53 protein-coding genes and 1 rRNA gene are annotated in these 50,842 nt (G+C 39.3%); 1 reads left to right on the top strand and 53 read right to left on the bottom strand.

Annotated elements, in window-relative coordinates; all coding sequences use genetic code 11:
* Window positions 1–269: 269 nt before the first annotated feature.
* The 42 genes from lysS to metG form a co-directional block, all read right to left on the bottom strand.
* A complete protein-coding gene (lysS, locus tag ACFQZ9_RS28995) occupies window positions 270–1,754 on the bottom strand; it encodes a lysine--tRNA ligase (protein ID WP_498946803.1) in 1,485 nt (494 codons plus the stop codon).
* 191 nt (window positions 1,755–1,945) lie between these two features.
* A complete protein-coding gene (gene dusB, locus ACFQZ9_RS28990) occupies window positions 1,946–2,938 on the bottom strand; it encodes a tRNA dihydrouridine synthase DusB (protein WP_498946802.1) in 993 nt (330 codons plus the stop codon).
* Between the two features lie 19 nt (window positions 2,939–2,957).
* On the bottom strand, window positions 2,958–3,170 hold the full coding sequence (locus ACFQZ9_RS28985) for a helix-turn-helix domain-containing protein (protein WP_198313685.1): 213 nt from the start codon (window positions 3,168–3,170) through the stop codon (window positions 2,958–2,960).
* Window positions 3,122–3,649: a 2-amino-4-hydroxy-6-hydroxymethyldihydropteridine diphosphokinase gene (gene folK, locus ACFQZ9_RS28980; protein ID WP_198313686.1), complete on the bottom strand. Its 528-nt coding sequence runs from the start codon at window positions 3,647–3,649 to the stop codon at window positions 3,122–3,124. Before folK ends, ACFQZ9_RS28985 begins: the two co-directional genes overlap by 49 nt.
* A 2-nt stretch (window positions 3,650–3,651) precedes the next feature.
* Window positions 3,652–4,011, bottom strand: a complete 360-nt coding sequence (folB, locus tag ACFQZ9_RS28975; protein WP_498946800.1) for a dihydroneopterin aldolase — start codon at window positions 4,009–4,011, stop codon at window positions 3,652–3,654.
* The gene (gene folP / locus ACFQZ9_RS28970) at window positions 4,004–4,849 is read right to left on the bottom strand and encodes a dihydropteroate synthase (RefSeq protein WP_198313687.1); all 846 of its coding nucleotides are present in this window, start codon (window positions 4,847–4,849) and stop codon (window positions 4,004–4,006) included. Before folP ends, folB begins: the two co-directional genes overlap by 8 nt.
* Before the next feature lie 129 nt (window positions 4,850–4,978).
* Complete coding sequence (cysK, locus tag ACFQZ9_RS28965; protein ID WP_498946798.1) at window positions 4,979–5,902, bottom strand: PALP domain-containing protein; 924 nt, start codon at window positions 5,900–5,902, stop codon at window positions 4,979–4,981.
* 148 nt (window positions 5,903–6,050) lie between these two features.
* Window positions 6,051–6,950, bottom strand: a complete 900-nt coding sequence (locus ACFQZ9_RS28960; RefSeq protein ID WP_498946796.1) for a peptidyl-prolyl cis-trans isomerase — start codon at window positions 6,948–6,950, stop codon at window positions 6,051–6,053.
* 23 nt (window positions 6,951–6,973) lie between these two features.
* Window positions 6,974–7,852: an Hsp33 family molecular chaperone HslO gene (gene hslO, locus ACFQZ9_RS28955; protein WP_498946794.1), complete on the bottom strand. Its 879-nt coding sequence runs from the start codon at window positions 7,850–7,852 to the stop codon at window positions 6,974–6,976.
* Between the two features lie 14 nt (window positions 7,853–7,866).
* Complete coding sequence (locus ACFQZ9_RS28950; RefSeq protein ID WP_498946792.1) at window positions 7,867–8,652, bottom strand: type III pantothenate kinase; 786 nt, start codon at window positions 8,650–8,652, stop codon at window positions 7,867–7,869.
* A gap of 183 nt (window positions 8,653–8,835) precedes the next feature.
* Window positions 8,836–10,788, bottom strand: a complete 1,953-nt coding sequence (ftsH, locus tag ACFQZ9_RS28945) for an ATP-dependent metallopeptidase FtsH/Yme1/Tma family protein (protein ID WP_498946790.1) — start codon at window positions 10,786–10,788, stop codon at window positions 8,836–8,838.
* Window positions 10,789–10,906: 118 nt separating this feature from the next.
* Window positions 10,907–11,452, bottom strand: a complete 546-nt coding sequence (gene hpt, locus ACFQZ9_RS28940) for a hypoxanthine phosphoribosyltransferase (RefSeq protein ID WP_198313693.1) — start codon at window positions 11,450–11,452, stop codon at window positions 10,907–10,909.
* A gap of 26 nt (window positions 11,453–11,478) precedes the next feature.
* On the bottom strand, window positions 11,479–12,864 hold the full coding sequence (gene tilS, locus ACFQZ9_RS28935; protein WP_498946788.1) for a tRNA lysidine(34) synthetase: 1,386 nt from the start codon (window positions 12,862–12,864) through the stop codon (window positions 11,479–11,481).
* 142 nt (window positions 12,865–13,006) lie between these two features.
* Window positions 13,007–14,008 carry a serine/threonine protein kinase gene (gene prkT, locus ACFQZ9_RS28930; protein ID WP_498946810.1) on the bottom strand — a complete coding sequence of 334 codons (1,002 nt, stop codon included), beginning with the start codon at window positions 14,006–14,008 and terminating at the stop codon, window positions 13,007–13,009.
* Window positions 13,977–14,714: a VWA domain-containing protein gene (locus tag ACFQZ9_RS28925; RefSeq protein ID WP_198313695.1), complete on the bottom strand. Its 738-nt coding sequence runs from the start codon at window positions 14,712–14,714 to the stop codon at window positions 13,977–13,979. The genes prkT and ACFQZ9_RS28925 overlap by 32 nt, the downstream gene beginning before the upstream one ends.
* Window positions 14,715–14,810: 96 nt before the next feature.
* Entirely contained in the window at window positions 14,811–17,285 is a 2,475-nt protein-coding gene (spoIIE, locus tag ACFQZ9_RS28920; RefSeq protein WP_198313696.1) for a stage II sporulation protein E, read from the bottom strand.
* 445 nt (window positions 17,286–17,730) lie between these two features.
* Window positions 17,731–18,168, bottom strand: a complete 438-nt coding sequence (locus ACFQZ9_RS28915) for a S1 domain-containing RNA-binding protein (protein WP_133339394.1) — start codon at window positions 18,166–18,168, stop codon at window positions 17,731–17,733.
* 83 nt (window positions 18,169–18,251) lie between these two features.
* Window positions 18,252–18,647, bottom strand: coding sequence for an FtsB family cell division protein (locus ACFQZ9_RS28910; protein ID WP_198313697.1), 396 nt, complete (start codon window positions 18,645–18,647; stop codon window positions 18,252–18,254).
* Window positions 18,648–18,659: 12 nt separating this feature from the next.
* Window positions 18,660–19,292: a spore cortex biosynthesis protein YabQ gene (yabQ, locus tag ACFQZ9_RS28905; protein ID WP_198313698.1), complete on the bottom strand. Its 633-nt coding sequence runs from the start codon at window positions 19,290–19,292 to the stop codon at window positions 18,660–18,662.
* Window positions 19,289–19,591, bottom strand: coding sequence for a sporulation protein YabP (yabP, locus tag ACFQZ9_RS28900; RefSeq protein ID WP_026574024.1), 303 nt, complete (start codon window positions 19,589–19,591; stop codon window positions 19,289–19,291). The genes yabQ and yabP overlap by 4 nt, the downstream gene beginning before the upstream one ends.
* Window positions 19,592–19,666: 75 nt before the next feature.
* Window positions 19,667–19,939, bottom strand: a complete 273-nt coding sequence (locus tag ACFQZ9_RS28895; protein ID WP_198313699.1) for an RNA-binding S4 domain-containing protein — start codon at window positions 19,937–19,939, stop codon at window positions 19,667–19,669.
* 142 nt (window positions 19,940–20,081) lie between these two features.
* Window positions 20,082–21,545, bottom strand: coding sequence for a bifunctional methyltransferase/pyrophosphohydrolase YabN (gene yabN / locus ACFQZ9_RS28890; protein ID WP_498946785.1), 1,464 nt, complete (start codon window positions 21,543–21,545; stop codon window positions 20,082–20,084).
* Window positions 21,532–23,163: a putative polysaccharide biosynthesis protein gene (locus tag ACFQZ9_RS28885; protein WP_498946808.1), complete on the bottom strand. Its 1,632-nt coding sequence runs from the start codon at window positions 23,161–23,163 to the stop codon at window positions 21,532–21,534. Before ACFQZ9_RS28885 ends, yabN begins: the two co-directional genes overlap by 14 nt.
* Window positions 23,164–23,323: 160 nt before the next feature.
* The gene (spoVT, locus tag ACFQZ9_RS28880; protein WP_026574028.1) at window positions 23,324–23,860 is read right to left on the bottom strand and encodes a stage V sporulation protein T; all 537 of its coding nucleotides are present in this window, start codon (window positions 23,858–23,860) and stop codon (window positions 23,324–23,326) included.
* Window positions 23,861–24,062: 202 nt separating this feature from the next.
* A complete protein-coding gene (gene mfd, locus ACFQZ9_RS28875; protein ID WP_498946783.1) occupies window positions 24,063–27,599 on the bottom strand; it encodes a transcription-repair coupling factor in 3,537 nt (1,178 codons plus the stop codon).
* 137 nt (window positions 27,600–27,736) lie between these two features.
* On the bottom strand, window positions 27,737–27,967 hold the full coding sequence (gene fin / locus ACFQZ9_RS28870) for an anti-sigma-F factor Fin (protein ID WP_026574030.1): 231 nt from the start codon (window positions 27,965–27,967) through the stop codon (window positions 27,737–27,739).
* A 149-nt stretch (window positions 27,968–28,116) separates the two neighbouring features.
* A complete protein-coding gene (gene pth, locus ACFQZ9_RS28865; RefSeq protein ID WP_498946806.1) occupies window positions 28,117–28,677 on the bottom strand; it encodes an aminoacyl-tRNA hydrolase in 561 nt (186 codons plus the stop codon).
* Window positions 28,678–28,804: 127 nt separating this feature from the next.
* Window positions 28,805–29,440, bottom strand: a complete 636-nt coding sequence (locus ACFQZ9_RS28860) for a 50S ribosomal protein L25/general stress protein Ctc (RefSeq protein WP_198313703.1) — start codon at window positions 29,438–29,440, stop codon at window positions 28,805–28,807.
* Between the two features lie 103 nt (window positions 29,441–29,543).
* Complete coding sequence (locus ACFQZ9_RS28855; RefSeq protein ID WP_026574033.1) at window positions 29,544–30,500, bottom strand: ribose-phosphate diphosphokinase; 957 nt, start codon at window positions 30,498–30,500, stop codon at window positions 29,544–29,546.
* Window positions 30,501–30,522: 22 nt separating this feature from the next.
* The gene (gene glmU / locus ACFQZ9_RS28850; RefSeq protein ID WP_498946782.1) at window positions 30,523–31,896 is read right to left on the bottom strand and encodes a bifunctional N-acetylglucosamine-1-phosphate uridyltransferase/glucosamine-1-phosphate acetyltransferase; all 1,374 of its coding nucleotides are present in this window, start codon (window positions 31,894–31,896) and stop codon (window positions 30,523–30,525) included.
* Between the two features lie 197 nt (window positions 31,897–32,093).
* Window positions 32,094–32,384, bottom strand: a complete 291-nt coding sequence (spoVG, locus tag ACFQZ9_RS28845) for a septation regulator SpoVG (protein ID WP_026574035.1) — start codon at window positions 32,382–32,384, stop codon at window positions 32,094–32,096.
* A 196-nt stretch (window positions 32,385–32,580) separates the two neighbouring features.
* Window positions 32,581–32,955 carry a RidA family protein gene (locus ACFQZ9_RS28840; RefSeq protein WP_198313705.1) on the bottom strand — a complete coding sequence of 125 codons (375 nt, stop codon included), beginning with the start codon at window positions 32,953–32,955 and terminating at the stop codon, window positions 32,581–32,583.
* Window positions 32,956–32,968: 13 nt separating this feature from the next.
* A complete protein-coding gene (gene purR, locus ACFQZ9_RS28835; protein WP_198313706.1) occupies window positions 32,969–33,793 on the bottom strand; it encodes a pur operon repressor in 825 nt (274 codons plus the stop codon).
* A 54-nt stretch (window positions 33,794–33,847) separates the two neighbouring features.
* A complete protein-coding gene (gene ispE / locus ACFQZ9_RS28830) occupies window positions 33,848–34,717 on the bottom strand; it encodes a 4-(cytidine 5'-diphospho)-2-C-methyl-D-erythritol kinase (RefSeq protein WP_198313707.1) in 870 nt (289 codons plus the stop codon).
* 213 nt (window positions 34,718–34,930) lie between these two features.
* The gene (locus tag ACFQZ9_RS28825) at window positions 34,931–35,107 is read right to left on the bottom strand and encodes a small, acid-soluble spore protein, alpha/beta type (protein ID WP_198313708.1); all 177 of its coding nucleotides are present in this window, start codon (window positions 35,105–35,107) and stop codon (window positions 34,931–34,933) included.
* Between the two features lie 143 nt (window positions 35,108–35,250).
* Window positions 35,251–35,511 carry a biofilm formation stimulator Veg gene (gene veg / locus ACFQZ9_RS28820; RefSeq protein ID WP_026574040.1) on the bottom strand — a complete coding sequence of 87 codons (261 nt, stop codon included), beginning with the start codon at window positions 35,509–35,511 and terminating at the stop codon, window positions 35,251–35,253.
* A gap of 208 nt (window positions 35,512–35,719) precedes the next feature.
* Window positions 35,720–36,598 carry a sporulation peptidase YabG gene (yabG, locus tag ACFQZ9_RS28815; RefSeq protein ID WP_498946781.1) on the bottom strand — a complete coding sequence of 293 codons (879 nt, stop codon included), beginning with the start codon at window positions 36,596–36,598 and terminating at the stop codon, window positions 35,720–35,722.
* A gap of 147 nt (window positions 36,599–36,745) precedes the next feature.
* Window positions 36,746–37,624, bottom strand: a complete 879-nt coding sequence (gene rsmA / locus ACFQZ9_RS28810) for a 16S rRNA (adenine(1518)-N(6)/adenine(1519)-N(6))-dimethyltransferase RsmA (RefSeq protein WP_198313709.1) — start codon at window positions 37,622–37,624, stop codon at window positions 36,746–36,748.
* Window positions 37,617–38,177, bottom strand: a complete 561-nt coding sequence (rnmV, locus tag ACFQZ9_RS28805; protein WP_498946780.1) for a ribonuclease M5 — start codon at window positions 38,175–38,177, stop codon at window positions 37,617–37,619. Before rnmV ends, rsmA begins: the two co-directional genes overlap by 8 nt.
* 217 nt (window positions 38,178–38,394) lie before the next feature.
* Window positions 38,395–39,576, bottom strand: a complete 1,182-nt coding sequence (locus ACFQZ9_RS28800; protein WP_498946805.1) for a ubiquitin-like domain-containing protein — start codon at window positions 39,574–39,576, stop codon at window positions 38,395–38,397.
* 237 nt (window positions 39,577–39,813) lie between these two features.
* Window positions 39,814–40,581 (bottom strand): TatD family hydrolase, encoded by a 768-nt coding sequence (locus ACFQZ9_RS28795; protein WP_498946779.1) that lies wholly within the window; start codon window positions 40,579–40,581, stop codon window positions 39,814–39,816.
* A gap of 113 nt (window positions 40,582–40,694) precedes the next feature.
* On the bottom strand, window positions 40,695–42,653 hold the full coding sequence (gene metG, locus ACFQZ9_RS28790; protein ID WP_498946778.1) for a methionine--tRNA ligase: 1,959 nt from the start codon (window positions 42,651–42,653) through the stop codon (window positions 40,695–40,697).
* A 485-nt stretch (window positions 42,654–43,138) separates the two neighbouring features.
* Here metG and abrB point away from each other — a divergent pair, with 485 nt between their 5' ends.
* Window positions 43,139–43,423 carry a transition state genes transcriptional regulator AbrB gene (abrB, locus tag ACFQZ9_RS28785; RefSeq protein WP_198313713.1) on the top strand — a complete coding sequence of 95 codons (285 nt, stop codon included), beginning with the start codon at window positions 43,139–43,141 and terminating at the stop codon, window positions 43,421–43,423.
* A gap of 42 nt (window positions 43,424–43,465) precedes the next feature.
* Here abrB and rsmI read toward each other — a convergent pair whose 3' ends face one another.
* The 11 genes from rsmI to rrf form a co-directional block, all read right to left on the bottom strand.
* Window positions 43,466–44,341 (bottom strand): 16S rRNA (cytidine(1402)-2'-O)-methyltransferase, encoded by an 876-nt coding sequence (rsmI, locus tag ACFQZ9_RS28780; protein ID WP_498946777.1) that lies wholly within the window; start codon window positions 44,339–44,341, stop codon window positions 43,466–43,468.
* Window positions 44,319–44,606 (bottom strand): GIY-YIG nuclease family protein, encoded by a 288-nt coding sequence (locus tag ACFQZ9_RS28775; protein ID WP_198313715.1) that lies wholly within the window; start codon window positions 44,604–44,606, stop codon window positions 44,319–44,321. Before ACFQZ9_RS28775 ends, rsmI begins: the two co-directional genes overlap by 23 nt.
* Entirely contained in the window at window positions 44,593–45,336 is a 744-nt protein-coding gene (locus ACFQZ9_RS28770) for a tRNA1(Val) (adenine(37)-N6)-methyltransferase (protein WP_498946776.1), read from the bottom strand. The genes ACFQZ9_RS28775 and ACFQZ9_RS28770 overlap by 14 nt, the downstream gene beginning before the upstream one ends.
* Window positions 45,337–45,389: 53 nt before the next feature.
* Entirely contained in the window at window positions 45,390–45,758 is a 369-nt protein-coding gene (gene yabA, locus ACFQZ9_RS28765) for an initiation-control protein YabA (RefSeq protein WP_498946775.1), read from the bottom strand.
* A 13-nt stretch (window positions 45,759–45,771) separates the two neighbouring features.
* Window positions 45,772–46,599 (bottom strand): PSP1 domain-containing protein, encoded by an 828-nt coding sequence (locus ACFQZ9_RS28760; protein ID WP_198313718.1) that lies wholly within the window; start codon window positions 46,597–46,599, stop codon window positions 45,772–45,774.
* Entirely contained in the window at window positions 46,592–47,599 is a 1,008-nt protein-coding gene (holB, locus tag ACFQZ9_RS28755) for a DNA polymerase III subunit delta' (protein WP_498946773.1), read from the bottom strand. Before holB ends, ACFQZ9_RS28760 begins: the two co-directional genes overlap by 8 nt.
* Before the next feature lie 37 nt (window positions 47,600–47,636).
* Complete coding sequence (gene darA, locus ACFQZ9_RS28750; protein WP_026574054.1) at window positions 47,637–47,966, bottom strand: cyclic di-AMP receptor DarA; 330 nt, start codon at window positions 47,964–47,966, stop codon at window positions 47,637–47,639.
* 124 nt (window positions 47,967–48,090) lie between these two features.
* Complete coding sequence (tmk, locus tag ACFQZ9_RS28745; protein WP_498946771.1) at window positions 48,091–48,720, bottom strand: dTMP kinase; 630 nt, start codon at window positions 48,718–48,720, stop codon at window positions 48,091–48,093.
* Window positions 48,721–48,744: 24 nt separating this feature from the next.
* A complete protein-coding gene (locus ACFQZ9_RS28740; protein WP_498946770.1) occupies window positions 48,745–50,172 on the bottom strand; it encodes an aminotransferase class I/II-fold pyridoxal phosphate-dependent enzyme in 1,428 nt (475 codons plus the stop codon).
* A gap of 96 nt (window positions 50,173–50,268) precedes the next feature.
* Complete coding sequence (locus ACFQZ9_RS28735; protein WP_419180555.1) at window positions 50,269–50,487, bottom strand: sigma factor G inhibitor Gin; 219 nt, start codon at window positions 50,485–50,487, stop codon at window positions 50,269–50,271.
* 274 nt (window positions 50,488–50,761) lie between these two features.
* A 5S ribosomal RNA gene (gene rrf / locus ACFQZ9_RS28730) occupies window positions 50,762–50,842 on the bottom strand; the annotation flags it as partial.

Raw genomic sequence — 50,842 nt, 5'->3', positions numbered from 1 at the left:
GTTTTCAAAGAGCAAATTTCTTTGTCGCTCAAAGGCGACTTAATCATCTTACCAAGTTATCAACTTAATGTCAACAACTTTTTTGTTTTCTTTTTCTTACTTGTTATTGCCTCGCAACAACGAATATAAATATACCACCATTGGACGAGTGGTGCAATAGCTTTTTTATGTTTTTATTCATCAATTTTTAAATAAAAATATTCGCACTCTTCAATTTTTAACTTAAAAATAAAAAGTGCCAGGCAAACCCGGCACTAGTTTTAGAAATATTAGCGTTGGCGCATTAATGGGAATAATAATACATCGCGAATGGAAGGCGAATTGGTTAAAAGCATAACCAAACGGTCGATTCCAATCCCTAAGCCGCCTGTTGGTGGCATACCATATTCAAGTGCTTCAACGAAGTCTTCGTCCATTTCGTGTGCTTCATCGTTCCCTTGTTCCTTTTCCTTCAATTGAGCTTCAAAACGCTCCCGCTGATCAATTGGATCATTTAGTTCCGTAAAGGCATTCGCATGTTCACGGGCAACAATAAATAATTCAAAGCGATCCGTAAATCGTGGATCCTCATCGTTTTTCTTTGCCAGCGGAGATATCTCAACTGGATGCCCATAAATAAAGGTTGGCTGAATCAGTTTCTCCTCTACTTTTTGTTCAAAGAATTCATTAACGATATGGCCGTACAACATATGTTCGGTAATTTCAACACCATGCTCTTTCGCAAGTGCACGGGCTTCAACAACACTCATCTCTTTCCAGAAATCCACACCTGTGTATTCCTTAATTGCATCTACCATATGAAGTCTTTTCCATTCTGGTTTAAGGTCTACCTCATAATCACCATATTGAACAGTTGTAGTCCCTAAGACTTCTTGGGCAATATGAGCAATTAGATTTTCTGTAAGACTCATAATATCTCTGTAGTCAGCATACGCTTCATACAGTTCAATCATTGTAAACTCCGGATTATGACGGGTTGATACACCTTCATTACGGAAAACACGGCCAATTTCATAAACCTTTTCAAGTCCGCCGACGATTAGTCTCTTCAAATGAAGCTCAATCGCGATACGCATATATAATGGCATATCCAGCGCATTGTGATGTGTGATGAACGGACGAGCAGATGCCCCCCCGGCAATAGCATGCATCATCGGAGTTTCGACTTCTAAATAGCCATGGTTATCTAAATAACGGCGCATCTCCTGAATAATACGGCTGCGCATGATGAAGGTCTTTTTACTTTCTTCGCTCATAATTAAATCTAAATAGCGCTGACGGTAACGCTGTTCTACGTCCTTAAGACCATGGAATTTATCTGGAAGCGGTCGTAATGCTTTCGTTAAAAACTCAAAACCTTGTACTTTAACAGATAATTCGCCAACTTTTGTTTTAAATAGGGTACCGGACACCCCAATAATGTCACCTAAATCAGCCGAATCAAAAATCTCATACTTTTCTTCTCCAACTGCATCCTGCCTAACATACACTTGAATTTGGCCAGTTAAATCTTGAATGTGGGCAAATCCAGCTTTTCCTTTACCGCGCTTTGTCATAATTCTTCCTGCAAGAGTAACGATTACATTTTTAGCTTCAAGATCTTCTTTTTCAAGTTCTCCGTACTGTTCAATCAATTCCATTGCATTATGGGTACGGTCAAAACGTTTTCCAAATGGGTCTAAACCTTTTTCACGCATGGAATTCATTTTTTCCCGTCTGACCATCAGTTGGTCATTTAATTCTTCTTGACTCATGCAAATCAACTCCAATTATCTCTTTTTATGTAAATAGCATACTAAGTCCGCATTTTTATACATACTTTATTATTTTACACAAACTTAGGAATTCAGACATTAAAAATGTTTAAAACATAGATAAAAACTGCCAGCATATCACTGGCAGCTACAAAGCAATTATAGATAAGACAAATTGGAAACTCAAGTTTTTATCCCACTGTCACTTCTATTTCTTCCGCTTCTGCTACTAATCCATTTAAAAGAGTAACCAATTCTTCACGGGTATTACACTCATTAACTGCATTCCGCGCCTTACCGTTCCCTCGGATTCCTTTTAAATACCAAGCTGCATGCTTTCGCATTTCACGGACAGCGATATTCTCATTTTTGAGGGCAATTAAGCGATCTAAGTGAAGAATACAAACATCAATTTTTTCCCGAACAGATGGTTCACCCAAAAGCTTACCTGTTTCAAGAAACTGGACCGTACGGTAAATCATCCATGGGTTTCCTAGCGCTGCACGTCCGATCATCACTCCGTCACAGCCGGTTTCCTCAAGCATTCTTTTCGCATCCTGAGGCGTCTGGACATCACCATTTCCTATAAGCGGAATCGTTATCGATTGTTTTACCTCACGAATAATATCCCAGTTTGCTTTTCCTTCATACATTTGAACACGCGTACGGCCATGAAGCGAAACAGCCTTTCCACCGGCACGTTCAACTGCCTGGGCGTTTCGAACAGCATAAATATGCTCATCATCCCAGCCCATCCGCATTTTAACAGTTACTGGCTTTTCAACAGCATCAACCACAGCAGCAACCATTTCATAAATTTTATTAGGATCTAAAAGCCATTTTGCCCCTGCATCACACTTTGTAATTTTCGGAACTGGACATCCCATATTAATATCAATAATGTCTGCATTGGTATTTTTATCGACAAATTTAGCTGCTTCTACGAGCGATTCCTTTTCCCCTCCAAAAATTTGCAGGCTTAACGGTTTCTCCCGCTCATCGATGTAAAGCATATTCATCGTTTTTTCATTTCTAAAATTAATTCCTTTATCACTAACCATTTCAGCACATACTAATCCTGCGCCAAACTCTTTAACCGTCAGACGGAAAGCAGAGTTACAAACACCGGCCATTGGTGCTAAAACTACCTGGTTCTTCATTTCAATATCGCCAATTTTCAACATGCAAAAATACCTCCATTTCCTATGTTTCCTTTGGCGGCGCTAATTCATCAATCGTTATATTTAAGGATTGAGCAATTCTTGTCAGCAAATCGCTGGGTGGAAGCCGATTGCCTCTCTCAATTTCTCCCAAAATTGATACTGAAACACCTAGTTCCTTCGAAAAGCCCTCCTGTGTAAATCCTTTTAGCTTTCGATAGGCTCGAATGCGTCTTCCCCATTTTTCCGCTTCCATATCCGGACTCCTTCTTTATCAGGTAATTCATCTAATGATGTTTGAAGTGGTTTTTCCATCCCTGGAATGATCATGTCTGGCTGAATCTCCAATAGCGGTACGATAACAAATGCCCTTTCATGCATTCGGGGATGAGGGACGATGAGGTTCTCTGTTTCAATACTTTCTTGATTATACATGAGAATGTCAAGGTCTATTGTTCTTGGCCCCCATTTTATTTCCCTCTTTCTTCCAAGTTGCTGCTCTGTTTTTAAACAGATATCTAATAGTTCATAGGCGTTGAACTCAGTCTTTATCTCGATTACCATATTCAAAAATAAATCCTGATCCTCATAGCCAACCGGATCTGTTTCATAAACAGAGGAACAATTTACTAACTCTATTTTTGGATTATCTGAAAAAAGCTTAATAGCTTGTCCTAAATAATCATATCGGTTTCCCATGTTTGAGCCAAGGGCAATAAATGCTTTATTTTCCACCATTATCTTCTCCTTGTAATTTCTACTGCAACAGACTTGTAATGGCCAGGAATTGGTGGGTCAGGTTTTATCATCTTTACCGTTACATCATTGACAAGGACGAACTCCTTTAACACATTAGCTGCAATGTTTTCCGCAACAGTTTCCAAAAGCTTGTAGGGCTCTCCCTCAACGATTTTTTGGCATAGTTGGAAAATCTCACCATAATGGACCGAATACTCTAGTTCATCCGTTTCTCCAGCCTTTTTTAAATCCAAGGAAATGATTAAATCAACGATGAAACGCTGCCCGAGCCGATTTTCTTCGGGAAAAACGCCATGATAACCATAAAACTCCATTTGATTTAAATATATTTTATCCAAGGACATTCCCCTTTCCCATGAGCACATCCATCATTTTTGCCATCCTGCTCATTTCTTTTACATCATGTACCCTAACCATATGACACCCTTTCTGAATTCCATAACAAACGGTGGCACCAGTGCCTTCCAATCTCTCATTAACTGGCAAATCTAAGGCTTCTCCAATCATTCTTTTTCGGGAAGTTCCCAATAAGACCGGATATCCAATTGATGTTAATGTTTCTAGTTCCCTCATCATTTCTAGATTTTCTTGGTAATCCTTTGCAAAACCGATACCTGGGTCCAAAATAATCATCTCATCACGAACCCCTGCTTTTTTTACAATTGAAATGCTTTCAAATAGATCGTTCATAACATCCCGAATAAAATTATTATAATTCCGTTCATTGCGATTATGTTGCAGAATAATAGGTACATCAAATTGTGCAGCTACCCCTGCCATTTTTTCATCAGCCTTTGCTCCCCAAATATCATTAATGATATGAGCTCCTGCTTTAAGGGCTTGCTCAGCTACTTTTGCTTTATACGTGTCGATGGAGATCGGAACAGGAATCTGCTTGGATATCGCATCAATAATAGGAACCACTCTATCAATTTCTTCCTCTTCAGAAATGACATCATAACCAGGACGCGTTGATTCACCACCAATATCAATGATATCTGCTCCATTCTGGACCATTTCATAAGCACGCTCTAATGCCTTATTCAGATCATTAAATTTTCCGCCATCAGAGAATGAATCGGGTGTAATATTTAAAACACCCATGATCATGGTTTTTTGACCAAGGTCTAGTGTATGCTTTCCACATTCAATTTTTTGTATCCCAGCTTTATTCATTCTGTTATCCTCCATGATGATTCTCATTTCTTTGGTATAATATGCTGTCATTATCATACACGAATTTTTAATATCAGTGCAAAAAAATAAGGTGTGGCTAATGTAGCCATCACCTTATGGATTTAACGGTTAGTCAAGCTGGTAAAGTGGTGTACTTAAGTAGCGCTCACCGTTATCAGGAATAATTGCTAAAACCTTTTTGCCTTTACCAAGCTCTTTTGCAGCTTTAATCGCCGCAGCGATTGCCGCACCTGAGGAGATACCGCCAAGAATTCCTTCTTCTCTGGCCGCACGGCGGGCATATTCGAATGCCTCTTCTGTAGTAATTTGAATCACTTCATCATAAATATCTGTGTTTAATGTGTCAGGTACAAATCCGGCACCAAGTCCTTGAAGCTTGTGAGGTCCTGGTTTTCCACCTGATAAAATAGCTGAATCTTTTGGTTCAACCGCATAAATTTTAATATTTGGATAATGTTCACGAAGAACGCTTCCAGCACCAGTGATGGTTCCGCCAGTACCAATTCCAGAAACGAAGCCATCTAGCTGCTCCATTTGCGCTACAATTTCAGGTCCTGTAGTACGTTTGTGAACCTCTGGATTTGCTTGATTTTGGAATTGCTGCGGCACAAAATATCCGTGTTCTGCAGCAAGTGCTTCAGCTTTTGCGATAGCACCTTTCATTCCTTCCGGCCCAGGTGTTAATACAAGCTCTGCACCGTATGCACGAAGAAGATTTCTTCTTTCTAAACTCATTGTCTCAGGCATTACAAAAATAGCTTTATATCCTTTTGCAGCAGCAACCATCGCAAGACCAATACCAGTGTTTCCACTTGTTGGTTCGATAATCGTATCTTTTCCTGGTGCAATAAGACCTTGTTCTTCTGCAGCCTCAATCATCGCTAAACCAATACGATCTTTAACACTGCTTCCAGGGTTAAAATACTCTAATTTTAGATAAACATCTGCACTGTTCTCATCTACTAATCTGTTTAATTTTACAATTGGTGTTTGACCGATTAATCCGGCTACTGAATTTGCAACACGAACCATTATAATTACCCCCAGGTCTCTATTCCGAGTATTTTTATTGGATTTATATACAATTTATCAGTTTTAGGCTCCTTTTGTCAATTGATTTCATTCACGAAATTGTTAAAATTTTATGAATGCAAAAAACACAGAAAATTATTTTCTGTGTTTAGTCGTTTGATTTTTCTTTTCCGAAAAACCAGCTTACCTTCGCCTCATCCCAAAAGGTCCTAGCTGATGCTGGCACTTTCATTTGTTCGAGGGCAATTTGCCGGCGAATTTCCTCTTTTACTTCTTGATAAGAATACGATTCCCCTTTTATTTTACCTTCTAACTTAATGATTGCATAACCTTGTTCCACCTTAACAGGCTTGCTCCATTCCCCGGCTTTTAATGTTTTCGCGGTTAGAACATATTCCAAAGGATAACGGTCATCATCCTCTGTTATGTACCCAATATCTCCACCATCATTAGCAGAGAATTCATCGATAGAGCGCTCCATTGCCATCGTTGAAAAGCTTGAGCCCTGCGAAAGCTCCTTTAATGATTTTTCTGCTTCCGCTTCTGTTTTTACGATAATCTGAGACAAATGAAAGGCAGACGGGATATCAAACTGGTCTTTATTCTGGTTAAAATAGTTTTTCCTTTCCTGTTCAGAAACGGCAACGTCCTTTGTCAAGATTTCTTCGAGCAAAAGACTATTTCGAATTTGTTCCTTCCACCTATTCTCGTCTTCCTGTCTTTTTTCGCTAGATGAATGATAAGTGGTTTGAATCATTCTAAATTCCCTTTCGACATCCTGATTAGAAACCGATATTTTATATTTTTTTGCCATTTCTTTAATGACCTTTTGATCAATCATATCTTTTAGAACATCTTTACCATACCGTGTTTCTAATTCATTCAGCCATTCCTGCCTTAGAATCTCTTTTTCCCCTACCGTTGCCACGACATCTTTTTTTAGGCCGGCTCCATTTGCCGTATTCCCTTTTGCGAGAAAAAAGGCTATAGTTAAGCAATTAACCATAATCAGGGCGGCGATTACAAACCAGAGTTGCTTTCTCCTCAACTTTTTTCCCCCAATGCCCCTGCTTATTTTGCCTGCTTGTTTAGTTCTTCCAATTCTTCTTTTGTAAAAAGATACTTTTCATTACAGAAATGGCAGTGCGCTTCAGCTTGTCCATCTTCTTCAATCATTGCAGTAATTTCAGCGGCACCCAACCCGAGTATGGCATTAGAGAAGCGCTCTTTTGAGCATGTACATTGGAATTTTACCGGCATTTTTTCCAGGATATTAACGGGCTCATCACCAAAAAGTTCTCCTAGAATTTCTTCAGGGGTAAGCCCTTTTTCAATTAATTTAGAGACTGGCGGTATAGTTTTTAATCGTTCTTCCATTTTTGTTATCGCTGCATCTTCAATTCCTGGCATCAATTGAAGAATAAACCCTCCTGCAGCTAAAATTGTGTCGTCTGGATTCACTAAAACGCCTACACCGACTGAAGATGGAATTTGCTCGGATGTAGCAAAATAGTAAGTGAAATCCTCCCCTAATTCTCCTGAAACAAGCGGAACCTGTCCAGAGAAAAAGTCGCGGAGACCAATATCCTTTATAACCGTTAAAGACCCAGTAGTGCCGACCGCACGGCGGACATCAAGCTTTCCATGGGCATTCGCTTCAAAGTCAACATGGGGATGCGTTACATATCCGCGGACTTCCCCCTTGGCATTACTGTCAACAAGGATTGAGCCTAGCGGGCCGTCTCCTTCAATTTTGATGGTTAATTTTTCTTCGCCCTTTAGCATCGCCCCCATCATGACTCCGGCTGTAAGGGATCTCCCTAATGCTGCAGAAGCTGTTCTCCATGTATCGTGTCGGCGTTGTGCTTCACTCACAATTTCCGTTGTACGAACAGCATATGCACGTACGTGCCCGTCAAAGGCAAGTGCCTTTACAAGATAATCGTTCATTTTCAGACTCCCCTCTAGTTGTTATGGTGAAATGAATCTATATTTCGTTTATAGATTAACTGCAGTCCCTTTAAAGTTAAAAATGGATCAACAATGTCAATAATCTTTGATTCCTGAGCAATTAAATTAGATAACCCCCCGGTAGCAATAACCGTTGGTTTTTTTTCACTTTGCTCGATCATCCTTCTTACAATACCCTCAACTTGACCAACATACCCATAAACAATACCAGCCTGCATGGCTGCAACTGTATTTTTCCCAATAACCCCTTCCGGACGTGTTATTTCAATTCTCGGAAGCTTCGCAGCTCTTGAGTAAAGAGCCTCTGTTGATATACCTACTCCAGGAGCAATCGCCCCTCCCATATATTGACGCTCTTCATTTACATAGCAATAAGTAGTTGCCGTTCCAAAATCGACAATAATAAGTGGACTACCATATTCGTGAATCGCCGCAACTGCATTCACAATCCTGTCAGCTCCGACTTCTCTTGGGTTTTCATATTTAATATTAAGACCTGTTTTGATTCCCGGCCCCACTACGAGCGGTTTGATATGGAAATATTTTTGACACATCCGCTCTAATGCAAACATGATTGGTGGAACAACAGAAGAGATAATGATTCCGTCAATTTTTGAAAAGCTTAATTTTGAGTGTTCAAACAAGGATTTGATGATCATTCCGAATTCATCTTCTGTACGATTGCGGTTCGTTTCAATCCGCCAGTGATATTTTAGTTCATCCCCCTCATAAACACCCAATACAATATTTGTATTCCCCACATCAAAGACAAAAATCAAATCTATCACTCACTTTACAGATTTATCATTTCTCACACTGAAAACATAATAACATAATTGTGTTAGGTCATGTAAAGAAAACTCGTCCTTATGTGACCTTCTGGACGTTTTATGAGGCTTGGTTGCATTACCTAAAGTTATGACAAAAAAGAGTGCCCCCATAGGAAGCACTCTTTTTCTTATTTACTTTTGCTCATTATCAGGATGATCATCTGTTTTTGTTAGGTCAACTTGTTCGTCCTTTTTGGTGTTGATGTTAACTTTTACATCCTCCACCTTTTTCGGACCAATATGAACACTTTCAAGAGCCACGGAACTATCAGGCATCTTTCCGTTTTCAACCAAATATTTGATTTGTTCAGCAACAAGGGTTTCGACCTCAAGAAGAGTATTGGCAATAAGATCTAACTTATCACGATTTTCCGTTAGAATCGTTCTCGCTCTCTCATAACACTCTTTAATAATTCGTTGAATTTCAAGGTCAATTTCATATGCGATTGCATCAGAATAATTTTGCTCATTGTGCAGGTCACGACCCAAGAACACCTGTCCTTGCGCTTGACCAAATTGCAATGGACCGAGCTTATCACTCATTCCAAACTCAGTAACCATTTTTCGTGCAATTCCTGTAGCACGTTGGAAGTCATTGTGCGCGCCTGTACTTACTTCACCAAATACAATCTCTTCCGCAACACGCCCACCCAACAAACCGGTAATTTTATCAAGCAACTCAGGCTTTGTCATAAAGTAGCGGTCTTCTCGCGGAAGCATTACAGCATAGCCGCCAGCTTGCCCACGTGGAACAATTGTAACCTTATGGACCATGTCTGCTTCATCTAAAACTAAACCAATCACTGTATGACCACTCTCATGGAATGCTACAATATTTCGTTCTTTTTCAGAAATAACACGGCTCTTTTTCGCAGGACCAGCAATTACCCGATCCGTTGCTTCATCGATATCTTCCATATCGATTTTTTTCTTATTTGCACGGGCTGCAACTAAGGCGGCCTCATTTAATAAATTCTCTAAATCTGCACCTGAAAAGCCAGGCGTACGCATTGCAATGTTTTTCAAGTTTACAGAATCATCTAATGGTTTATTGCGTGCATGGACTTTAAGTACTGCCTCACGTCCAATAACATCCGGACGATCAACAGTAATTTGACGGTCAAAACGGCCTGGACGAAGTAACGCAGGGTCCAAAATATCTGCACGGTTTGTTGCAGCAATAATAATAATTCCTTCATTTGCACCAAAGCCGTCCATTTCAACAAGCAATTGGTTCAAGGTTTGCTCACGCTCGTCATGTCCTCCGCCTAAACCAGCACCACGCTGACGGCCTACCGCATCAATCTCGTCAATGAAAATGATACACGGAGCATTTTTCTTCGCATTTTCAAACAAATCACGAACACGAGATGCACCGACCCCAACAAACATTTCGACAAAGTCAGAACCACTTATCGAAAAGAATGGTACGCCGGCTTCACCAGCTGTTGCCCTTGCAAGAAGCGTTTTACCTGTCCCTGGAGGTCCGACAAGCAATACCCCTTTTGGAATACGGGCACCAAGCTCAGCAAATCTGCGAGGGTCTTTTAAAAACTCAACTACTTCAACTAATTCTTGTTTTTCTTCATCTGCTCCGGCTACATCTCTAAAACGAACCTTTTTCTTATCATCGTTATAGAGCTTGGCTTTGCTCTTACCAAAATTCATGACTCGGCTGCCGCCGCCCTGTGCCTGGTTCAATAAGAAGAAAAATAAGATAAAAATAATCACAAACGGAATAATGGAAGTGAAGAAAGTAACCCATCCGCTAGTTTCTTTAGCTGGCAACACATCCACATTTGTTGTTTTTGCACGGTCAATTCGATCAAGAATTTTTTCACTGTTTGGTATATAGGTTAAGAAGTTTTTATCTTTCCCATCGTTAAACTGTCCCCGAACTTCAAAAACACCTCGTTCAGGCTGCATGGAGAATGACTTAACTTCACCCTTCTCTAATTGGGAAACGAACTTATCATATGAAATATGATCAGTCGGCTCGTTGCTTCCATTAAAGAAGCTGACAACACCAATGATGACTAAAAATATTAATAAATAAAAGATGGTATTACGGAAAATCCGATTCATCCCTTACCTCCTCCCACGGGTAAACAAACTATATTAAATAGTATCATAGAAAATCATTCCAATTCAAGGAATTACACTTACTTCAGGACATTGAAGAATGTCTTTCGTTAAGTTTTGCTTAAAGGTTGTTACTGTATACTTCAGGTTTTAAAACCCCAATATATGGAAGGTTTCGGTATTTCTCGGCATAGTCCAATCCGTAACCCACAACAAAGGCATCCGGAACAATAAATCCGACATAATCGGCCTGAATATCACTTTTCCTTCCTGTAGGTTTATCAAGCAAAGTTACAATTTTAATCGACTTTGCCTTTCGATAACGGAAAAGTTCGACTAAATAGCTTAATGTAAGACCACTATCGATAATATCTTCGATAATTAAGATATCTCTTCCTTCAACTGAAGTATCTAAGTCCTTAAGAATTTTCACTTCACCTGAGGAAGTCATCGAGTTACCATAGCTGGATACATCCATGAAATCCATTTCAAGGTAGCAATCCATATGTTTTAATAAGTCCGCCATAAAAGGCATAGCACCTTTCAAAACACCGATGGCAAGCGGGAAACGGTCTTTGTATTCTTCGGTAAGCTCTGACCCTAACCCCCTGATCTTTTCCTGAATTTCTTCTTCTGAAATTAACACCTTTTCAATATCTTGTTTCATTATTCTTGTGCCCCCTAGAAAAATCATTACGTTTTATATGTGAGTAGTAAATATTGTTTTGCAGAGGAATCGGTGCCTTCCATTGCTGATTTTTTTAAACCAGGAAGCCAGATAATGGAATGATCTCCATCGGTAATAACCGGCCAAGTGTCCCGCTCTTGAAGGGGAACTTTATAATCAATGAATATATCCTTTAATTTCCTCGTTCCTGACATTCCTTTTAAAGACATTCGGTCTCCATTTTTCCTTGTCCGAATCACAATCGGCCACTTAATCCTTGCTGTATTAAAGATTGCCGAGTTAGAGTCATATTCTGAAGGTTCTTTATGAACAAGCTTAACCCTGATACTCCCCCCATCTGGTAATTCAATCTTTGAATCAGCGTGTACTTCAAAATAATAATTCCGTACACTTGGATCTTCAAATTGGAAGGACATGGTTTGATAGGATCGAATAACCATGAGTCCATTTGGGAAATTCAGTTTTCCTGATGGTCCTGAATGGTAAATTATTGAGAAAATCTGTTCAATATGTACAGCAGAAAGAGATGCAGGTTTTTCTTTGTAAAGATAGTTTAATATTAGTTGAATACCTCTCCTTTGTAAAGGTAAAGGCATATCAAGAAACGGTTTTATGTCCATGCTAATTTTGGACTTTTCCCTTATTGTCATTACTTTATTCATGTTTTGGACAGTTAATTCCTGAAGAAATGCCTCGTCACTTTGTAAATCTTCACTAAAACGTTGAAAATGTTCATGAACATTTGGATTTTCCATTTTTAAAAATGGCAAAACTTCTTTTCGAAATCGATTCCTGCTATAAATACTTTTTTTATTACTTGGGTCTATTCGCGGCGTGAGTTGATTTTCCCTGCAGTACTGTTCAATCTCCTCCTTTGTTAAGGTTAGAAAGGGGCGAAAAATCATACCTCTATGAAAAGGACGGGTAAAGGGGATACCAGCCCGCGCTTTTCCGGTACTCCCCCTTGTCATTCGCATGAGCATCGTTTCGATTTGATCATCACCATGGTGCGCGAGCGCCAAATAAGGATAGTCGTATTTTTCCATGATGGTTTCAAAAAATTTATATCGTTCTTCTCTAGCCGCGACCTGTGAGCTATTCCCGGTCCTTTCCATTATCAGTGGAATATTGATTTGGGACATTTCAAAGGGTATATCATGCTGCTTACAATAATCCTTGACAAATAAAGCATCATCAAGGGATTCCTGCCCGCGAAACATATGGTCAACATGGGCTGCAACAATCGAAAGGTTTCTTTTATCCTTTTGCCCCCAAAGGAAATGCAGTAGTGCAAGGGAATCAGGCCCCCCTGAAACACCAACAATGATTTTTTTGTTTTTTAATGAAAAGAAGTGGCGGCTCAGAAAATCATTTACTTTCAGTTCCAACATATTGCTTCTTCCTCAGTCTTTTTAAAATTGAATACCAATAGCTTACCACTTTTGTATTTGAACTATCAAAAACAATGTCTTCATTAACTGCTGTATTTTCTTAATTGTTACATATTAATTACGAACGAAACTCTCAATAGTTTCAAAAAAATTTTAAAATAATGACCACATAGAAAATAATAAATACTGCTGCTATGACTCCTGTTTCAATCCAGCCTGTTTTTTTCTTTTTCTTTCGATATTGCTGCCTTGTTTTTGGCTTGTTTTTATTAAGATCAGGTACTGGGCTCGAAATATTGTTAGCAGCTGCTTTTGACATTTTTCGGTGCTTAGGGAGCGGCTCATCCGTTAATAAAGCCAGCAGATCCTGTCTCATTTGTCTCGCATTTGTATATTGTCCTTTTAGTGCATTTACCATTACTTTTTCCAAGGAATGAAGCTCAGGCTTCTGCCGGATTGCCTCTGTTAATTGTGAAAGCCCCCCTGCTGCTTTTGTGAATCGCTTTGGATAAGCAGTATTGATCATAATCATGGCTAAAGCAAAGAGGTCATATGAAGGCTCCGCTACTCTTGACCCAACGCCCCAGTATCCCCGATCATAAAATTCCGTAAACTCTTTTATAGCCCTTCCTGCAATGGTTGTCCCCCCCACATCAATACATCTAATTTTTGGCGGGGGGCCAGTAACAATTAAGTTTTCAGGCTTTAAATCCCCGAACACCCATCCATTTTGGTGCAGCTTTTCAAGATCGCTTAAGAGCTGTAACATTAATACTACAATCCATGATTTTCCTTTCTGTTCAATAAACGATAGTAAATCCGGTCCCTTTATATACTCCATTACATAAAATGACACCTGTCCGCGATTTGTCCTCCAATCATCAACATCAAGCAAAGAAGGCCCGAGGGCAGACCCTTGGACCTTTGCAAAGGATTTTAAAACATTTACCTCAGAGGTAATCGACAATCCATTATCACTCATTTTCAAAGCTACCTGAGTGTTTTTATGATTCGCGAGATAAACCACTCCGTTTGCTCCATATCCCAGTTCCTTCAAAATGGTATATTGATTTGAATGCCATTTACCTGAAATGACTGTGCCAGGGCTAACCTTACATTGACTCTTCAAAGTATGATTCATCATCACGAGAAAGCAGGCTCCTTAATGATTGTTTTTGATTAAAGGCAGATAAAGCTGTCCTTAGTGCCGGCCCTGTTGGCGTAATGCCCCCAGTAAACAGCTGTGAAAAGATGCTTGTCAAAGATTGTAGTTTTGGCGTCCAATCCAGCAACATTTCGACATTATTCTTTTTCCCAGGAAATACATAAACGGAATAATAATTATCTCCCGTTCTTGCATTTAAGCTGATGGATAGGTCTAGAATCGCTTCTTTAACGGTCGGAAGCTTTTGTTTCATACTTGCGCTTGTATCGACAAGAATCAACACCTCTAATTCGACAGTCTCACCTAATTCATCGACAACCTCCATTACCTCGCCGCGCTTTTCAGGAGGTAAATCTTCAATCGTTTGTGAGTTTCCTAAAATTTGTTTTAGTTCTTTGTTTATAACTCCTTGGAGAGTTTGGGTCATCGCTTTCCTCGTTACCATTTGCACGGTATGTGCAAGCCGTTCTGCATATACGATTTGGCTCACTCCACCGCCAGATAAGGCAATACCTTCAATTTCCGTCATACCCTTTTCATCAATTACATCATGGTCCATAACACCGATTACATTCACCGTAATTCCTTCTTCTCTTGCAAGTGCTGCCATGGCAATTGGGTCTTCACCATGATTGGAGCACCCATCAGTTATCAATAAAATTTGGCGGATTTTCCCTGAATACATAACCATTCTCCCTCCACATCATGAATTGTTACCATTTTCGACGGGAAGGAGATGAAATATACATATTTAGAGACTTAGTTGTGCAAATTAAGCCATTTAGGCTCTTTTTTTCATTTTTTGCACAGGGATACTGGCCCATTTAGGAGTATTATGTTTTATTTTGGCCACTGTTACGGTCATATCATCATCAATAAATCCAGAGCTTGTGCGAATGACTTCTTCCATGATTAAATCCGCTACTTCCTGTGGATCGTCTGTTTGTAACTCCTGAATTTTCCGCTTCATCCAAAGCTCATAATTTTCGACATGCCTTGGTCCTTCAAAAACCCCATCGCTCATCATAATTAACAAATCGCCTGCCTTTAGCTGCTCGCTGACAACATCGACTTCGAATTCCTCAAGCATTCCAATTGGCAAATTACTGGCTTGAATTTTGATAATTTTATTCCCCCGTTTAATAAAACTTGGTGTTGAACCAATCTTTAAAAATTTTGCTGATGCATTTTGCAGATCAATCATGGCAAGGTCTAATGTTGAAAATATTTCATCTGTTGTCCTTAGGGATAGAATTGAATTAATTGATTTAATTGCTACTTGTTCCTCAATACCTGTTTGCAGGATTTTTTGCAAAAGTTGAATCGTCTCATTACTTTCATAATGTGCCCTTTCGCCATTTCCCATTCCATCACTAATGGCAATAGCGTACTTGCCTAAGCCAAGTTCAATTTCTGAGTAACTGTCGCCTGAAATAAAGCCCCCATCCTTAGCTGCATGGGCTACCCCCGTTTGTACAATAAACTTTTTTGAAGAACGGAAATTCGCATGACAAAGCCCATTTAAGTACTCTGCAGAATCTTCCTTTTGGACAACAATGGTTTCTCCGAGGATATCCGATAGCATCGGGGCAATCAACTTTTCACACTCCCCATGGCTATTGTAAAAAGGAATGGTCATTTCAATATCAACATTTCCTTGTTCAAGGCTGTAAATTTCAACCTGTTCAATTTGTATGCCAAAATCCTGAAGAGCCTCCATGATTTGCTCTTCCTGTCTATAGTGATTTTCCCGTTCACGCTGAATTTCCTTCGAAAAATTCTCCATTACCTCGGAAACACCTTGAAGCTGGTCAGCCACTAATCTTCTGCTTTCTCTTACTTGTTTTTTTAATTTTTGATTGGCCTGGAAAAAAGTAAGCTCGGTTTGAATGACATCATAGACTCTTTTAGACCTGGTACAATACTTGTCCCACTCTCTTGTAAGTTTTGTTTGAATAACCCCATCGTTTTGATCCATTTCATGAATAATTTCTTCCATATATGAATAGGTTGTATTAAAATTCTTTGCCCAGCATTGTTCTTTTTTAAAGCAGGTTTGGCAAGTTTTTTCCGTTACATTGCTCATAAAGTAATCCATTTCTCTCATATTCTCTTCTTCACTTGGCTCTACATCCATTTGTGAAAAACTATTGGATAGGGCGGAAAAAACATTAGAAAATTGGGAAACCCGCTGTGCCGTAACATCCCGCATCTTTCTCATGTATTTTTGTTGTTCAGCTGTGTACTCCGAAGTTCCCGGGATATACTTTGCTAGTCTTGAAGTGAAAACCTGCGGCGTTAATAGGAATAAAAGAATGGCTGCTGCGGACTCCAATAAGGTTTGCGATAAAGAGCCGCCTCCTTCTCCGTACATACCGATTAAGAGAGTAGCAATAAATAATCCTATCGATACACCTATTTTTTTCCCCTCTTTTAGTAAACCGCCTAATACACCCGAGAATGCCAGTAAACTCATATGGGTAAAGCTAGACACACTTGCCAGGCTAAAAATTAACCCGGTTACCACTCCAACGGTTGAACCCACCGTTGCACCGGCAATAAAAGAAAAGACTAAAACGAGATATCTCGACATAATATGTTCAACAGATAGATCATATACCTGCCAGCCAATGGTTCCGGTCATAATCGAAGCCAGCATAATAATTAAACCGATAATTTCCTCCGTTTTTAATAGCTGCCTGCGTTTGGTTACAGTTAATAACGGAATGCTTTGCAAAAAGATCAACGTTAAAATAAATGATAGGCTGGCCTGCACAGCAGCCATCATTCCGTCGTAAAATGTCAATTGCCCTGTTAGTATGAAGGATTCAATTAATTTTCCTAGGCCTAAGATAATTCCGACAAAAAATGGCAGTGACTTTATTCCGCTCTTTATCCATTTCTCTCCAATCCGGAAAACAACCAGAAATAGCAGGACTGCTACAAAAGTAAATCCAGCATTTTCAATCGATATTGTCGCAGCTCCTGCAATTAATCCAACTAACGCAAGCGGTGCGCGATCCCTTTTGATTAGATATACGGCTGCGAAAAAAGGGAGACTAAATGGAGTAAGTTTGGACAAGATTAAGGCTCGTCCAAGCAAAAATCCTACTAATAACAAAAGGTATCCCTTTTTAATAAAAAAAGACTCCAAATAATTATGGAGTTTTTTCACTCCCTTTTCCCACTCCCATTTGGATGAATGTAGGTTGACTTCTCCGATCGGCTCTATTAAACTAGCGTTTGGCTTTTCCATATCTCACACTCCCCTATTAATTCATCGTTGCCAACTATTATAAAGTTGATAGGGTTAAAAGTTTGTCAAAAGATTGAACGAATATGTAAGTTTCGTTCGACGGTATCCACTAAATTTATCCAAATAATCTGAAATATCATAATAATTGTCGGAATTTTGTGTAAATATGGAACGTGACTGTATTAATGGTCAGTGTTAATTTACTAACTAAGTTGATTGGAGTGGAAGGCGCCAAGACTCCTGCGGGAGTATGGGTCAGGGGAGACCCCACAGGAGCAAAGCGACGAGGAGGCTCCCCGAACCGCCCGCGGAAAGCGAAGCACCTGGAGCGGAAATCAACGGGCAAGCGTAACAAAACCTAAACAAAAAGACAAGTCATAATGACTTGTCATTGTTAATCTATATTTTGATCCTGCCCTTTATCATTCAATAAACAAGCAGCAAGTTATCCTCGTCTAGCTCCTCTTCCTCCACGTTTTGACTCAGTGTGTCGTTTTAGGGAAGATAAACGATCTTCGCTATCTTTTAAGAATTTAGCCATTTTTGTCTCAAAGTTTTCTGGTCTAGAGTTATTGCGATCGTTCGTTCTACCCTGACGAGGACGTTGTGAATGCGAATTAGAATGAGATCTTTGAGGTGCCTCTGGTCTATCTTTTGCTTTTTTAATGGATAGTCCAATTTTTCCATCCTTTTCAACATTAATGACTTTAACCTCAACTTGGTCGCCAACCTTAAGATGATCATTGATATCTTTTACATAGTTGTCTGCAACCTCACTAATGTGCACGAGCCCTGTTGATCCATCCGGCAGCTCCACAAACGCTCCGAAATTTGTAATCCCTGTTACCTTTCCTTGTAACTTGCTGCCTACTTCAATTGACATAAAAAAAATGTTCCTCCTTAAAAAAATAAAAAATCAATCTTACCTTATATTATACAGAAAGTAAAAAAACAGTGTCAATAAGACTAGTTACCGGTTGATTTTTCCTTTTTATCTTCCGGAATATTAAAGATAATTTCATTTTTCTTTGAGAAAAAATATTCTTTTCTCGCTAGTTTAGCAATGTAATCATCATCATTTAATTTAACAATATCCTCCTTAAGGATATCCTGCTGCTTTTTTAATTCAGCAAGCTTATGACCAAGCTGTTTTTTTTGTGCCTTTTTTGCATCTATCATGGAAGCCTGCGTTAGAATACTGGAAATCATGAAATAAGAAACGAAAATCGCAAAAACTAAAAACAACGAAAGGCGGCGTACGACTAACTTTCTTTTTCTAGCTGTTGCAATTTCAGCAAACTCTTGCTGCTCTACATACGTTGATTGAATCTTTGCTACATTTTTTTTGCGTACCGCGCTCATTTCATAACCTCCTTACTGTTTACGCTTTTTCCACTTATCTATCCACTTAACAATATAATTCTTCATTTTCTTGAATTTTCCTGCCGTTCTATTATATAACTTATCGACGGATTTTTTAAGACCTTTCGGCAAAAGTCTCCAAATTAATAGCAATATTTTTTGAACAGGTATGACAATGACTTTTAAAATCAACCATACAACCTTTAAAATAAATTTGACAAGGGTATAAAGGCCCCTGCCAAGGAAAATAACCATAAAAATGACTAGTTTTATAAGACCTACAATAGGCTTATAGACTACCATCAAAAATGAATGTTTAAGGAAACGATAAATGGAAATAACGGCTGTGATCAGTAATTCCAATAGGCGAAGATATGGCCCTTTAAAAAGACCTTGATATCCGGCAAAGCCACAGAGAAGGGCAATAAAGATATAAAAGCGGATTTCTCCATTATTCACTTGGAATAAAATGTAGAAAATGAGTAATGCTTGAATAATCCAAAATAGGATGTCGTTTACAAAAACGATGAAGCGATTCCTTCTTGGCCGATCTAAAAACCGCTGATAGGTATCAAACATTACTCCAAATAATGCACCCATTCCAATCATGGAGAGCATCGTTAGAAATTGAGTGGAAAGTGTCATCGGAATAACTTGCTAAAGAATCCTTTAGCTTTCTCCCCATGCTGTTCATCTAAATAGACTAAATCAAAGATTTTGCCCTTAATTGAAACAATACCCTTTTCCACATCGAGATTTTTCATTTGCAGATTTTGCCCTTTAATGGCCAAAAACCCCATGACGGTTTCTAATAAAAATTCTTCATTATCAAAGCTTTCCACCTGTTTTACGCCTGTAATGTCCAAAAGCTTTCTTCCCCGCATAATCACATCATGTTCTGGAACGCTGCTCTTTGTTGTATTGACATCATAATATTGGCTCATCTTCATCCCTCACAGTCAGTTGTACAAACCTTTTTGTACATGTTATGAGAGAGATAAAAGAAATAGAACAAGCACCTACTCTAATTCTTGCGAGCCTATTTTCTCTTCTTTTAGGACTGTATACATCTCGGCTGCTTCTTCCTTTCGAGATGTTTCCTGGATTCGGTCAATTCTTGCCGTTACTTTTCTTTGACCTAAGCGGATGGTTAATTCATCCCCCACCTTAACGGTTGAGCTAGCTTTTGCCTCTTTCCCATTAATCTCAATTCTGCCCTGATCTGATACTTCTTTTGCTAATGTCCGTCTTTTAATTAATCTTGAAACCTTTAAAAATTTATCTAAACGCATGATTACTCCCCCATTCTAATTGTCCAGCTCCAGCGCCTAGGGGCTCTAGGTCATAAGCCAATCCGTCAAGAAGGTTAAAAAGCAACCTTCCCGCCGGCTCGTCTTATGCTTGTCGCCCCTGATCAAGGCGCTTCCGCTTTTCTTATAATCCCTTGGCTTTCGCTTCATCCCAAAACAGGTCAAGCTCTTCAAGAGTGAATTCCTCAAATACTTTCCCGCTTTCCTTTACTTTTTCTTCAATAAACCGAAAGCGGCGGATGAATTTCTCATTTGTTTCAAATAAAGCCTCTTCGGGATGAATGTCTAAAAACCTGGCTACATTGACAAAAGCAAACAATAAGTCACCAAACTCTTGTTTAGCTAACTTAAGCTCTTGATCCTTACCATTCAACTCATCCTCAAATTCCCGAAGCTCTTCTTTCACTTTCTCGAAAGCAGGGGCAATTTCCTGCCAGTCAAACCCAACCTTTGCTGCTTTCTTTTGCAGCTCATAGGCCCGAATCAAATTGGGAATGGATTTTGAAACCCCTGAAAGGATGGAATCCGGCTGTTCCCCCTTTTCCTGCTTTTTAATTTCCTGCCAATTTTGAAGTACTTCCTTTGAATTTTCTGCCTTCACATTTCCAAAAACATGGGGATGTCTTCGAACCATTTTTGCTGAAATCCCTTCAATCACATCGTCGATGGAAAAGTAACCTTCATCCTCGCCTATTTGGGCATGCAGCAGGACCTGCAGGAGAACGTCACCCAATTCTTCAATTAAATGATCAAAATCCCCTTCATCAATCGCTTCAATCACTTCGTACGACTCTTCAATTAAATATTTCTTAAGGGATTCATGGGTTTGTTCCTTATCCCATGGACAGCCCTTCGGCCCGCGTAACTCCGCAATTATATCCCGAAGCTTTGAGAAGGTCTTAAATAAGATTTTTTCGTCTTGTACAGGCGGAACATAAACGGATGTAAGATTATTGATGCCAACATTGCGGTCAAGTTCATATAATGGCAGTTTCTCAATCTTTTCCTGACTGCTCCCTGCAGCTGTAACAAGATATACCTCGTATTCATCCGGCAACCGTTCCATTAAGGTTAATTTTACATTTGAAGCAACAAATTGATCATAAACCTGACTTATGATCATATGCTGTCCCATTTGGAGCTGACTGCTGCTAAGTGCCGTTCCATCTAGCAATTGAAATCCATCGATTGGATCTATTTTTAAGGATTGGAATAAGGCATCAATAAAACTCTGTCCCCCGCCAATATCAATTTCAATCCCTTCTTCTGGACCTTGCTCTAATAAAAGCTGAACAGCACGCTCCGCGACAAGCGGGTGTCCAGGAACAGCATATACAACCGGACCTGTTTTGGCCAAACTTAACAAGGTTGCAGTAATCTCTTGATATACCTCCTCAAATTGATCATGTTTTTCATAGATGGAATCAAATGAAATATATTGTAAACCCTCTTTTTCCAATTCAGCCACAACCGGATGCTCTTTTGTCCGTAAATAAACGTGTTCTGATTGAATTAATTTCTTATACACTCCTAACGGGAGCTGTTCCAAATCCCCGGCGCCCAAACCCAATATCTCAATTTTTTTCATATCCTAACCCCTCACCTTTTCTAGGCAATAACCGAATTAATTTACTTCCAAACGGGATTAAAGCTAAATCTTCTACTAAAAAGACCCTCCCGCGAATCAAAATCAACAAAAATAAAATTCCTCCCAATAAAACTCCGCTTAAAGCTTGAAAGGCGGACCCAACTCTTACCTCCATATGGGAAAGAAATAAAAAATTAGTTAGATATAAATATCCTTTTAAAAAGCCAGCCATCATAATAGCCGCGATTAGAACGGTTCGAATAAAGCGGATGGTAAAAACAGGAGCCTTCATCATGTTTTTAAACTTTAAATATAGCAGTAAATTAATCATGAATAGTGTAATAACCGATGAAACCGCAGCCCCCATGATACCTAACAACGGGCAAAAAATTAAATTTAGTCCATATTTTATTGGAAGCGACAGCACGACTATTAAAGCGGGAAAGAGCAGGACTCCCATTCCCTGCATGATCGCAATCATGGTCGAAATAAGCGAAGTAAATAAAATAACAAAACTAAGGACTCCCAATACTGATGAGCCGGATTCATTCTCAAAAAGCATGATATTCGTTGGTTTAATTATAGCCCATAGACCAGCAGAAGCCCCTATTCCAATGACAAGACTAATCCTCATTGCCAGCTGAATTTTATGATGTAAAAAACCCGGCTTTTCTTTTAATCTTCCGCTGGTAATCAGCGGCACAAGGGATAAAGACATGGATGTTGCGGCGACTGTACCCAATTGGATTAACGGTTGACCCCGGTCAAAGATCCCTTTTAGGCTTTTCGCAAAATTTTCTTCCGTCCCATTCAAAACCAGCAGGGAATAAAGGTTTAAGGAATCACCCAATTGAATAAATATCATCAGCATTCCACTGATACAGATGGTTAGTCCTTGAAACAATAACTCCTTGAAAATCCATTTTGTTTCCCTTTTTAACCCCCCGGTCATTCCTTGTTTTGGAACCACTCGTTTCCATTCTTTGCGAAACTTTAGAAATGTAAACAAAATAAGGGCGGAAACAATACTCCCTGTAATCGATCCAAACATCGCACCCCCGCCGACGAGGTAGAGGGAGTAGCCTTTCCGTGTAAAAAGATAAGCAAGGACAATGATTGTAACCACTCGTGCAATTTGTTCCCCTACCTGTGATAAGGCGGTTGGAACCATATCTCCATTCCCTTGATAATAGCCTCTTAATACAGCTACAACAGGAAAAGTCAAAAATACAATCGAAACCACCCTTAAAAGAATCGATAGCTTTGGGTCATTCATTAACAGGGCAATCGGCTGGGCCCCTATATAAAGGATTAAAAAACAAAGAAAACCAAAAATCTGCAAATAAAGAAATGATCCAAGGAGCAAAAGCCTCGGTTTCCCATTGTCACCTGCTTCTTTTTGCTCCGTATATAATTTTGAAATAACGACTGGAAATCCGGTGGTTGCTAGAACCATAGCAATGCCATAAAACGGGTACACCTGCTGGTATATGTAAAAACCAACATCCCCGACAATATTTTGAAACGGGATGCGGTAAAAGGCACTTAGAATTTTGGTAACCAGGGCCGCAATCGTTAAAATGAAAGCCCCCCGAAAAAGGGCCTTTGATTGATTCACGGGCTTCAATAATTTTTCCTCCAAACAGAAATGCGCAAGCACCTTGATCAGCGCTGGAGCTAGACAAAATAAACTCCCATGTATTATAGCATAGGATGCGGCTTAATTTGGTGCATGAAAAAAGACAGCGAGCGCTGTCCTTTCGTTAAAAAAACTAAAATTATGACTCCATTTGTCTTGCTAAGAATCCGGCTGCTGTTTCAACAGCTTTTTGTTCAACTTCTCCAACTGTTCCTTCTTTAGAGAAAATAATAACTGCTCCAATCGGATCTCCATTTGCAATAATCGGTCCAATTGTATATGATGAGATCGCCTCCGGGCTTCCATCTGACAAGGCTACATCGCCTTGTTGAGTGACAAGAACGGAATTACGGTCCTCCATCGTTTTTTCAACCAAATCACTGATATTTTTATTTAAATAATCCTTTTTTGAACCTCCAGCAACAGCGATATAGGCATCTCTATCACAAATTAGTACTGGATTTCCAAGGCTGTCAAAAAGGGCTTCCGCATATTCTTTAGCAAAATCGCTTAATTCGCTAATTGGAGAATATTTCTTTAAAATCACTTCTCCGTCTCGATCCACAAAGATTTCTAATGGATCCCCTTCGCGAATTCTTAATGTTCTGCGAATTTCCTTCGGTATGACAACACGACCCAAATCATCGATTCGACGAACTATTCCAGTTGCTTTCATCCAATGTTGCCTCACTTTCATCTGATGATTTAAACTAACTTGGTAATGATGCTTATGTAATAATCACCACCAACTTTGAACTTAGTATCTTTCATCTGGAAAGTTCTATACACAATCATTATATTTTTTCACATATGTGAGAAAATTTCCTTTTAGGTACAGGATTAACCACTGAATTGAAATCCAATAAATTGAAAAAAGATTAAGTAACTGGATTTTCTTCGCCCTTTTTCGATGCTTCAAGCCCCTTTATCATTTCAAAAGCAACATGAAGCCATTTTGCTATTTCGCACCCTTTTACATTGATGGTCATTTTTAATTTATTGCCATCCATTCCTGGGGTAACCATTCTTCCAAACTGACTGCTGATTTTAAACAGCTTATGGCCATCAATCTTGCTGCTTACTTTTTCATTCACTAACAATGTTACATCCTGCTTCACTTGCTTTATTTGTTCAACACCATTTAGAAGGGCATAAACCTTCATTTCTGCAATTTGGAAGAGGTATGCTACTTCATTTGGATATTCGCCAAAACGGTCAATCATTTCCTCTTGAAGCTCCTGTGCATCTTCTAATGCTTGAATACCCCTGAAGCGCTTATACATTTCAATTTTTTGATGTCCATCCTTAATGTAGGAATCCGGAATATACGCATCAATTTCCAAATCAATTTCAACCGTTTTTCTTTCAGCTTCCTTAAGGTCGCCCCGCTTTTCCTCAATGGCTTCCTTCAACATTTGTGAATACAAATCAAATCCAACCGAATCAATAAAACCATGCTGTTGTGCCCCTAATAAATTACCGGCACCCCTGATGGATAGGTCCCGCATCGCAATTTTAAATCCGGAGCCAAGCTCCGTAAATTCCTTAATTGCCTGCAAACGTTTCTCGGCAACCTCCGTCAAAACTTTATCCTTTCTATACGTAAAATAGGCATAGGCAACCCGATTCGATCTTCCAACCCGGCCGCGCAGCTGATAAAGCTGTGAAAGTCCCATTCGATCAGCATCAAAGACGATTAACGTATTGACATTAGGAATATCAACACCCGTTTCAATAATTGTTGTACTGACGAGAACATCAAATTCTCCGGATAAAAAGCTCAACATTACAGACTCTAATTCATTTTCCGACATCTGCCCATGGGCAAAAGTTACACGGGCATCCGGTACAAGCATGGAAATTTCCTCTGCCTTCCGTTCAATATCCTCTACCCGGTTATATAAAAAGTATACTTGTCCGTCACGGGCGAGTTCCCGTTCAATGGCCTCTCTGACAAGCGATCCATTATACTCCATAACATAGGTTTGCACAGGGAAACGATTTTCAGGCGGTGTTTCGATCACCGACAAATCTCGAACTCCCAGCATGGACATATGCAGAGTTCTTGGAATTGGTGTGGCTGTTAATGTTAAAACATCCACATTTGTTTTTAACCTCTTTATCTTTTCCTTATGTGTAACCCCAAACCTTTGTTCTTCATCGATAATTAACAGCCCTAAGTCACGATAAATGACATCCTTTGACAGCAGGCGGTGTGTTCCAACGACAATATCAACAGTCCCCGCCTTCAGCCCTTTTATCGTTTCCGTTTGTTGCTTTTTAGAACGAAAACGGCTTAACAAACCAATATTAATAGGGAAGTCCTGAAATCTTTCCCTTAATGTTTCAAAATGCTGTTGAGCTAGAATGGTTGTTGGCACAAGGAAGGCAACCTGTTTGCCATCGGTAATTGCTTTAAAGGCCGCACGAATAGCAACCTCCGTTTTTCCATAACCAACATCGCCGCAAAGGAGCCGGTCCATTGGACGCAATCTTTCCATATCCTTTTTAATCTCACGAATAGAACGTAACTGATCTTCTGTTTCTTGGTATGCAAAGTTTGTTTCGAATTCTCTTTGCATGTCTCCATCAGGTGAGAAAGCATAGCCAACCGCTGCTTCACGTTCGGCATACAGCTTAATTAAATCATCCGCAATATCTTGGACAGAGGATTGAACTTTCTTTTTCACCTTTTTCCAATCAGTGCCGCCAAGCTTATAGATTTTAGGCTCTTTTCCTTCAGACCCAACATATTTTTGGATTAAATCAATTTGTTCAACAGGAACATACAGTTTATCCGTTCCTTGATAACGAATATGTAAATAATCCTTATGAATTCCATTAATTACAAGTGTTTCAATACCAAGGTATTTTCCAATCCCATGGTTTACATGAACAACATAGTCACCAATCCGGAGCTCGGAATAGCTTTTAATTCTTTCCGCATTCGATAGTTTTTGCCGGCTAGTAGATTTTTTCACTCGTTTATTAAATAACTCTTCCTCGGTAATCACGGCAATTTTTTGAATGGATAATTCAAATCCAGTTTGGAGATTTCCTCTCATAATTTGAACTTTACCTGGTAATGGCTCCTGCCCTTCACCTAAAAGCGAGGATTCAATTTCATAATCCTCTAAAACCCGCTCCAGCTTTTTTACCCGTTCTTCATCGGGGCCGAGTACAAGAATAGAATAGTTGCTTTTTTTCCAACGGTCTACTTCTGCTTTAAGCAAATGCATTTGTCCATGGAAATTTTGCATAGGCTTACAAGAAACATTAATAATATTTTGCGGACTAGTATTTGTGACATGACGGAGAAATAAAGACATATAAAGGACTGGAAAATTCCTTTTTTGTAAAAGCCCGTGTAGGTCATGTGAAATAACCAGGTCATGGATAATTTGTCCCTCACCTAATAAGGAGGTATACCAGTCTGCTTCTTCCTTGACTAAAGATTCATTCATTTCATGAACCCTGCTGATTTCATCAATAAATACTAAACCGTTATGCGGAAGATAATCTAGTAAACTACCAGCATTTTCGTAGGCAAGAGATAAGTATTTATAGACTTGGTCAGGCTTTTGCTGATTTTTTAGCAGCTCTAATTCATATCCAATATTTTGTGCCAGTTGGATTTTAGCCTTTTCGTCCTTTAATTTTTTTAAGCTTTTTGCTAACCCTTCTTCTAACCTTTCAACGATTCGACTGTAATTTACATCCTCAAGAAGAATTTCTGTTGCAGGGCCAATTAAGATTTCAGAAATCTTTTCCTTGGAACGTTGGTCCTCAAGGGAGAAATAACGGATCGAATCAATTTCGGTATCAAAAAGTTCAATACGAAGCGGGTCTGATTCTGTAAGAGGATAAATATCAATAATTCCGCCCCGTACACTAAATTCTCCAGGAGTAGACACCATTTCTACCCTTACATACCCCATCTTAACAAAGGTTGTAAGCGTTCTCTCTATATCTAAGTCTTCCCCTAGTTTTAAGGAAAGTTGATAGTTTTTCCACATAGCCTTTGGCGGAGTAATTTTTTTCAAGCCAGAAATAGGAGCTATTAAAATTCCGCGGCTATTTTTGCTCCAATAGTTCAAAGCTTCAATTCTTTGAGCCTTTAATTCCGGGCTGGCAATACTCATTTCAGCAGCGATCAGTTCATTTGCCGGAAAAAGAAAAACATCCTTTTCATTTACTAGATTGACAAGATCATCATATAGCTTTTGTGCTTGCAGCAAATTATAGGTAACGAACATAATCGGCCTTTTCATTTGTTCATAAATGGATGCTGCAAAGATGGTCCTCGATGAGCCCGATAACCCTGCAATTAACTGTTCCTTTAGCCCTTCTTCCATTCCAGATATAACAGAATGTATGTCTTCCTGTCGAAGGAATAATGATGTTAAACTGTTCAACCTAAATCCTCCTCTCTCAACTGAAAAGCTAAAAGCCCTTTTTTCAGGGGCTGGAGCTGGACAGTATACAAATTTCATATATTATAAAAGTTTAAATTTCAAAACAGAAAAATGCTTTGGAGTGCATCCAAAGCTAGTTAATGAATAAGAAAATCATATTGATGGTATTCTGGAGTTCGCTCCAAAGCTTCCTGGCAGTCTTCACAAATCGAGGTTATGTGAATATCCCCAGATGGATCGTACGCAACCATTTCTTGTCTTTCCCGTTCAGTTAACTTATTCAGACCAAGCGTTTCGCTGTGTATGGATGATTGTTCGATAGAGCCTAATTTTGTGCCGCAATGCCTGCAATGATAATGGATGGCCACGCCTGTCCCTCCCTATTCTTCGATTTAATATTAGTATATTAACCCAAACAGGGGGAATCTATTCACTCTAAAGTCACTTCTCAAACCGCAAACATTCAGTTTTGGATATACGCTTTATAATATGAAAGGATGGCCTATCTCATGTACATTTACTGATTAAAATCATTCATTACTTGTATAAATGGCCTCTCCAGCCAGGCTTCACATGCATCGGCACTTTTTTGAATAACATCTTGAACCTGTGACTGCTCTTCTTTATGAAATTTCCCCAGAACATAATCAGGCACGCTCATCCCATTTTGTGGGCGGTCAATGCCGATTCGAATTCTGTTAAATTGCTGCGTGCCAAGATGGGCTACCGTGGACTTAATTCCATTATGACCGCCTGCGCTTCCCTTTTGGCGGAGACGAATTTTCCCAACAGGTAGATCAAGGTCATCATAAATCACCAAGAGGTCTTCTAAATCGATATCATAATAATCCATTACGGCGCGAATGGATTCCCCGGATAAGTTCATATAGGTCAATGGTTTTAACAATAAGACCTTTTCCCCTTTGTAGAATCCAATTCCATACAAACCTTTTAATTTGGATTGGTCTAACGGAATATTAAATCGGCGCGAAAGCTCATCAATGACATCGAAGCCTACATTGTGCCTCGTATGTTCATATTGCTTCCCCGGGTTTCCTAAACCAACCATTATTTTCATCTTTCCCACCTCTTCCGGTTCAGACCACTTTCTAAAAAATTTTCGAAGCATAAATTCTCTCCATTATTTTCGCTTTAAATAAGAACTGCAAAAGACGTAACCTTTGTTTAGGTTACGTCTATTACTATTAGTCTCCAATTGGTTCTGTTTCTCTTCCTTCTTCTTGATCAGGATGGCCGCCATCTTGCTGTTCACCTGCATTAATTTCTTCTTCCTGTTTAGGAGGAAGAATCGAGGCAACCACTTCTTCTGCATCATGATTAATCGAAAATGACCCTTGATAGAGGATATCTGCAATGGTTACATTTTCACCAACCTGCAGGTTCGTGACATCTACTTCAATCTGAGCCGGAATATTGTCAGGAGTTGATGTGATTGACAATTCGTGGACTGGCTGCTGTAGAACCCCGCCATCTTTCACACCTGCGGCCTCACCAGTAAGTACAAGTCTGACCGATACATTGATTTTTGAAGACTTATCAACTGCTAAAAAATCAACATGTGTAATTTCTTTTTTAATACAATCCTCTTGATAATCCTTTAAGACAACATCATGCTGATTTCCACTGATATCAAGAGAAAAGACACCATTCCTGCCTACAGAACGAATGGTTTTCGTTAAATCAGCAGAACTAATATAAACAGGCTTACTTTCAACCTTTGCACCATAAATAACAGCTGGAATGCTTCCAGTGTCCCGAATTTTCTTTAAAGCAGAATGACGAAATTCATTGCGTTCTTTTGCTTGTAAAACAGTACTCATTGAAATGTCACCTTCCTATTTAAGTTCACTTTATAAAATTACCCCAAAACAGGAAGGTCTAAACATTTTAATTCAGTATAATTCGGATGGATCCTTGTACGGATTAATCAAATAATGTACTTACGGACTGTTCCTCATGTACACGGATAATTGCTTCACCGATTAGTGGTGCGACAGAAAGATTTATAATTTTATCAATCTTTTTCTCTTCCGGAAGTTCAATTGAGTTTGTAACCACTAATTCTTTAATTTTTGAATTTTGAATTCTTTCAATGGCTGGACCGCTCAATACAGGGTGTGTACAGGAGGCATAAACCTCTAAAGCACCGTTTTCCACTAATGCATTTGCAGCAAGTGTAATCGTTCCAGCTGTATCAATAATATCATCAATAAGAATAGCTACCTTTCCATCAATGTTACCCACAATATTCATAACCTCGGCAACATTTGGACGCGGACGGCGTTTGTCAATAATCGCGATTGGAGCTTTTAGGCGCTCTGCCATTTTTCTAGCTCTTGTTACCCCGCCATGGTCTGGAGATACAACGACAAGATCACCGTCTAGTGCTTTGTTCTTAAAGTATTCTGATAAAATCGGCACTCCCATAAGGTGGTCAATTGGAATATCAAAGAACCCTTGAATTTGCGGTGCGTGCAAATCAAGACAAATTACACGAGTTGCTCCTGCTGTTTCAAGCAGATTTGCTACTAATTTTGCGGTAATTGGCTCACGGGCACGTGCTTTACGATCTTGACGGGCATAACCATAATAAGGCATAACAATATTAATCGTTTTTGCAGATGCTCTTTTTAATGCATCAATCATGATTAATAGTTCCATGAGATTCTCATTAATCGGATTGCTCGTTGACTGGATTACGTACACATCACAGCCGCGGATACTTTCTTCAATATTAATTTGAATTTCTCCGTCACTAAATCTAGTTACTGAACACTTTCCAAGCTCTACACCGATTACTTTTGCAATTTCTCTTGCCAAGGGAAGATTAGAATTTAAACTGAATACCTTTAAATTTGGATCTAAATATTGATTTGACATGATGGTCCTCCATTATTCTCGCTTATTTTTTCAAATTAAGCTTTTGAACGTAGTTTTCCTTATTCACTTGCTTCGCACGGGCAATGGACAATGCCTCTCCAGGTACATCCATGGTAATGGTAGAACCTGCAGCAACATATGCACCCTTCCCAACTGTAACAGGAGCAACAAGATTTGAATTACAGCCGACAAAGACATCATCTTCTATTTTGGTTAAATATTTATTTTTACCATCATAGTTAACCGTGATTGAACCACAGCCGATGTTTACATTATTACCCACTTCTGCATCTCCAATATAACTTAAATGAGAGGCTTTGCTTCCCTTACCAAATACAGCCTTCTTAATTTCAACGAAGTTTCCAATCTTCACTTCATCTTGAATGGCTGAATCAGGCCGAATATGGGCAAACGGCCCAATATTGACATTTGCGCCAATTGAGCTTTTATTAGCAGCAGATTGGCGGATAACTGTTCCATTCCCGATTTCACAAGTATCAATCTCAGAATGCGGGCCAATTTGACAATCAGAACCAATGATCGTTCTACCCTTCAGGATGGTCCCAGGATAAATCACAGTATCCTGGCCAATTTGTACATCTGTCTCAATATAGGTGTTATCGGGATCGATGAGCGTTACACCATTCCGCATATGGTCTTCATTAATCCGGTTTCGCATAATTCGCTCTGCAGTGCTTAGCGCGATTCTGTCATTCACGCCAATCGTTTCTTCAAACTTATCTGTTTGGAAAGCGGTAACAATTTCACCTTGTTCCTTTAGAATCTCGATAACATCCGGTAAATAGTATTCCCCTTGAACATTATCATTTGAGACCTTTAATAATGCCTCAAAAAGAGCCTCATTGTCGAAGCAATACGTTCCAGTATTAATTTCATTAATGGCCCGCTCTGCCTCTGTGGCATCTTTGTGTTCAACGATTTTTTCAACCAATCCGCTTTCATTTCGAATGATCCGGCCATAGCCTGTTGGATCTTCAATCCTCGCAGTCAGAATGGTAGCCTTTGCAGCTAGTTCTTGATGATGGTTAAATAAGGCTTCCATCGTTTCTGCACGAATTAATGGAGTATCACCGCAGACAACAATGGTTGTTCCCTTTTTACCAGCGAGCATTTCTTCAGCCTGAATGACCGCATGTGCCGTTCCAAGCTGTTGTTCTTGAAGAGCATAAAGGCTTTTATCGCCTAATTGGGCTTTTACCATTTCTGCTCCATGCCCGATAATCGTAACCATTTCTTCTATATCCAGCTTTGTTATTTGATCCACTACATGCTGAACCATTGGTTTTCCACAAACCGGGTGCAACACTTTATAAAGCTTTGATTTCATCCGCGTTCCTTGTCCTGCGGCTAAAATCACAGCATAACGATTAGACATGAACATGCCTCCAATTTACCTTTTTATCCATTAAAAATATTAACGCAATTTGCTTGCCTTTTCAAGGAATGTTCCGAAAGTGTCTTAATTTGTTATTTGGAGTGCCGCTTAGAGGACTGATAGAGGGGACAATTAGCGAAGAATCTAAAAAATAAAAAGAGCCTTACGTGGAAGAAAGGCCCTAGTTGTCAAAATCCTTAGGAAGCTCCGGCTTCTTCAAATTCAATTTCCAATTCACCTAAGCGGTGGTACTCTGCCAAAACAGCTTCTTGGATTTTTCCGCGTGTTCCTGAATTGATTGGATGCGCAATGTCACGAAATTCTCCGTCTGGAGTACGTTTACTTGGCATAGCTACAAATAAACCGTTGTTTCCATCGATAACACGAATGTCATGAACTACAAATTCATTGTCTAATGTGATTGATGCAATCGCTCTCATTCTTCCATCCGTATTAACGCGGCGTAATCTTACGTCAGTTACTTCCATGTGCTCACACCCTTTTCTTCTAGATAAAAAGCTAGATTAATAAATTCAACAGAAATCTTGGTTTTCCTTCTTTAATTTTAAAATTTTTTAGAAAAATTAGGGCAAAAAAGTGAACTTCTGTAAAAAACGGTAATTTTCTTACATTTTAAGACAAAATAATAAATATTTCCCTCCTTACAAATAAAAAAGCACTCGTTTATTTCACGAGCGCTACAACTTCGATCTCAACTAATACATCTTTAGGTAATCTGGCTACTTCGACACATGAACGTGCAGGTTTATGGGTGTGGAAATATTCTCCATATATTTCATTAAGCTGTGCAAATTCATCCATATTTTTAATAAAAACAGTGGCTTTTACAACTGTCTCTAATGATGCACCAGCAGCTTCTAGTACTGCTTGTAAATTTTTAAATACCTGGTGGGTTTGTACCTTAATATCTCCTTCAACCAAAGTACCTTCCGCTGTGAGTGGAATTTGACCAGAACTGTAAAACAAATTATTGACAACAATACCTTGAGAATAGGGACCAATTGCAGCTGGTGCTTGATTTGTTTGAACGATTTCCATATGTAAAACCCTCCTATTTATTCAGTGTAAAATAGTTACCTTCTTTAACATTAATCTTTTTTTCCTTCAAATCAACATCCGATAATTGAACAAGAGATAAATAGTTATCAACCAGGCGCTCTTCAATTTTTTCCGCTTCGACTAAAACAGCAATCCCGGCTACTGTAGCATTAAATTCCTCTAATAAACTAATCATGCCGATGACTGTTCCGCCAGCTTTCATGAAATCATCGACAATCAAGACCCTGGAGCCTTCTGTAAGGCTTCTCTTAGAAAGAACCATCGTTTGAATTCTTTTGGTTGAACCAGAGACATAATTAATGCTTACGGTCGGTCCCTCCGTTACTTTGCTGTCCCTTCTGACAATCACAACAGGAGCATTTAATTGACTTGCCACTGCATAGGCAAGCGGAATCCCTTTTGTTGCCACAGTCATGATGACATCAATTTTAGCTTCGGAATAAGCAGAAGCAATAATCCTTCCTGCTTTTTGGACAATTTGAGGATCCCCCAAGATATCCGTCAAATATAAATAGCCTCCAGGTAATAACCGATCAGGAGTAGCGATTAATTCACAGAGTTCTTGAACAAAAGGCCTCGCATTTTCTTTGCTTATTTGCACTAAGAATTTAACGCCTCCAGCTGCACCCGGTACCGTCTGCAAGGTTCCAAATCCTTTTTGCTCAAATGTTTCTTTGACTATCGCTAAATCTTCACTAATAGATGATTTTGCTGATTCATAACGATCGGCGAAAAATGTCAGCGGTACGAGCTGGCGAGGATGGTCCAGTAAATAATTCGTCATATCAATCAACCGTTCACTTCGACGAAACTTCATAATAACCTCCAAAAGACGAAAATTCTAATTAAAATATATCACTAACGTACGCATTTAATCAAGGAAGTGGCGTTCTCCTAACATCCTCACCGCAAAAACCTGGTCACAAAATCCTCTTAAGCCGTTATAGATTCGATGCATTCTCGAATCATGCTGAACTAAACCAAAAACCGTCGGGCCACTGCCACTCATTAGTACAGCATCAGCACCAAAGCGCTTCATTTGATCCTTGATGAGGGCTACCTCCGGATGCAGGTTTAATGTAACATCTTCTAAAACGTTCCCAACGTTTTGACAAACCTGCTGATAATCATTATTTTTTATTGCTTCAATCATTCCATTTGTGTTCGGGTGCTTCATTCCATTTAAGTCGAGGCGGCGATAGACCTCTGCTGTTGATACACCAATAAAGGGTTTCGCTAAAATCACCCAGCATGTAGGAGGAGCTGGGAGATCGGTGATAAATTCTCCTCTGCCCTTTGCTATGGCTGTCCCGCCATATACACAGAAGGAAACATCTGACCCAATTTCAGAACCGAGTTCAGCCAGCTCATCCAGTGTTAATCCGAGCCCCCATAACTTATTTAAACCTCTTAATGTTGCCGCAGCATCACTGCTGCCGCCGGCAAGGCCTGCAGCAACCGGGATTGTCTTTTCAATGGAGATCACAACCCCTTTTTTGACTTGAAAACGGTCCTTTAACAGCTGAGCAGCCTGATAGGCTAAATTTCGCTGGTCATCCGGAACGTAGCGATTATGGGAAAGAATATGTATTTTATCTTGATTTAATAAACTTAGCTCAACTCGATCGGCCAAATCAATTGTTGTCATAATCATTTCAACTTCATGATATCCATCAGGACGTTTGTTCAAAACATCTAATGATAAATTAATCTTGGCCGGTGCTTTTATTAAAAGCTTCACAACGTCCACCTACTTTAAAAATTGACAGTTCCATATTTTGTCCTATTTTACCACAAAACGGTCAATGTAAGACGTGATAGAAAAATAATCCTATCAAATATAACATTTTAACAAAAAATAATGCAGAAATGAAAGGCCAGGGGGTTTATTCCCTGGCCTGACCGTGGTGAATCTATCGGTTTAAACTGACTTCAGAAGATATCGATCTTTTGGTTAACGTTTGTTCAACAACTGTTGCTGGGCAAGCTCTATGGCACGCTTTACCATATTACCTGCGTCACGGGCTTTAATCCCGCCCCAGCCTTCTTTTTGAACCACATCATAAAAGCCAAGCTCCTTTGCGAGCTCCTCTTTAAATTGACCAGACATGACACCTCTTCTTCTGCCCATCTAAACAACCCCTTTCTTCACTCACGGTATTTATAGTATGTATAAATTTAATCTTTTCATGTTATCTATAATCATCCATGTCGATTTTTGAAGAAAGCAAAAAGCAGTAAACCACCGTTTACCGCCTAAACATTGCTCATATGTTAGCTTAAAGCTAAGTGTCCTGATGCATCTTCAAAGGTGATTTGAACGGTCTCAGTCAATACATCTGCATAGCTGTATGAAACGCGCTCAAAAGCATTCTCATCTTGATCCAACTCAATGACAAATACTGAAGGGTATGTTTCCGCTAAAACACCGGAACGCTCAATCGTTTTTCTGCGTCCTCCGTTTGCCTTAAGTAACAATCTTTTCCCTAAATTTGAGTCAAGAGCCTTTTTAATATCGGCTAAGGTTTTTGGCATTCGGTCCACCTCACTATGTAAAAGTATACCACGCAAATAACATTTTGTCAAACAAAATATAAAATTATATCAGTCCGATAAAAAGATTGTCAATATTTTTTCTTCTACTTTTTCTTCTAAATTTCAACATTTCTATGGTTTCCTTAACTTGCCTTAAATATGTATCAATCATAAAAAAAAAGCCCCTTTGAGTAAAAAAGGCTTTCAATTATTCCTCCGGAACCGGATTATACGGCATTCCAGTCCGTAATACTCCCCTTGTTTCGATTCCTCCTAATCCTTTTTCGCCGGTCAATGTATTTCTTAATACATCCCAGACATTTATCCGTTCCATAAAGGGAGTAAAGCTAATTTTGGCTACGATATATACAGGGTCAAGTGCATGGATATTGATCCTTGATGGTGAACTTGCAAAATTGGCTCCTGCATGAATGAGCGATTCAAAATGGGATTGGCAGGCACCTGCAAAAATCACCAATTGATCCAAATGCGGTATTTTTCGGCGTGCTTCCCGAACGGTTTGAACAAAATGTTTGGAATGACGATATGCATTGATATCGGTCATTTTCCCTTTTGCTTTTGAATAAGCATCATGTCCTGTGATGACAAGGATGTCGGGACGGTAATAATCAATTAATTGACCGATTTTTTCAGGCATTTCTTTTTCATTACAATGAATTCCTGTGACTGGTATCCCGATTTTATCGTATAAGTCCATACATTTCTTTAAGTAATTTGGGTCTCCATCTAAATGAAGGACCTTACCGGGAATCTGGAAGTAATTAAATGATTTGACATACCCGTCTGTTGCTTCATATTCCTGTCTGTGCTTCAATAAATCAACATCTTGTGTAAAAAGCCGGTACGATTGTTCCTCCAGAGTTCGAAATTCCTGTGTCATCCTCATTCTGTCTGTTTGGTTAATTGGAATCAAATCGTAATAGGGTGCATCTGCAATTAAGCGAAAATCTTCACCGTAGAGGATGGCAATCTTTTGACCGTTGATTTCCCGAATATCTATAATTCGGAAGAGAATATCGCAATTATGTGATTGTCTGCCGACAACATCCATTAATTTTAAATCCATTGCTGTCACTCCAATAAGACCAGCAAATAAGGCCTTCCAAATAAAGTTCCTTTCATAGGCTATGCAGAATACGGCAGATTTGTGACGGAATGGGGTGAAGGCTTGAAACACCTCTCTAAGCAAAAAAAAGACCCTCTAAGAGGTCTTCTACTTAAAATAAGGATATAATGCATCACTGAGCCTTCCGAACTCTTCTAGGGAGAGTGTTTCCCCTCTTCTAGTCGGATCAATCCCGCATCCGCCTAAAGCTTCAAGGATTTGTTCCTTTTTCTGCTTGCCATCCGGCAGCTGGCTAGTTAAATTGTTCAACAATGTCTTTCTTCTCTGGGCGAAGCTTGCTCTTGTAACTTGGAAAAAGAAACCCTCATCTTTCACCGTAACCGCAGGAGTAGTCCGCCTCGTCAGCCTGATAACCGCAGAATCGACATTAGGCTGAGGAACAAACACGGTTTTCGGAACAATCATTACCGTTTCGGCTTCCGTATAGTACTGAACAGCTATTGAAAGTGACCCGTAATCCTTTGTACCTGGAGAAGCTGAAATTCGATCCGCCACTTCCTTTTGGAGCATGACAACAATTCCGCGAATCGGCAGATGCTCCTCGAGGATTTTCATAATAATCGGTGTTGTTACGTAATACGGTAAATTTGCAACCACCATCAGATCATCAATTGTTTGAAACTCATCCTTAATGACCTCTTTTACATCTGCTTTTAAAACATCCTGATGAATCACTTTTACGTTGGAATAAGGGTCAAGAGTATCCTTTAAAATAGGCAGCAAGCGCTGATCAATTTCAAAAGCAACTACCCTTTTGCTGCTGCGGGCAAGTTGCTCGGTTAACGCACCAATCCCCGGTCCAATTTCAATGGTGCCCGTATCTTCTGTAATATTGGCAAATTCAACGATTTTTTTTAATATGTTTGTATCAATCAAAAAATTTTGTCCTAGGCTTTTCTTAAACGAAAAACCGTATTTCTCCAGTATAGCCCTTGTTCTAATAGGGGTCGCGATATCTTTATTCATTTTGTTCCTCCTGAAGCACGACTGAAAGTGCCTGTGCGAATTCCTGCTTACTGATTTGAAACATCATTAAGCGCTTATGTAGCTGTTTTCCATTTGTATAGCCAATTTTTAAAAGGTTCCCCAGCTTGATTCGGCGTTCCTTTGACCCTTCACCGCCAATTAGACCTGCTGTGACTAAATCCTCTTGGGAGATTTCTTCGACAATCGTTTCACGCATCATTTGGGCATCCTTTAAAGCCTCAACAATTGCCTCCGGGTGGGCATGTTCCACTCCGACCCCTTTCCCATTCTTGGCAATTGCCACTTCCTTTGGTAAAAAGGCATGTTTGCACCCCGGTACCTTTTCTGCAATCGTCTTTCTAATCTTTTCGCCGGGAAAATCCGGGTCGGTAAAAATAATAACCCCTCTCTTTTCTTGGGCACGTTTTACCTTCTCGATTGTTGCTTGATTTACTGCTGATCCGTTTGTTTCAATTGTATCTGCATCTACCGCCCTTTTAATGGCGGTCGTATCATCCTTGCCCTCTACCACAATTATTTCTTTAATCTTCATTTTTTCCTCCAAAAAACATAAAAAATAAAAAATTGAAAAAAATTTGAAACATTTTTGTAATGTCCATCGTCTATATAAATGAAAAACATCATACAATAGAAAAGAATCTATAAATGGTTCAGATGATGCTGCTAAAAGGCGCTCACGCTTTCCTTAGTATAAAGAAATTCGCGAAAAAAGCAAAATGCAGAGGAAGGTATCCTCTGCACAAAAAAGCTTAATTTAGGACTTTAATTTTCACCTTCCGAACACCCCAGCGATATGCCTGCGATCTGGATGGAAAGAAAACATCTATTTTGTAACCATTAATAGCCGAACCCGTATCTGCTGCTACAGCATAGCCATAGCCTTCCACAAAAACCTTTGTTCCAAGAGGAATGATATTCGGATCAACAGCAATCACTTTTACATTTGGATTCGCCCGCAGGTTAATCCCTGTTGCCGTCCTTCCCGAACAGCCGTTACAATCTGCTGTATAAGCCGTTGTACTCACATAGAACTCATTACCGGTATCACTTTCACCACGAGATACTTGTAAATCCAACTCCTTCGTTCCGACAGCCACAATCTTATCCTGTTTCTCTTTAAGCTTCTGCTCATTAATTAGTTTTCTTGAAACTTCTTTTCCATTTTCGTAGAAAACTTCATATTCTCTTGAAACAAGTCCCTTCTGGCCTTCCTTGACAGTCTTTTCTTTACCTTTAGCGAGGCTCTCATCTTTTTTTGTTATTACAGCAAAATGAACTGGTTCTTCCACTACATCGGTGACTTTTTCTACTCGAATAACGTGAATCACATTATTCTTTTTGACTGTCGCAGTTAATGACGGTTCAACTCGGTCTAATGATTTTAGTTTAATCCCCTGTTGTGTTAAAAAGTCAGCGACCGTAGTCGAAGTGGACCATACTTTCTTCCTCTTTCCACCATCTACATATGTAAGATGAAAGGCAGCTTTAATATTAATTTTCATCTTGTTTTTAATCTGTTTCTGCGGCTTAGGCAAAATTTGGTCATGTTTTTTTAACGAAATTTTCTGATTTCCTAGAAGCTCAGCAACCGTATCGGCTGTTGTCCATACCGTTTTCTTCTCGTTGTCTTTCACAATAGTAACCTGTTTTGCTTGTTTCCAGACAATCTTTTGATCATCTTTTACATTGCTATTTGTAGGCGGAAACAAGTAGTCTTGAGAGCGAATCTTTAACCCTAGCTCGTCGAATACTTCTTTGACGGTATCTGCATGTGTTTTTACGATTCTTTCTTGGCCATTCAGTGTCATTGCCACTGTTTTCTTCGACCCCTCAAACACAAGGAAACCAAGAGCACCGGCAAAAACTACTAAACTAGCGAATACAATGGGCCATTTCTTCTTGCTCACAGACCTGGAAATCAGGTTTTTCATGTTTTTGAATACGATGAAAAACGCCTCCTTCTTGTTGGAGTAAATAATAAGAACCACGCTGTCGGCTGTCAACCCTTGCATTCCTGTGAACGTATTTCTAATTATGCATAATGTTGGATGGAAAGCAAAGGAAAACTTATCGACATGGTAATCCTATTCCTTAAAGGAGACGTGTAGAACTTTTTGTTTTTCGAAAAAATTCGGACAAGTTTCTCGGTACTACGACAGCATTTTCTGTCAGTTTATGCCGAATAATTTTTTTGCATTATTGGTGGTTGCATGGGCTACTTCTTCTAGGGTTATGCCTTTTATTTCGGCAATTTGCTCAGCGACCAGCTTCACATACCCCGGTTCATTTCTTTTTCCGCGATGAGGATGGGGTGCTAAATAAGGGCAATCGGTTTCAATTAACAGTTTATCTAAAGGAATTTCAGCAGCCACTTCTTTCGGCTTTTTTGCATTTTTAAAAGTAACCGGACCGCCAAGTGATATATATAAATTCATTTTCATACATTCCTTCGCAATCTCTGGGCTGCCGCTAAAACAGTGCATGATGCCCCCGACCTCCTCTGCTCCCTCCTCCTTTAAGATCTCAACAATATCTGCCGTTGCTTCACGATTGTGAATGACGATTGGAAGCTTTACCTTTTTCGCTAGCCTGATTTGTTTGCGGAATACCTCTTTCTGGATGTCCTTTGGAGACTTATCCCAATGATAGTCCAGCCCCATTTCACCTATTGCGACAACCTTTGGATGTGCGGTTAAATCCTCGATCCATCGTAAATCCTCTTCTGTCATATCAATGGCATCAACCGGGTGCCAACCGACACAAGCATAGATAAAATCATATGTATCTGCCAAAACCATTGCCCTTTCAATCGTTGGTCGGTCAAAACCGACTACAACAAGATTGGATACCCCTTCTTCCTGTGCCCTTACAATAACCTCCTGCAAATCCTCGTTGTATTGCTCATCATTTAAATGTGCATGTGTGTCGAATAACATTTTAAAACTCCCTGTCATTAAAAGTTTAAAAACACCGAAATATCTCGAAAATTGTTTCACGTGAAACTTTATTAAAGCAAAAGAGCCCATTAAAGGCTCTTTTGTATGAAACTTTATTTCACTTTTGATCCATTTGGCAATGTTTGATCTACAGTAGCAAGTGATAATTGTCCGTCTTTTGAACCAGCCAAGATCATTCCTTGGGAAAGTTCACCGCGAAGTTTCACAGGCTTTAGGTTCGTAATGCAAATCACCTTCTGACCTACTAATTCCTCCGGCTTATAGTATTGAGCGATTCCTGAAACCACCTGACGCTTTTCATACCCCAAATCAAGCTGAAGCTTTAGAAGTTTATCCGCCTTTTTAACTGGTTCCGCCTGAATAACCTCTGCCACCCGTAAATCAATTTTCATAAAATCATCAATGGCAATCTCAGCAAGTTCTTCCGGTTTTTCTTCTTTCTTTTCTTCTGCAGCCGGTGCAGTACCGCCTTGCATTTTTGTTTTAATAAACTCAACTTCCTCCGCAATCTCAAGACGCGGGAAAAGTGGAGCATCCTTTTGAACCTTTGTTCCGCTTGGAATTAAACCGAACTTTTCAAGGCTCTCCCATGCCTTAAGGCCGGCATCCGTAATCCCTAACTGATTAAAAATACCATTCGGTGTCCGGGTTAAAAATGGCTGGAGAAGAATCGCAATTCTGCGTAATGACTCAGCAAGATGCACCATTACACTTGCAAGCTCATCTTTACGATTTTCATCTTTCGCTAATGTCCATGGCTGTGTCTCATCAATATATTTATTTGTCCGGCTTACCAATTGCCAAATCGATGCTAAGGCTACTGAAAACTCCATCTTCTCCATAGCCTCTTCATATTTAGTTACTGTCTCCCGATTCACTTGAAGTAATGTCTCATCAAACTCACCAACAGATCCTGCATAATCTGGAATGACTCCTGCAAAATATTTTTCGATCATTGCAACAGTACGATTTAACAGATTTCCTAAATCATTAGCTAGGTCAAAATTAATTCTTTCGACAAAACCCTCAGGCGTGAATACTCCGTCAGCACCAAATGGAACTTCCCTTAACAGGTAATAACGAAGAGCATCTAGTCCGTAGCGGTCAATTAAAGTTACAGGGTCTACTACATTCCCTTTTGACTTAGACATTTTTCCATCCTTCATTAACAGCCATCCATGAGCAAATACTTTCTTAGGTAGTGGAATATCCAGGGCCATTAACATAATTGGCCAATAAATCGTATGGAAACGGACAATCTCTTTACCAACAAGGTGTACATCTGCCGGCCAGTAATTTAAATATTTACTGTCGTTGTCGGTTCCATAACCAAGTGCCGTAATATAATTGGATAAGGCATCAATCCAAACATAAATGACATGCTTTGGATCCCCTGGTACTTTTACTCCCCAATCAAACGTCGTTCTAGATACCGCTAAATCCTCTAAACCAGGTTTGATAAAGTTGTTAACCATTTCATTTTTTCGGGACTCAGGCTGAATAAAATCGGGATTTTCTTCATAGTATTGCAGAAGTCTGTCAACATATTTACCCATTCTGAAAAAGTAGGACTCTTCTTTAACCTTTTCCACAGGTCTGCCACAGTCCGGGCAGTTTCCATCCACTAGTTGACGGTCAGTAAAAAAGGATTCACAAGGTGTACAGTACCAGCCTTCATATTGATCTAAATAGATATCTCCCTGCTCAAGCAGCCGAGCAAATATTTTTTCAACAATTTGCTTATGCCTCTCCTGCGTTGTCCGTATGAAATCATCATATGAGATATCGAGTTTTTTCCATAATTCTTGGATTCCTCCGACAATTTCATCCACATAGCTTTGAGGTGTGATTCCTTTTTCCTCCGCTTTACGCTGGATTTTTTGACCATGTTCATCTGTTCCCGTCAAATACATGACATCATAACCGCGCATCCTCTTATAACGTGCCATTGCGTCACCGGCGACAGTTGTATACGCATGCCCAATATGTAAATTTCCGCTTGGATAATAAATTGGTGTCGTAATATAAAACGTTTTTAATTTTTCCTCCATTTTAACCCCTCCTAAAGTAGGCAAAACTTAAACTCTACTTAACCATTATTGCCTCTTTTTTAGCCTCTTATATCATCAAAATATACCGAAAAACTTTGCTTTGTGCAACAAACCAACAATTGGCGAAAATTTACTAATTCCATTATCCCAAATGGCGGACGTAAAAGTCGAATTTTCTGCGAAGAATATGAGGAATAAAAGTAGGTATATATTGAATTTTGTAGAATTTTGTCGAATTATGAGAGCTGAAATTCTTATTCGTGATCTGCATCACAATAATAAAGAAAACTTGAAAAACTGAATAATTATTCAGTAAAACCCTGTTAAATCAAGCTTTCAGTAACTTGAAAAAATTCCCTTATTATTTATTTAATAAAATAATTGACGAATATGGGAATGGCTGGTATTATTGAGTTGTGAAAATATTGTCGAATAATGACGAAGAATAAATAGAGAAAAACAAGTTGAGAGGAGATTAGAAACACATGAAATCTACAGGAATTGTTCGTAAAGTTGATGAATTAGGACGAGTAGTTATTCCAATCGAATTAAGACGTACATTAGGTATTGCAGAAAAGGATGCGCTTGAAATCTATGTGGATGATGACCGTATTATCCTTAAAAAATACAAGCCAAATATGACTTGCCAAGTAACAGGGGAAGTTTCTGATGATAACTTAGCACTTGCCGGCGGTAAATTAATTCTTAGCCGTGAAGGTGCAGAACAATTATTAAAAGAAATCCAAGACTCATTTGAGTTAGTAAAATAAAAGACGAAAGCTCCAGACTTTATGGTCTGGAGCTTTTTTTGATTAATGTTCAATATGATAAGCCTGGTATACTTCTCGTTTATTCACTCCGCGATCCTTTGCTGTTTGTTTAATGGCTTCTTTGGATGGTATATTTTTTAGCGTGATGTAGTGATTCACATGTTCCTCAATCGTTAAATCATCCCACCAGCTGCTTGTTTCTTCATTAACTCGGTTCCCGCCTTCAACAATTAAACAAAATTCACCGCGGACTTCCTCTTGATTTGCCCATTCCACCGCCTCTTGAATACTGCCTCTGATAAATTCCTCATACCTTTTTGTTAATTCTCTGCATAAGGAAACTTTTCGATCACCGAGGATTTCCAGCATAATGGACAGAGTTTCTTTTAAACGGTGTGGTGATTCATAGAAAATCATTGTTGCTTCCTGATGTTTCAAGCCTTCTAATTCCTTACGTTTGTCCTTCTTATTACGATTCAAAAAACCATAAAAATAGAATGGCTGGGTTACAAGTCCGGAAGCAATTAAGGAAGTGAGCGCTGCATTTGCACCAGGTAATGGAACAACCGTTAACTCCTCAGCGATTGCAGCCGTTACGAGCTCATAGCCAGGGTCGGAGATGGTTGGCATTCCTGCATCGCTAACAAGGGCAATTTTTAAGCCGTCCTTTACCTTCAAAATCAATTTCTCCCCACTTGTCTCCTTATTGTGCTCGTGATAACTTACCACAGGGGTCGTAATTTCAAAGTAATTACATAGTTTTTTTGTATTTCGGGTATCTTCAGCAGCAATTAAGTCCGCTTCTTTTAAAATTCTAATTGCCCGAACGCTCATGTCTTCCAGATTTCCAATAGGGGTTGGAACGAGATAAAGAATCCCCTTTTGCTCCTCGTTTTCAAAGCTCTTTTGCTGCCACATCATAACCACCCGTTTCCCTAATTAAAAACTCCAATTTTTTCTTTCTCGTTAACCGTTTAAATTGATACTCTGCTTTTAGGGCATCACTCTTATTGTCATAAGTTTTGAAAAATGTTAATGATAACGGTCCTCTCCCTCGGGTATATTTTGCCCCTTTCCCATCATTATGGAGCTTTAGCCTTCGGTCAAGATTATTTGTATATCCTCCGTAGAAGCTTCCATCCCCGCATGTTAGTACATAAAAGATGTGATTATTTTTCTCCATATAAAATCCCTCTTATTTCGGGAGTATATTCATTGTCTTCATTATAGACAATGATCGGGGGTAAAATCTTCAAGTCTGGGCTTCCATCCTTTATGGCTTCTACTAATAAAGTATTGGCCTCTTTTCCTATCTTAGGATACACAAACTGAATCCGTTTTGGCTCAAGACGATATTTACGCATTAAAGAAATGATATCCAATAATCGCCCTGGCCGGTGAACAAATGCCACCTTCCCCCCCTGCCTTACTAACTGACTTGAAACGCTTATTGCATCCTCTAACGTGCAATAGATTTCATGGCGGGCAATGGCCAAGTGCTCATTTAAATTAATTTCACCCGTTGAAGGAGTTACAAAATAAGGTGGATTGCATGTTACCACATCAAAATTCCCATAACCCAAAAGCTTTGGTATGTTCTTAATGTCGCCGTGAATCATTTTTAGCCGGTCCTGCAGCCCATTATATTCAATACTTCTTATTGCCATATCATATAGTCTTTCTTGAATTTCCACTCCCGTAATTGTACCTTTTGTTCTTACGCTCAAAAACAAAGGAATCACTCCATTCCCACTGCACAGATCCACTAAATTTCCCTTTTGAATGGGGACATAGACAAACCGTGCCAGCAAAACGGCATCGAGTGAAAAGGCAAAAACAGAGGGACTCTGGATTATTCGTAAGTCCTCTGCTAATAAATAATCAAGCCGTTCATCATCTTTTAAATTAACCATATGTATCACCTGACTTATAAAAATAGCCTTCCTTTTGGCAGGAAGGCCGATTCTTATTTTTTATTTAGAAAAGAAAGGCAGAACAAGCAATCCCCTTCCTTACGTAAGCTCCCAAAATGAAGATTGCAAATATGAAACCCTTCATGATAAAGACGAGCAAGGTTATCATATCCTTCACCAATATCAAAGGGCTTATCACTCGGTTGTACTTGAGCTGCCCCTTTTTTCGTGGTGACATCCTTCTTTCCCTTTTCCGTGGTCACATCTAAACGGCGCCTTAGATGCTCATTCTCCAGCTTTAAATAATGATTTTCTTCTATTATTTCAGCCAGATGCTGCTTTAATTCCCCCAGCTGTTGGTAAAGCTGGCCAATTTGTGTTTCCATATTACTAACTGAATCAAATATCTCTTTTTTATCCACGTATTCCACCTCGTTAATCTGTGGATTGTATCGAAAAGGCACCTTCTTTAATGATTTCATCCAAAGTATACTCGAGAACCCGATCGTGTTCCTTTAGCTCCACCTGAAGGACCCGCTCTAAGATATTTAATCCTACCACTTTTCCTTCTCCAAGGGGAGTAACAATGATTTCACCAATATCCGGCAACTGCTCCTTGGCTGATTCATATTCATCATTTTCATATTTTAAACAGCACATGAGCCTGCCGCATAGTCCAGATATTTTCGTTGGATTTAATGATAGATTTTGATCCTTCGCCATTTTAATCGAAACGGGATCAAAGTCACCGAGAAAGGTTGAACAACAAAGCATTCTTCCGCATGGCCCAATTCCACCAAGCATTTTTGCTTCATCGCGAACACCAATTTGCCTGAGTTCAATTCTCGTACGGAAAATCGCTGCTAAATCCTTTACAAGCTCTCGGAAATCAACTCTTCCGTCAGCGGTAAAATAAAAAATGATTTTGTTACGGTCAAATGTATATTCAACATCCACTAGTTTCATATCCAGCTGATGTTCATTGACTTTTTCATTACATGTTTCATATGCTTCCTGTGCAGCCTGTTTGTTTTCCTCAACAATCATTCGATCCTTTTGATCAGCAATTCTTACTACCTTTTTAAGCGGAAGAACGACATCGTGTTCTTCTACTGTTTTTTTGGCAATAACCGCTTTGCCATATTCGACACCACGAACCGTTTCAACAATCACAAAGTCATCCTTCTGAACCTGCAGCTCTCCAGGATCAAAATAATAGATTTTCCCCGCTTTTTTAAATCGTACTCCTACAACATCATACAAACGAAGATCCCTCCTGCAATTTTAGCACAAGCTGTTCCATCATAAGCTGAGGATTCATATTAGCCGCAAGCTTTTTCTTTGCTTCAAGAATAGCTGACATTTGATCGGTTAAGCGCCGCCTAGATGCCTGCAGGGCAAATTGTTTTAGCCGTTCTCTATCTTCGAGATAAACAATCTGCTCCTGCTTGTCTAGCTGAATATATAGTAAATCTTTAAAAATAAGAAGTAATAGATCTAAACCACGATTAATCTGTTCTTTCTCTTTAAAGTGAGGAAACCAATCCCCTTGGAGCATAATCATCGCCTCCAATGGACTTCTTTTCAACACTTCATATAATTTTACCACGACTTTTTGGGCTTGTGCAAACCAATCATCCCTATTTAATGACAATGCGTCTTCCAGACTATTCGTTAATTGGGCAAGAAGTGGTGCCTTCATTGGTTCAACGCCATTTTCTATCAATTGTTTCACCATTGCGTGTGGAGATAACGGCTGGAATGTTAATACCTGACACCGTGAAAGAATGGTAGGCAAGATTTTCTGCGGCTGCTCCGTTAGCAGGAAGGCTGTCGTTTGGGAACTTGGCTCCTCAAGGAATTTTAGCAAGCTATTGGAGGCACTGACACTCATTTTATCAGCATGCACCAGTATATAGACCTTTTTTAGGGATTCAACTCCCTTTTTTGAAAACTCCGCCTGAAGGTTTCTTATTTGATCTACTTTAATGGATTGACCATCCGGTTCAACTATATGCACATCAGGGTGGTTGCCATGATTAATCCGCTTACAATTCGAGCAGGCTTCACATGGATTATACCCATTCATCGGGGATTCACAAAAAAGAGCTTTTGTATATAAAAGGGCAATCTCTTTTTTGCCTGTCCCCCTAATGCCTTCAAGTAGGTATGCATGGGCAACTCGGTGTTTCTGTATACTGTTTTTAATCATTTTTAATACAGTTGGTTGTACCACTTCCAGTTGATCCCATGTTTTAACCAAAATCATCACTCACTTCTATAATTTAAAACCTCTTAGATTAAAAATGCATAAACTGTTCAATTGGCAGAACGAAGACTGTTGCTCCCCCTACTTCTACCTCAACGGGATAGGGAACATAAGAGTCTGCGTTTCCACCCATGGGGGAAACTGGGGCTACTAATTGATCACGTGCCCTGCAGTTGTCCTTAATAATTTGAAGAGCTCGATCCACACGAATATCTTCTGTACCGATCATAAACGTGGTATTGCCGGATTTTAAAAATCCACCTGTACTCGCAAGTTTAGTAGCGCGGAAATTATTCTCTACCAAAGCCTTTGATAACCGATTGCTATCTTGGTCCTGAACAACTGCAATGATTAGTTTCATTCGTTTCACCCTTTCAATTATCGTTACCGACTTCCGTTTCTATAATTATAACAGGTATTAAGTGTCTTTACATACTAGAAAAGGGGTAGTTTTCCTTTTGAAGGATAGAAAAAAAGCCTTAAGGTTAAGGCTTTGTCTCTTCTAATTTATCCTTTATAATCTGAAATGTCCTTTGGAATACCTCTTCTAGCGTTCCTGAAGCATCTATTTTAACAATCCTATCTGCAAAACGCTCCAAAATATGATGATATCCTTCCCTTACCTTTTGGTGGAATTCAAGATTTTCTAAATCTAAGCGATTAATTTCCCGTCCTTTATTTTTATTAATTCGCTTTAACCCTACCTCAGGCTCAATATCAAAGTAAATCGTTAAATCAGGCATCATATTCTCAATGGCAAACTGGTTAATATTCAGTACCTCATCTATTCCCAATCCTCGTGCATATCCTTGATATGCTAAAGAGCTATCAACAAACCGATCACAAAAGACCACTTTTCCTTCCCCTAATGCAGGCTTTACCTTTTCAATTAAATGCTGTCTTCGTGCAGCTGCATACAGCAAAGCTTCTGTCCGCGGATCCATAGCCGTATTTTCTTGATTCAAGATTACACCTCTAATTTGTTCCGCTATATCGATACCGCCCGGCTCCCTTGTCAGTATTGCATCCTCATATTGCCTCGCAACCATACTAATGATGGTTGTCTTCCCTGCACCATCCGGGCCTTCAAATGTAATAAACATTCCATTCTTCATTAAATTAACCCTCCAAAACCCATCTTAAGATGTCCTATATACGCTTATTAGACCACTTTTTAAAAAGCTTCCGCCCTGAAACCGTGCACCGCTAACCATTAATCTTACAAGATTTCGTATTTGCCCGTCCGTAATTCGTTCCCCTTTTAGTAGCAGCGGAATACCTGGGGGATAGGGAACGATGGTTTCCGCAGATACTTGGTCAACTGACTCTAAGAGTGGGATTTTTCTTTCCCTCAAATCTTCCATTTTTCTATAAGGGATGGCCAGTCCAGAGATTTTTTGTTCAATCGTCTTAGTTTCTATATTTATCTCATTATCCTTAATACCCTCTAAAACTTTTTGAATTTTCCCCGCCGTTTCTTCAAAAGGATAGATTTGATTTTCCTTAAGCAAAGGGAGAATCAGCAATACATTGTGTGGATCTGCAAGTTCCGTAAAAATCCCCTGCTCCTCCAATATGCTTTGAAGATCAAATCCACTAAGATGGCTGGTTGACTGGATCGTTATTTTCAGCGGGTCACCTAAATGATTCGGATAAGTTAAGACTTTTATACCTGAAATCTCTTTGAGTAATTGCTTAAATCGATTTCTTTCCTTTAAAAAATACAGTACATCCTCCTGTTGGTAGGAGAATAGATAATGCCTTGCTATATCTAATGACGCCATAATCGGATAGGACGGGCTGCTCGATTGAAGAATTTGCAAGTAATCCTTGACCCTATCCATTTGAATTCGATTGCCATTAACATGTAAATAAGATCCCATTGTCATAGCTGGGAGTGTTTTATGTGCAGATTGAACTACGATATCAGCCCCTAATTGTACAGCTGAAGGCGGAAAAGGGCTGCCTACAATAAAATGAGGTCCATGAGCCTCATCAACTAATACAGGAATATTATGTATATGGGCATAATTTATAATACTTTCTAAATCGTATGCCATCCCGTAGTAATTAGGGTAGGTTAAGATCAATGCACTGGCATTAGGATATAAATCAATTGCTTCCTTTACTGTTTCTAAATGAACACCTGAAGCAACTTTCCACTCATTATCTATCTCCGGTTCTAAAAAAATCGGATTTACCTTCGCTAATCGTAACCCATTTACTACTGATTTATGACAATTCCTTTGAACAAGCACAAGATCATCCTCACGACAGGCCGCCATGATCATCGCCAAATTTCCAACTGTCGATCCATTAATAAGAAAAAAACTGCTTCTGGTTTGATATAGATCTTGCAGAAGCTGTTCAGCCTCCAAAATTGCTCCCTCAGGTGAGTGCAAATCATCTAATCCTGAGAGTTCTGTCGCATCGAGCTTAAGGATTTGTTCAAAATAATCCTTTGCAATTGTTCCATATTTATGCCCCGGTACATGAAAGGAAATTGGACTTTTGTTGATGTGTTCTACTAATGCTTGATAAAGTGGGATTTTTTGTTGGTTTTTCATTTACGTTACATCCTTAAAAGAGTCCTATCTATTTTATCAAAAGATTGATTTCTTTCCCATTTGTTTGCAAAAAAATAAAGTCCTAAAAGGACTTGGTTAAGAAAATATCTCCGGTGTAGTGATTTTTTTTAATTGTTTTAAAAAGTATTTATATTTTGGGTCACTGGTTTCTGTATTAATTAAGTCTTTTTCACATTCCATGCAGATAAATGACGTGTATAGATGTATACCTTTCGGTTTTAGCTGATCACAAATAACACACGTTTCCTCATGATATTTTTGTGCAAAAATTGAACTCAATTCGTCCACCTCCATACACCCATTCTTCCCTAAATAAATAATTGTATACAATTTTTTGAATAGTCTTTTTCAGGGGTTCCTGTTTCTTAGTTTATGCCCTCTTTTGGAATTGGGTGTATGTCTATATACGATTTCTTTTTATATACTTCGTACTTTTTTGGATTTTTTACCTTGGTCAGGTTTACCTCCCGAATTTGGACATCTACATTCCATCATCCATGCCACTCACCCTAGTACTATCTTAATTCCTATGCAAAAAAGGACAACCCTCAACGGTTGTCCTTCACTTGCCTGGCAACGTCCTACTCTCACAGGGGGACAGCCCCCAACTACCATCGGCGCTGAGAAGCTTAACTTCCGTGTTCGGTAT

This window comes from Neobacillus sp. GCM10027624 (assembly GCF_042675345.1).
GTDB lineage: Bacteria > Bacillota > Bacilli > Bacillales > Cytobacillaceae > Neobacillus > Neobacillus cucumis_D.
The sequence above is the reverse complement of the archived record's forward strand: the minus strand, read 5'-3'. Positions and strand labels throughout refer to the sequence as shown.

Excerpts from the sequence above, each read along its gene's own strand:
- lysS (WP_498946803.1), bottom strand. The coding sequence starts at position 1,754 with ATGAGTCAAGAAGAATTAAATGACCAACTGATGGTCAGACGGGAAAAA.
- dusB (WP_498946802.1), bottom strand. The coding sequence starts at position 2,938 with ATGTTGAAAATTGGCGATATTGAAATGAAGAACCAGGTAGTTTTAGCA.
- ACFQZ9_RS28985 (WP_198313685.1), bottom strand. The coding sequence starts at position 3,170 with ATGGAAGCGGAAAAATGGGGAAGACGCATTCGAGCCTATCGAAAGCTA.
- folP (WP_198313687.1), bottom strand. The coding sequence starts at position 4,849 with ATGAATAAAGCTGGGATACAAAAAATTGAATGTGGAAAGCATACACTA.
- cysK (WP_498946798.1), bottom strand. The coding sequence starts at position 5,902 with ATGGTTCGTGTTGCAAATTCAGTAGCCGGATTAATCGGTCAAACACCA.
- hslO (WP_498946794.1), bottom strand. The coding sequence starts at position 7,852 with ATGAACGATTATCTTGTAAAGGCACTTGCCTTTGACGGGCACGTACGT.
- ftsH (WP_498946790.1), bottom strand. The coding sequence starts at position 10,788 with ATGAATCGGATTTTCCGTAATACCATCTTTTATTTATTAATATTTTTA.
- hpt (WP_198313693.1), bottom strand. The coding sequence starts at position 11,452 with ATGAAACAAGATATTGAAAAGGTGTTAATTTCAGAAGAAGAAATTCAG.
- tilS (WP_498946788.1), bottom strand. The coding sequence starts at position 12,864 with ATGTTGGAACTGAAAGTAAATGATTTTCTGAGCCGCCACTTCTTTTCA.
- prkT (WP_498946810.1), bottom strand. The coding sequence starts at position 14,008 with ATGATGAATCATACTTTGAAGAGTCAATGTAAGGTTAGCCCTGGCACA.
- ACFQZ9_RS28925 (WP_198313695.1), bottom strand. The coding sequence starts at position 14,714 with ATGTATTCAGGGAAAATCCGCCAAATTTTATTGATAACTGATGGGTGC.
- spoIIE (WP_198313696.1), bottom strand. The coding sequence starts at position 17,285 with ATGGAAAAGCCAAACGCTAGTTTAATAGAGCCGATCGGAGAAGTCAAC.
- ACFQZ9_RS28915 (WP_133339394.1), bottom strand. The coding sequence starts at position 18,168 with ATGTCAATTGAAGTAGGCAGCAAGTTACAAGGAAAGGTAACAGGGATT.
- ACFQZ9_RS28910 (WP_198313697.1), bottom strand. The coding sequence starts at position 18,647 with ATGAGCGCGGTACGCAAAAAAAATGTAGCAAAGATTCAATCAACGTAT.
- yabQ (WP_198313698.1), bottom strand. The coding sequence starts at position 19,292 with ATGACACTTTCCACTCAATTTCTAACGATGCTCTCCATGATTGGAATG.
- yabP (WP_026574024.1), bottom strand. The coding sequence starts at position 19,591 with ATGAGCCAATATTATGATGTCAATACAACAAAGAGCAGCGTTCCAGAA.
- ACFQZ9_RS28895 (WP_198313699.1), bottom strand. The coding sequence starts at position 19,939 with ATGCGTTTAGATAAATTTTTAAAGGTTTCAAGATTAATTAAAAGACGG.
- yabN (WP_498946785.1), bottom strand. The coding sequence starts at position 21,545 with ATGAAAAAAATTGAGATATTGGGTTTGGGCGCCGGGGATTTGGAACAG.
- spoVT (WP_026574028.1), bottom strand. The coding sequence starts at position 23,860 with ATGAAAGCAACTGGAATAGTTCGTCGAATCGATGATTTGGGTCGTGTT.
- pth (WP_498946806.1), bottom strand. The coding sequence starts at position 28,677 with ATGAAAATAATGGTTGGTTTAGGAAACCCGGGGAAGCAATATGAACAT.
- ACFQZ9_RS28860 (WP_198313703.1), bottom strand. The coding sequence starts at position 29,440 with ATGAGTACTGTTTTACAAGCAAAAGAACGCAATGAATTTCGTCATTCT.
- ACFQZ9_RS28855 (WP_026574033.1), bottom strand. The coding sequence starts at position 30,500 with ATGTCAAATCAATATTTAGATCCAAATTTAAAGGTATTCAGTTTAAAT.
- glmU (WP_498946782.1), bottom strand. The coding sequence starts at position 31,896 with ATGTCTAATCGTTATGCTGTGATTTTAGCCGCAGGACAAGGAACGCGG.
- spoVG (WP_026574035.1), bottom strand. The coding sequence starts at position 32,384 with ATGGAAGTAACTGACGTAAGATTACGCCGCGTTAATACGGATGGAAGA.
- ACFQZ9_RS28840 (WP_198313705.1), bottom strand. The coding sequence starts at position 32,955 with ATGGAAATCGTTCAAACAAATCAAGCACCAGCTGCAATTGGTCCCTAT.
- purR (WP_198313706.1), bottom strand. The coding sequence starts at position 33,793 with ATGAAGTTTCGTCGAAGTGAACGGTTGATTGATATGACGAATTATTTA.
- ACFQZ9_RS28825 (WP_198313708.1), bottom strand. The coding sequence starts at position 35,107 with ATGGGCAGAAGAAGAGGTGTCATGTCTGGTCAATTTAAAGAGGAGCTC.
- veg (WP_026574040.1), bottom strand. The coding sequence starts at position 35,511 with ATGCCAAAAACCTTAGCCGATATTAAAAAGGCTCTTGACTCAAATTTA.
- yabG (WP_498946781.1), bottom strand. The coding sequence starts at position 36,598 with ATGGATTTAAAATTAATGGATGTTGTCGGCAGACAATCACATAATTGC.
- rsmA (WP_198313709.1), bottom strand. The coding sequence starts at position 37,624 with ATGAATAAAGATATCGCGACCCCTATTAGAACAAGGGCTATACTGGAG.
- rnmV (WP_498946780.1), bottom strand. The coding sequence starts at position 38,177 with ATGAAGATTAAAGAAATAATTGTGGTAGAGGGCAAGGATGATACGACC.
- ACFQZ9_RS28800 (WP_498946805.1), bottom strand. The coding sequence starts at position 39,576 with ATGAAAAACCTGATTTCCAGGTCTGTGAGCAAGAAGAAATGGCCCATT.
- ACFQZ9_RS28795 (WP_498946779.1), bottom strand. The coding sequence starts at position 40,581 with ATGTTATTCGACACACATGCACATTTAAATGATGAGCAATACAACGAG.
- metG (WP_498946778.1), bottom strand. The coding sequence starts at position 42,653 with ATGGAGGAAAAATTAAAAACGTTTTATATTACGACACCAATTTATTAT.
- abrB (WP_198313713.1), top strand. The coding sequence starts at position 43,139 with ATGAAATCTACAGGAATTGTTCGTAAAGTTGATGAATTAGGACGAGTA.
- rsmI (WP_498946777.1), bottom strand. The coding sequence starts at position 44,341 with ATGTGGCAGCAAAAGAGCTTTGAAAACGAGGAGCAAAAGGGGATTCTT.
- ACFQZ9_RS28775 (WP_198313715.1), bottom strand. The coding sequence starts at position 44,606 with ATGGAGAAAAATAATCACATCTTTTATGTACTAACATGCGGGGATGGA.
- ACFQZ9_RS28770 (WP_498946776.1), bottom strand. The coding sequence starts at position 45,336 with ATGGTTAATTTAAAAGATGATGAACGGCTTGATTATTTATTAGCAGAG.
- darA (WP_026574054.1), bottom strand. The coding sequence starts at position 47,966 with ATGAAACTAATCATTGCAGTTGTTCAGGACCAAGATAGCAATCGGTTA.
- tmk (WP_498946771.1), bottom strand. The coding sequence starts at position 48,720 with ATGAAGAATGGAATGTTTATTACATTTGAAGGCCCGGATGGTGCAGGG.
- ACFQZ9_RS28740 (WP_498946770.1), bottom strand. The coding sequence starts at position 50,172 with ATGAAAAACCAACAAAAAATCCCACTTTATCAAGCATTAGTAGAACAC.
- ACFQZ9_RS28735 (WP_419180555.1), bottom strand. The coding sequence starts at position 50,487 with ATGGAGGTGGACGAATTGAGTTCAATTTTTGCACAAAAATATCATGAG.